We start from the raw sequence: 57,671 nt of genomic DNA, 5'->3' as shown, positions 1-57,671 counted from the left end.
CACAAATCAACATATCGCGTTAGGTTCAGTGAAATCCCAAGTGGGCCACACTAAATCCACAGCAGGCACTGCTGGGGTGATCAAAGCCGCGCTAGCGCTGCACCACAAGGTATTGCCTGCGACCATTAACGTTAGCAAGCCTAATCCAAAACTGAATATCGAAAGCTCACCATTCTATTTAAATACCGAAACTCGCCCATGGTTCCAGCGCGCCGATGCAACGCCGCGCCGTGCAGGTGTAAGCTCCTTTGGTTTTGGCGGCACGAACTTCCATCTCGTATTAGAAGAATACAAACCTGAGCACAGCCGCGATGAGCAATATCGTCAGCGCAGTGTGCCGCAGACACTATTGTTTGCCGCAGCCAATAAAGCCGCGCTGCTTAGCGAGTTAAAAGCTGCGCTGAGCCAAAGCGTGAACACAAGCGCAAACGCGAATAAGAGCAGCGCTGCGAGCCTGAACGCTATCGCTCAGCAATATCCATTACGCACACTGACAAGCACAGATGCCCGTTTAGGTTTTGTGGCTAAGGATATCGCACAGCTGCAAGCTCAGTTAAATCAATCGATTGCGCATTTAGAAACCAATGCAATTGAAGTGTGGCAATTACCTTCTGGTATCAGCTACCGCTCTCATGCCTTAGTGGCTAAGAATGAATCAAAGAAAGTAGCCGCCCTGTTTGCCGGTCAAGGTTCACAGTACCTCAACATGGGCCGCGAACTCGCCTGCCATTTCCCTGAAATGCGCCAACAAGTGATGGCCAGCGATAAGGTATTTGCTCACCACGACCAAACGCCGTTATCGAACATCCTTTACCCTATTCCGGCATTCGATGCCGATGCGGTGAAAGCCCAAGAAGCGGCGCTGACCAATACCCTGTTCGCCCAAAGCGCCATTGGCGCAATTTCAATGGCGCAATATTCGCTATTAACTCAAGCGGGTTTTGCCCCCGATATGGTGGCAGGTCACAGCTTTGGTGAACTGTCAGCCCTTTGCGCGGCAGGCGTGATTTCCAATGAAGATTACGTCGAACTGGCCTTCGCCCGCGGACATGCCATGGCGCAAGTGCCGAGCGATACTGGGACTCAAGTTGATTTAGGAACCATGTTCGCGATTATTCTTAAGCAAAAGAATGATATCGATGCGATCAATAGCTGTTTAGCTCAGTTTGATGGCGTTAAAATTGCCAACTACAACGCGCCGACGCAATTAGTCATCGCAGGTGGCACAGAGCAAACTCAGCTGGCCGCGAAAGCCATTAGTGAACTGGGCTTTAAAGCGATTGCCCTGCCTGTCTCAGGCGCGTTCCATACCCCATTGGTTGGACACGCACAAAAGCCATTTGCCAAAGCCATTGATAAAGCTAAATTCAGCGCGCCTTCAGTCGCACTTTATGCCAACGGTACGGGTCAATTGCACCCAAGCGATGGCAAAGCCATTAAAGCAGAATTCAAACAACACATGGTGCAATCGGTTCGCTTTAGCGAACAACTGCAGGCCATGTATGACGCTGGCGCCCGTGTGTTTGTTGAGTTTGGCCCTAAGAACATACTGCAAAAGTTAGTTGAAAATACCTTAGGTGAACACTTAAATGAGCTTTGCCTTGTCAGCATGAACCCGAATCCTAAGGGCGACAGTGACAGTCAATTACGCTTAGCCGCAGTGCAATTAGCCGTAGCCGGCGTGGCGTTAACTGAGGTTGACCCCTATCAAGCCGTCACGTCACAAGAAATTGCCGAACGTGAAGCGCCATCAGCGATGAACATCAAACTCACTGCCACTAACCATATTAGTGCTGCAACCAAAGCTAAGATGGCTAAATCCCTCGCCACAGGCAGCGTGACTAGCCAAGTGCAATATGTGGATCGCATCGTTGAAACGGTTGTCGAAAGAGAAGTCGAAAAAATCGTTGAGAAAGAAGTCATCGTCGAAAAAGTTGTTGAAAAAATAATAGAAGTGGAAGCGAATCAAGTGGCAACTGTTGAAATGAAACAAAGATCCTCAAGCGTGACGCAAGGCTTAAACAATCACCAGCAACAAGCGACGGCGCAATTGAACCCAAGCGTCAGCGGCGATGCATTAACGGCATTTTTCAGCGCACAATCTCAAGCGGCGCAGTTGCATCAACAGTTTTTAGCTATCCCGCAGCAATACGGCGATACCTTCACGACACTGATGACTGAACAAGCCAAGATGGCAAGCCTTGGCATTGCAATCCCTGAAAGCCTGCAACGCTCGATGGAAATGTTCCACCAGCATCAAGCGCAAACCCTGCAAAGCCACACCGAATTTATGCAGCTACAAAGCAGTAGCAGCCAAGCGGCCTTGGCGATGTTAAACAATGCGCCGATTAACTTTACTCCAGCAGTTGCAAGTCAGCCACGAGCAACTGCGCCGGCTCCAGCACCTTTTGCTGCATCGACAGTTGCGCACAATGCCGCACCAGTAGCGGCTCAGGCTGTTGCGATGAGACCAGCAATTAACACACCTGTTGCACCTGTTGTGCAAACCGCTCCCGTTGCTCATGCGCCTGCTGCGACAGTACAAGTTGCGCCAGCAGCTCCTGCCGCTCCTGCATTAGTCATGCCTGCTGTAGTGATGCCAGAAGTGACACCTGTGGCAACAGCAACGAGCGGTTTAAGCGCTGCATTAGTGCAACAAACCATGATGGCTGTGGTGGCTGACAAGACTGGCTATCCGACTGAAATGCTGGAGCTCAGCATGGATATGGAAGCCGATTTAGGTATCGATTCGATTAAACGCGTTGAAATCTTAGGCACAGTGCAAGATGAGCTACCAGGCTTACCTGAACTCAGCCCAGAAGATTTGGCCGAGTGTCGCACCTTGGGTGAAATCGTTAGCTATATGAATAGCAAATTACCTGCAGCGGGAGCTATTGCTTCGACAGCTGCGCCAGTTGCGCAAACCATTGCAGCTCCTGCATCTAACGGCTTAAGTGCTGCTCTTGTTCAACAAACCATGATGGCTGTGGTGGCCGACAAGACAGGCTACCCCACTGAAATGCTGGAACTCAGCATGGATATGGAAGCCGATCTAGGTATCGACTCCATCAAGCGCGTTGAAATCTTAGGTACAGTGCAAGACGAACTGCCCAGCTTACCTGAACTCAGCCCAGAAGATCTGGCCGAGTGTCGTACCTTAGGTGAAATCGTTGACTACATGAACTCTAAACTGCCAGCGGCTGGCCAAGTTGTAGTTTCTACAACAACGCCAACAACTCCTGCAGCCAGCGGTTTAAGTGCTGCGTTAGTGCTGCAAACTATGATGACTGTGGTGGCTGACAAAACAGGCTATCCGACTGAAATGCTGGAGCTCAGCATGGATATGGAAGCCGATCTCGGTATCGATTCAATTAAGCGCGTTGAAATCCTAGGCACAGTGCAAGACGAACTGCCAGGTTTACCTGAGCTCAGCCCAGAAGATTTGGCCGAGTGCCGTACTTTGGGTGAAATCGTTAACTACATGCAAAGTAAGCTTACACAAAATGACAAGCTGCCTGCAGCGGGCGCAGTTATCGTAGCAACTCATGTGACAACTGCCGCGCATGCCGCCAGCGGTTTAAGCGCTGCGTTAGTGCAACAAACCATGATGGCTGTGGTGGCCGACAAGACAGGCTATCCCACTGAAATGCTGGAACTGAGCATGGATATGGAAGCTGATCTAGGTATCGATTCTATCAAGCGCGTTGAAATCTTAGGCACAGTGCAAGACGAACTGCCGGGCTTACCTGAGCTGAATCCTGAAGATCTGGCCGAGTGTCGCACCTTAGGTGAAATCGTTGACTACATGAACAGCAAACTACCTGCAATGGGCTCGACTTCAACTACAACAGCAGCACAAGTCACTGTTACCGCTACAATAAATAACGGCTTAAGTGCTGAAAAAGTCCAACAAACCATCATGTCAGTAGTGGCCGACAAGACTGGCTACCCCACTGAAATGCTAGAACTCAGCATGGATATGGAAGCCGATTTAGGTATCGATTCCATCAAGCGCGTTGAAATTTTAGGCACAGTGCAAGACGAGCTACCGAGTTTACCTGAACTCAATCCTGAAGATCTGGCCGAGTGTCGCACCTTAGGTGAAATAGTTAGCTATATGCAAAGCAAGCTAGGCCAAAACGCGGTAAGCCAGAATGCCGCGCCAGTTAGCGCTGTCGTTCAGCCTGAACCTAATATCGATTTACCGCCACACAGTGAGGTAGTGCTAAAAAAGTTGCCAGCGGCGGCTGAGCTAGCGCAACTATCGCCACAGCAATCGTCAAAGCAATCAGCGCAACAAGCTCTAACACGCGTTTTTGCTAAAGATGCCTGCATTATCATTAGCGATGATGGTCACAATGCTGGCGTACTTGCTGAAAAATTGCATGCTCAAGGTTTAACGGTTGCGGTTGTGCGCTCGCCTGAAAGCCTTGTAGCCAGTGCATCACCGCTCAATAGCCACATTGCCAGCTTCACATTGGCGGCGATTGACGATGCCAGCATCAGCGCAGTGATTAATGAGATCAAAAACTTAGGTCCAGTTGCAGGCTTTATTCATCTGCAACCACAACATAAAACCTCAGCCGATGCGAAAGGTTTAGTGTTGTCCAGTGCCGCCAAAGTGTCGGTCGAGCAAGCGTTCTTATTCGCCAAGCACTTACAACCGCTTTTAACAACAGCAGCAACCGCCAATACTGGCAGCAGCTTTATCAGCGTCAGTCGTATCGACGGTGGTTTTGGTTATCTTAACCACAGCCAAATTGCCCGCAGCGAGTTAAACCAAGCGGCATTGGCAGGTCTGACTAAAACCTTGAGCCACGAGTGGCCGAACGTGCATTGCCGCGCCTTAGATATCGCGCCAGCACTTGATGCCAAGCAACTGGCTAATGCGGTGATCACTGAGTTATTCGCAACCGATAAGCTATTAGAAGTCGGTGTGAGTGAAGCAGGTGCAACAGAAACGCTGGCACGCGTGACCTTAGTTGCAGGCAAGGCAGATACCCGCCACGGCGCAGCTAACTTGACCAGTGCAGATAAAATTCTGGTGACTGGCGGCGCAAAAGGCGTGACCTTTGAATGTGCCTTGAGTCTGGCAAAACGCAGCAAGGCGCACTTTATCCTTGCCGGCAGAAGCAGCCAACAAACCATTCCCGCTTGGGCACAGGGTAAAAATAACAGCGAACTTAAAGCCGCTGCCATTGCCCACATTCAAAGCTTGGGCGAGAAACCCACGCCAAAACAAGTGGATGCCTTAGTATGGTCAGTGCAAAGCAGCCTAGAAATTGCAGCCGCACTAGAAGCCTTTACCGCCGTGGGCGCGAGCGCCGAGTACTTAAGTCTCGATGTAAACAATCCAGATGCGATCGCCAGCACTATAGTGCCGATCACCGAGTTGTCGCCGATTACTGGCATCATCCATGGTGCGGGCGTACTCGCTGATAAACACATCCAAGACAAAACTTTAGATGAGTTGGCACGGGTGTATGGCACTAAGGTCACAGGTATAAGCAATCTACTTGCCGCACTGGATTTAGATAAATTAAAACTGATTGCCCTATTCTCTTCGGCGGCGGGTTTTTACGGCAATACTGGCCAAAGCGATTACGCCATGTCCAACGACATACTCAACAAAGCCGCACTGCAACTGGCGCAGCAACTGCCAAATGCTAAAGTAATGAGCTTCGATTGGGGTCCGTGGGACGGCGGCATGGTGAATCCTGCGCTGAAAAAGATGTTTATGGATCGCGGTGTTTATGTGATCCCGTTAAAGGCAGGTGCTGAGTTATTTGCGAGCCAATTGCTGAGCAACACAGGCGCACAATTGCTGGTCGGTACTGACATGCAAGGCAGCGCACCCCATGACGACACTTCTAATAAAGTGCAAGAGACTGAAGGTAGCAATCTAAAAAAGCCTGAAGCGGATCTGACCACTGACTCGTCGGGTCCGCATGCTTTGCTTAACGCTTTAAATCCAAGCGCAGTAAATATAAGCGCGGTAAAACTGCAGCGCACACTGGACCCTAAGGCAATGATCTTTATTGAAGATCACTGCATTAACGGTAATCCCGTATTACCGACTGTGTGCGCGATTCAGTGGATGCGTGAAGCCGCCTTTGATGTGCTCAAGCAGCCTGTCAAAGTGCAAAGCTACAAGCTGTTGAAGGGCATTATTTTCGACGCTATGACGTTAGAAAACGGTGCGCCCATCACGCTAGAACTTGAGCTTGCACCGATTGCGTTAACGGATAAAGCCGCGAAAGACACAGACGAGTGCTTGAGTGGACAATTCAGTGCCTTAATCAGCTTTGAAGGTCGTCCGCAATATCAAGCCATCTTAGTGATTGATGATGCAGTTGATGACGCGGCTAGTGATTACTTAGCCACTAACAGCAAAGCAACTGCCTTTGACGCGCATAGCTTGTCAGGACTTTCTGCCATCACAACTGCGAGCAACCTTTACAGCGACGGCACGCTTTTCCACGGCCCAAGACTGCAAGGTATTGAGTCTGTGGTGAAGTTTGACGATGCGAGCTTAGTCGCCAAGGTGAACCTACCCCATGTTGCGTTAGCGGACTGCGGGAGTTTTGTGCCCAATCTGGCCCCTAAAGGCTCACAAGCTTTTGCGGAAGATTTGCTGCTGCAGGCGATGCTGGTATGGGCGAGACTCAAATATGGCGCGGCGAGTTTGCCATCAAGCATTGGTGAGTTTATCTCCCATGCGCCGTTTGCCTTTGGCGATACAGGTTATCTAGTGCTCGAGGTGGTAAAACACTCTGGCCGTGCCCTTGAAGCCAATATTGCACTTTATCATCAAGATGGCCGCTTGAGCTGCGAGATGAACAACGCCAAAGTCACCATCAGCAAAAACCTTAACGGTGCATTCTTAGCCAATAAAGTTGCGGTTAATCAAACCGCTGCGAATAAAGCCATTGAAAGCGTGGAGGCAAAAGTCGAGTGAATTTAGCCCACACTTTAGCAACTCTACATAGCGGCCAAACTGAAACGTCGATAGCAGACACTGCTATGACTGAAAAGCTTGCCAAGCCACTGCGTATTGCAGTGTTGCTTGGCGACGCGGTCAATCTTGACTCTCACTCAGCCCAAGTATTAGAGACGTTTGCGGAACGTGAAAGAGTTCAAATTTGCGCTTTAGATGCTGCCCCATCTACAACACAAGAGCCGACAGCTCATGAACCAAGAGGGCATAAACCGTCAGTGTATGAGCAAAGCTCGCTCACTGCCTTGTTAGGCCAAGCAACAACAGCCATTGAGCAAGGCAAGCTCGTTGAACTTAAATTCAATGATGGCAATCAGCCCCAGCCTTTGACTCAGTCTCTGTATTTGCTTGATGGTTTACGCGCCGCCAAACTGCGCCTCCACGCCCACGCGTTTATTGCTGGTTTTGCCGCTGGCAATCAAACTACAGGTGTTGCAAATGCAGCGGCTGTTGCAAATGCGGCGTTAGTAGCGGCAAAGCGCAGCCCTGCACAAACCGTTCAGCATCAACTCGTCGCCAACACTCTCAACGGGGCCTTTGTTGCGCTGCGCCAAGGCGTAACCGCCCTCGCTGCGCGAGCACAAGCGCCGCTTCATGGCGCAACTGATATTAAAGAGGCAAACGACACAAATCATCAAGCGGGCTATTGGTTTAGCGACCAACATCAAGCGCGGGTGTTGTGCCTAAATCTTGTCGCAAAAACGTCAAATCAAACGGATGAGTCTCGACATCTAAACCAAAGTATTGTGCTGACCCAAGGCACACAACTTGCCGCACCCAAAGCCCTTGTTGATGAAAACAGACTATTTGTGCCGATAAGTGGTAACAATATTGATTCACTCATCGCGCAAGTATTGCAGCTAGTTAACACAGTGGAAAATGGCGTAGGCTTTCACGCAGACTTTCGCGCTGAGCAACTCAAACCTTGGTTTGAACGCTATGATGCCAACGCACCACTGGCATTAGTCTTGATGGCAGCATCGATTGATGACCTCAAACTTGAAGCCAAAGCTATGCTTTCGGCGCTTGAAAGTGATGCTGTTCGTCATCATGGTCAACACTTTAAAACGCCAGCGGGTAGCTGTTTCACCGCTAAGCCGCTAGGGGATGCAGGACTTACCTTTGTATACCCCGGCGTTGGCACTGTTTACGCCAATATGTTCAATAACTTGCATGAGTATTTCCCCGCGCTGTATCACCAGCTAGAACGTGAAGGCGATTTAAGCGCCATGCTGCAATCATCGCAGATTTATGCGGCAGATGTTAAAGCGGCAACTGACATGAGCTTAAGCCAACAAGCGATTAGTGGCGTGGGCGCCAGTTATCTATTCACTAAACTGTTGACCCAAGTCTTTAATATTAAGCCAAAAATGGCGCTCGGTTACTCAATGGGCGAAGCAGCCATGTGGGCCAGCCTAGATGTGTGGCAAACGCCCCACGGGATGATCAACGCCACCGAAAATAGCGATATTTTCAACCATGCCATTTCTGGCGAGCTAACCGCAGTGCGCCGAGCATGGCAGCTTAAGGATAATGAATCCATAGTGTGGAATAGCTTTGTGGTGCGCGCCGATAGCCATGAAATCAAGGCTTTATTGCCAGAGTTCCCTCGCGCTTACTTAGCCATCACCCAAGGTGATACCTGCGTCATTGCCGGTTGCGAAACAAGCTGTAAAGCCCTGCTTGCCACATTAGGCAAACGCGGGATTGCCGCCAATCGCGTCACGGCCATGCATACCGCACCTGCCCTGTTAGTCCACGGACAAGTACAAGATTTCTATACGCAAGCGCTAAAACCCGAGGCACTGAAACCTGAGGCATTAAAACCTAAGGCGCTGGAAGCGGCGGCGCAAGATTCGTCTATTCGCTTTATCAGTGCTGCGCAAACTGCGCCAGTAACCGTGGATAGCCACAGCATTGGCCGCGCGATTGCCGATACCTTTTGTTCGCCACTCGACTTTAGTGCGCTCATTCAAAATGCCACTGAGCAAGGTGCAAGGCTATTTGTCGAAGTGGGCGCCGATAGGCAAACCAGCACACTTATAGATAAAATCAGCCATGCCCATGCAGGCCAAAGCACGGTAAACGAGGCAACAGTCGCCATTGCTTGCAATGCCAAGGGTGCCGATGCGATTACCAGCTTACTCAAGTGTTTAGCTCAACTGATAAGCCACAGAGTACCGCTGTCGCTCACGCCGCTCATTCAGCCATTAAGTGCTAACGCAGCCCCTTTATCATCAGCAGTATCACCAAAAGGAGAACCCCTGTGAGTTCTCAGCATTCCCCTACTATTGATAAAACTACCGTGCCTACCATTGCGTCAAACCGCGCATCAAAAAGTGCGTCAAAAATTGCGATTGTCGGCCTCGCGACTCAGTATCCTGACGCCGATAATCCACAAACCTTCTGGCAAAATCTGTTGGATAAAAAAGACTCTCGCAGCCAAATCAGTCGCGAAAAGCTCAATGCCAATCCCGCCGATTACCAAGGTGTGCAGGGTCAGTCTGACCGTTTTTACTGTGATAAGGGCGGCTACATCCAGCACTTTGAGTTTGATGCCAAGGGCTATCAACTGCCTGAGTCTGCCTTTGACGGTTTAGATGAAAGCTTTTTATGGGCACTCGATTGCAGTCGTAAAGCCCTTCAAGACGCAGGGATTGCACCAAGCGATGCCGTACTGGCGCGCACAGGTATCGTAATGGGAACCTTGTCGTTCCCCACGGCCCGCTCCAACGAATTATTTTTGCCTCTGTATCATCAAACCGTTGAAAAGGCGCTACAAAACAAACTTAACCAAAGCGCATTTCAGCTGGCTGATTTTGGCAACTCAGTTAACGCTCTCAATGCCAATAACCAAGCATTAAACGTCGCCAATGGCGCGGTTGCACACACAGCCTCAAAGCTGGTCAGCGATGCGCTCGGTTTGGGTGGCACTCAGTTGAGTCTGGACGCCGCCTGCGCCAGTTCGGTTTATGCGCTCAAACTCGCCTGCGATTACCTAACAACAGGCAAGGCAGATATGATGCTTGCGGGCGCAGTATCGGGCGCCGATCCCTTCTTTATCAACATGGGATTCTCGATTTTCCACGCCTATCCAGATCATGGTATCTCGGCGCCCTTTGATAGCAATAGCAAGGGCTTATTCGCCGGAGAAGGCGCTGGGGTGTTAGTCTTAAAACGCTTAGAAGATGCCGAGCGCGATGGCGATAACATCTATGCCGTCGTTAGCGGCATTGGTTTGTCGAACGACGGTAAAGGCCAGTTTGTATTAAGCCCCAACAGCAAGGGCCAAGTACAAGCCTTCGAGCGCGCCTATAATGCGGCAAACACACTGCCTGCCAATATCGAAGTGATTGAATGCCATGCCACAGGCACGCCGCTTGGGGATAAGGTCGAACTCGCTTCGATGGAACGCTTTTTTGAGGACAAACTCGCAGGCTCTGCAGTGCCGCTGATCGGTTCGGCAAAATCCAACTTAGGCCATTTACTCACAGCCGCAGGCATGCCGGGGATCATGAAGATGATTTTTGCCATGCGCTCGGGTCGACTGCCGCCAAGTATTAACTTATCAGCGCCGATATCCTCGCCTAAGGGCTTATTTAGCGCTAAAAATCTGCCAACAGAATTACATGCTTGGCCCGATAAAGCTGGCAATGACCGCCGCCACGCAGGTGTTTCCGTGTTTGGTTTTGGCGGCTGTAACGCGCATTTATTGCTGGAATCCTATGTACCGGCAAATACCAGTAGCAAACATCAGCAGAGTACAGCCCAAGTAAGCTATCAACATACACCATTAAATATCATTGGCTTAGCATCGCACTTCGGGCCTTTATCCTCCATAAATGCGCTGGATAACACCATAAGCGCGAAGCAAGATGCCTTTATCCCGCTGCCAGCTAAACGCTGGAAAGGCTTAGATAAACATCCTGAGATCTTAGCTAACTTTGGCTTGCCTGCTGTACCGCAAGGCGCCTATATCGACCAGTTCGATTTTGACTTCCTGCGCTTTAAAGTGCCGCCCAATGAAGACGACCGCCTGATCTCCCAGCAACTGCTGCTGATCAAAGTGGCCGATGAAGCGATTCGTGATGCTAACTTAATGCCAGGTGGCAAGGTTGCTGTATTAGTGGCGATGGAAACAGAGCTTGAATTGCACCAGTTCCGTGGCCGAGTGAATCTGCACACGCAACTGGCCGACAGCCTTAAAAAACAAGGGATAACACTCACACAAGCTGAGTATCTTGCCCTTGAAAAGATCGCCATGGACAGTGTGCTCGATGCCGCCAAACTGAACCAATACACCAGTTTTATTGGCAACATCATGGCGTCACGTATCGCATCCCTTTGGGACTTTAACGGCCCTGCCTTTACCATTTCGGCGGCGGAGCAATCGGTCGCCCGCTGTATCGATGTGGCCGAAAATCTGTTGTCCCAAGAATCCTTAGATGCCGTAGTGATCGCCGCCGTCGATTTAAGTGGCAGTTTAGAGCAAGTGATCCTCAAAAACGCCGTATCGCCAGTGGCATTTAATGCGACTGACACTGGCTGGAAAGTCGGTGAAGGTGCTGGCGCGTTAGTACTCACGACAGCGCAACTAAGTGCAACCCAGCCAAGTAATGCCGCTGACAATGCTAATGCCAATAGCAGCTATGGCGACAGTTATGGTCACATCAGCGGCCAAGTATTTGGCGCGATTTGTGACATACAAGGTAATAGCAACACAGCACGTATTTGCGATGACTTGCTAACCCAAGCCAAGGTGAATAGCAGCCAGATTAGCTTGATTGAAACCAGTATTGCAGTTGAGCAAATTGCCGATTCAGAGTTGGTACTCAATACCCTGTTGCCGAGTGTGAACCAGCGCAGCCAAGCTGCTGATACCCTAGGCCACAACTTTGCCGCCGCAGGAATGGCGAGTATTTTGAGCGCGCTGCTTCAGCTTAAAAATCAGGTGCAGCTTAAAAATCAAGCGCAACTTAACAAGCATTCTTCTCAAGCTCAGCAGAACGCGCTCGTAGCGACGTTTAGCCAAGGTAAATGCTCGCAGTTACTGCTCAGCCAAAGTGCCACGCAAGCATACAATTTGCAGCAAAGGCTAGATCAAGATTTAACGCTTTCTGAGCAAAAACACTTAATAAAACAAGTGACACTCGGTGGCCGCGATATCTATCGGCATATCCTTGATACGCCGCTCGCAGGCCTTGATGCTATACAACAAAAAGCCCAAGCCATGACAGCACTGCCAGCGCGCAGCCAACGCAAACATTTGGCCCAAATAACGAGCAAAGACACGAGTCGCTTTGCAATAAGCAGCCCAACCACGGCTCAACAAAAAGAGACATTAAGCAGCATGCCAATTAATGCCCTAAGCACCAATAAAAACGCCACTCAAGCAGAGCTAAAAGACGCGGCATTTTTAAGCAATCAGCAACTCGCCCGTGAGGCGCATTTAGCCTTTTTACAAAGCCGTGCTGAAGGCTTGAAACTGGCCGATGCCTTGATGAAAGCCCAGCTTGCCAGCGAGTTAGCCGTCAATGGCCAAGCTGCGCCAGTACAACAGCAAGCCATTGTTCAGGCATCTGCGACAGCGGTTCTTCCACATCCTGTGCTTTTTCCCAATCATGCAAAAGTGCCTGAGTACACGCCGCCAACACCGATAAGCAAGCCTTGCATTTGGGATTATGCGGATTTAGTCGAGTACGCCGAAGGTGATATCGCTAACGTCTTTGGCCAAGATTACGCCATTATCGACAGCTACTCGCGTCGTGTACGCCTGCCAACCACAGACTATTTGCTGGTATCTCGGGTAACGAAATTAAACGCCCAGATGAACCAATATCAGCCTTGCACTATGACCACAGAATACGACATTCCTGTGGACGCACCGTATTTGGTCGATGGCCAAATTCCTTGGGCCGTGGCGGTTGAATCGGGTCAATGCGACTTGATGCTGATCAGCTACTTAGGTATCGATTTTGAAAACAAGGGCGAGCGCGTTTATCGCCTGCTCGATTGCACCCTGACCTTCCTTGGCGACTTACCGCGCGGTGGCGACACCCTGCGCTACGACATTTCCATCAATCACTTTGCCCGCAATGGCGATACCTTGTTGTTCTTCTTCTCCTACGAATGTTTCGTGGGTGACAAGCTGATCCTGAAAATGGATGGCGGCTGTGCCGGCTTCTTCACCGATAAAGAACTGGCCGACGGCAAAGGCGTTATTCACACCGAAGCCGAAATCAAAGCACGCAACCTCGCCTTGAACAATCCGAATAAGCCGCGCTTTAATCCGCTGCTTAACTGCGCGCAAAACCAATTTGATTACAGCCAAATCCATAAACTGCTCGGCGCAGATATCGGTGGCTGTTTTGGCGGTGCCCATGCGGCGCATCAAGCCCAACACGGTTTGCAGCCATCTTTATGTTTTGCATCCGAAAAATTCCTGATGATTGAACAGGTCAGCAATCTTGAGGTGCATGGCGGCGCGTGGGGCTTAGGCTCAGTTCAAGGCCATAAGCAGCTCGAAGCCGACCATTGGTATTTCCCATGTCATTTCAAGGGCGACCAAGTGATGGCGGGGTCATTAATGGCTGAAGGTTGTGGTCAATTACTGCAATTCTTTATGCTGCATATTGGGATGCACCTCGGTGTAAAAAACGGTCGTTTCCAACCGCTCGAAAACGCATCACAAAAAGTGCGCTGTCGTGGTCAAGTCTTGCCGCAATCTGGCCTGCTCACCTATCGCATGGAAATTACCGAAATCGGTATGAGCCCGCGCCCGTATGCTAAGGCGAATATCGATATTTTGCTTAATGGCAAAGTGGTCGTGGATTTCCAAAACCTTGGTGTGATGATCAAAGAAGAAGCCGAATGCACCCGCTACCTCGCCGATAATGATGCCAGCACCGCTGACAATACTGCTAAAAATGCTGCTTCGGCTGCGACGCTGGTTTCAACAGCACCCGCATCGTTTGCCGCGCCGTTGATGGCCCAGCTGCCAGATTTAACTGCGCCAACCAACAAAGGCGTAGTGCCGCTTAAGCATGTACCTGCGCCGATTGCGCCAGCGGATTCAAAGTACGCCAACCGCGTGCCCGATACCCTGCCGTTCACGCCGTACCACATGTTCGAATTTGCCACTGGCGACATCGAAAACTGCTTCGGCCCCGATTTCAGTATCTATCGCGGCCTTATTCCACCGCGCACGCCCTGTGGTGATTTACAGCTGACCACCCGCGTCATTGCGATTGACGGCAAGCGCGGCGAGCTGAAAAAGCCCTCTTCGTGTATCGCTGAATACGAAGTGCCCGCAAGTGCTTGGTATTACGATAAAAACAGCCATCATGCCGTGATGCCCTATTCTGTGCTGATGGAAATATCACTGCAGCCAAACGGTTTTATCTCAGGTTATATGGGCACCACCTTGGGCTTCCCCGGCCAAGAGCTATTTTTCCGCAACTTGGACGGTAGCGGTAAGCTGCTGCGCCATGTGGATTTACGCGGCAAGACAATCGTAAACGACTCACGTTTGTTATCGACTGTGATCGCTGGCAGCAATATCATCCAAAATTTCAGCTTCGAGCTAAGCTGCGATGGCGAGCCTTTCTACCAAGGTAAAGCGGTATTTGGTTACTTCAAGGGCGATGCACTGAAAAACCAACTTGGCATAGATAATGGCAAGATCACTCAGCCTTGGCATGTGCAAAATGGCATAGCCGCCGATAGCCAAATCAATCTGTTAGATAAACAGCATCGCAGCTTTAACGCGCCAGAAGGTCAGCCGCATTACCGTTTAGCGGGCGGTCAGCTTAATTTTATCGACAAGGCCGAAATCGTGAAAGCCGGAGGTAAAGCGGGCCTTGGCTATTTATACGCCGAGCGCACGATTGACCCGAGTGATTGGTTCTTCCAATTCCATTTCCATCAAGATCCTGTGATGCCAGGCTCCTTAGGGGTTGAAGCCATTATCGAGCTGATGCAAACCTATGCGATTGACCAAGACCTTGGTGCGGGTTTTAACAATCCTAAATTTGGGCAGATTTTATCGGATATCAAATGGAAATATCGCGGCCAAATTAACCCATTAAACAAGCAGATGTCGCTGGATGTGCACATTACCAGCGTGACAGACGACAATGGCAAACGCATCATTATGGGCGATGCCAACTTGAGTAAAGATGGCCTGCGGATTTATGAAGTTAAAGATATCGCCATCTGTATTGAAGAAGCTTAATGAGTTTACGCTGTTAGAAAGACGCTAATCTCGAATAACAAATAACGAATAACGAATAACAAATAGTTGCGCCGCCTTGGCTATCCACATCGCACAGGGCGGCACAAATAACATGAGAACACCTATGACTAGCCATACTCTAGATCAATTCAATAGCAATAACGAAAAACTCAGCCCTTGGCCGTGGCAAGTCAACGATGCCGAGCTGTGCTTTGATATCGACTCATTAGGCAAAAAACTCAAAGATTTAAGCCAAGCCTGTTACTTAGTCAATCACAGTGAAAAAGGCTTAGGCATAGCGCAAACAGCCGAAGTGACCACAAGTGACAGCCAAGCGCCACTAGGCTCACACCCCGTCAGCGCCTTTGCGCCCGCCCTTGGCACCCAAAGTTTAGGCGACAGTAATTTTCGCCGCGTACACGGGGTTAAATACGCTTACTACGCCGGCGCTATGGCAAACGGTATTGCCTCGGAAGAACTGGTTATCGCCCTTGGCCAAGCGGGTATTTTGTGTTCGTTTGGCGCGGCGGGGTTAATCCCATCGCGCGTTGAAGCGGCCATTACTCGCATTCAAGCGGCGCTACCCAATGGTCCTTACGCCTTTAATTTAATTCACAGCCCAAGCGAGCCCGCATTAGAGCGCGGCAGTGTTGAGTTGTTCTTAAAACATAAAGTGCGCACGGTCGAAGCCTCGGCATTTTTAGGGTTAACGCCGCAAATCGTCTATTACCGCGCGGCGGGTTTGAGCCGCGACGAACATGGCGACATCGTCATTGGCAACAAAGTCATAGCCAAAATCAGCCGCACCGAAGTCGCGACTAAGTTTATGGAGCCGGCGCCGGCCAAAATCCTCCAGCAATTAGTAAGTGACGGCCTTATCAGCCAAGACCAAATGGCGATGGCATTGCTTGTGCCGATGGCGGACGACATCACAGCCGAAGCTGACTCTGGTGGTCATACCGACAATCGCCCGTTAGTCACGCTTTTACCGACGATTTTGGCGCTAAAAGATGAAATCCAAGCTAAGTATCAATACAAAACGCCCATCCGTGTGGGCGCAGGCGGCGGTGTCGGCACTCCCGATGCAGCATTAGCCACCTTCAACATGGGCGCGGCGTTTATCGTCACAGGTTCAATCAACCAAGCTTGCGTCGAAGCGGGCGCGAGTGAACACACTCGTAAGTTACTCGCCACCACAGAAATGGCCGATGTGACTATGGCGCCTGCAGCCGATATGTTCGAAATGGGCGTGAAATTACAAGTGGTTAAGCGCGGTACTTTGTTCCCAATGCGCGCCAATAAGCTTTATGAAATCTACACCCGTTACGATTCGATTGATGCCATCCCTGCGGACGAGCGTAAAAAACTCGAAGAGCAAGTGTTCCGCTCATCACTCGATGACATTTGGGCTGGCACAGTCGCCCACTTTAACGAGCGCGATCCTAAGCAAATCGAGCGCGCACTGGATAACCCCAAACGTAAGATGGCGCTGATTTTCCGCTGGTATTTGGGTCTGTCTAGCCGCTGGTCAAACACAGGCGAAATCGGCCGCGAAATGGATTACCAAATTTGGGCAGGCCCAGCGCTCGGCGCATTTAATGCGTGGGCCAAAGGCAGTTATTTAGATGACTATAAGGCCCGTAATGCGGTGGATTTAGCCAAACATTTAATGGTGGGCGCGGCGTATCAATCTCGGATTAACTTGCTGTTATCCCAAGGTGCGAGCATTCCAGTTAGCCTGCAGCGCTGGAAACCACTGAATCGTTTTTAAGCACTACGGAACAATAGATACATCAAGTAGGGACTCAACTCCCTGCTTGATGCAGTTTTCTTCTCTACCTCGTTAAATCGAAGCGCCTACGATAATCGAAGCGCCTACGTTATTGCCAATCTAATCTCTTGAGTTATAGGCTTTGTTTGTGCCAATGCAGCTAAGCACTGTCGCTCTAGTGGCACGCCGTGAACCCATCCCTGGGGGCTCAACGGAAAAGTCCCTTTTCCCGATGGCCACTGCCGCGATAGCGCTCGCCTGCAACTAATGGCATTAACTGTGACCATCCGCATACGGTCAAGCCTGACTAACAAGCCAATAGAATCTAAAGGGAAAACACCGTAAGATACCGACTCGTTAATCGAATTGTATGTACTGCTAGGATATGGATACCGCATGGCTCATCAAAGCTTAAACGACTTGCCCGTCTTAACCGACGACTTCGGCCTTTACACTACTTTTGTAGAAGGTATCGCTGAAGAGATACGTCAGAGTCAGGCACCTAAAACCATCGCTATTACAGGTTATTGGGGCAGCGGCAAGACCAGCGTTTTAGCGCAGTTATACGCACAGTTATTCGGTGAAAACCCACCTTCGATAAAGGGTGAAGCGGTTCCTACCTCTAACGATGCTACCCCGCATTACCATGGCGTATGGTTCGAAGCATGGCGCTATCAACATGAGCCTCAGCCCATTATCGCCCTTATGCATACTATGCGTCAGTCCTTCAGTCAGAAGAGAAAGCTTTTTGACCAAACGGGAAAAATACTCAATGTCAGTGCAGTAGCGGGGCTTAGTGTGCTTGATGGCGCGATCAAAATGTTAAGTGGGGGCATGGTTTCTGGCCTGGATAAGATCCCATACATCGGCGAAAAGTACGAAAGAGACAATTTACTCAGCCAACTCTCGACCGATCAGATCAATAATGCCCTCCGCACTGCCATTGATCACTTACTGACAAACAAAGTTAAGATAGGTGAGACAGATAGAAAATGTATTATTTTTATCGATGATCTTGATCGCTGTGATGCGGCAACAGCCAAAAAACTGCTAGAGGGCATCAAGGTTTACCTCAATCTGGAAAACTGTATTTTCGTGATTGCCATCGACCCCGCGCAGTTGGAAGCCAGCTTTAAGCTCGAACACGCGCAATTACGAAATACGGGCAATATACAAGATGTATCGAATCACGATGCAACTGAATATCTAGAAAAACTTTGCCAAGATGCCCACAGGTTGCCCATTGCCAGTCAACAGAATATTGCCGACTTTGTTGCGAATAATCTAAATAAAATACTGACAAATGAACACAACAAATATGTTGGCATTATTGCGGCAATAAAACTTGAACTCGAACAACAAAACTACCTGCCTGCCAATCCGCGACGCCTGAAAATGATCTGTAATCGTTTGGCTGCCTTTATCAGCAAAACCAGCGGCGAAAACCAAAATCAATACCATGCTCAATCCCTGCTGTTTCTCGCCAGTGCTTATGTGAGTTACAGAGAAATATACGAGATGCTCAGCGTTAGCGCTAAGTCAATTATTGATGTATTTAACTTTGCTACTAACGGTGAGTCTGAAATGTCAGCCTTCAAAAATCTCACAAATGTGAATACAAAGGCGCGCGGCGCATTTGTACATCCCAATAAAATCACTGAATTTCGCTTTACCAGCTTGCTAATAGAAAACAATGCTGACCTGCCTGCTTGGGGAGATTACCTGCATAACCTTATCCAATCCTATAATGCCGCCACTCCCGTAGAGGTCGAATAGTATGAAGTATTTCCCTGAATTTGAGCCCTCGGATAAAAGCAAATTTATTGACCTTTACCGTGAAGGATTTGACCGTTATTGCCGCCAATTAGCAGACTATTATGGTTGCCTGAATAATCAAGGCCTAGCTTTATTGGATGATGATGCCGATATAGATCAAGACAGTGCCTTTATCGATGATCTCTTCGTACTGCCAAGCTTTGGCAATAGTGCCACCAGCGCCGAGAACTTCGATGCTGCGCAGCAAACGCTGCAGGCCAAGGACAATATCAGCCTAGCCAAGCTGTTAGCTGCAAAACCACGGCAATTTATATTAGGCGACCCAGGGATAGGCAAAACGACTTTTCTGCATTGGCTGGCAATAAGCCTAGCCCACCATAGAAGTAACTATGTGCAACAGGCCATGGGGCCCTTACTGCCAATTCTTTTAAGGGTGAGGGATTTTCGTGCCTTTCTCACTGTGCACAATAATACGGAGCAATTTCTCACCAATATAAGGGGCTATTTAGGCTCCCTTGGTGAACTGTTGGATCTAGATAAGCTCACTGAGGCCATGGCCAATGGTCAGGTCTTACTGTTGGTCGACGGATTGGATGAAATCGGCAAGCAGGAAATGCTGAATCTGGGGCAAACTCTAGCAGCTCTGTTTAGCCAATATCCATCATGCCGATGCATTATGACCGCGCGGGTGGTCGGTTTTGACGCCTCTTTGCTTTGGCCCTTTGTCAATATTGATAACAATCAGCCACTAGATTTACACGAATTACATGAGGCGTATGAATTTGATATTCAGGCTAAAGATGGGCTTAACGTTAAGCGAGCCAATCCAAACAGACTTAAGCGTAAGACTGATGCATCCCAACTACATGACTTTCTGCTCTATTATATCCAGCCACTCAATAATGAGCAGCGACTCCAGTTTAGCCAAAAATGGTGCAAAATCTATGTAAACACTAGCGATGCACAAGCGCAGTTTATCGACGATCTACAGGCCGCTTTTGACGGTAACGATGCGCTCAATAACTTATCGCGCACTCCTGTACTGCTGAATATGATCTGCTTTATTCAACAACGCCGTGGTCGCCTGCCCAATGGTCGGGCAGAACTCTACCAGAAAATCATCGAGACCTATTTGGTTAGCATGGACAGGGCCAGAGGCATAAAAAATAACTTTATCGACAGCGAAGATTTCGACTATACCGACATACGCAACTGGCTAGCGAAACTGGCCTATGCGATGCAGTTAGGGAAGCTGAGTGAATTATTAGGTAAAACTGGTAACAACAATGTTCAAATTGAAAACCTCTATTTTGATAATGATGTTAGCCGCGTCACCAGCCTTACAGAAAGTGAACTGACAAGATTCTTCGCTAAAGAGCTAGAAGAAGTCTATGAAGATAAAGGCAAATGCCAGAAAACCGCCAAAAACTTAATCGATTATATCAAGCGCCGTACTGGCTTTTTGATCGACAGGGGGCAGGATGCCGAGCAAGGGCACGAGGCAGTATTTGCTTTCAGTCACTTGTCTTTTCAAGAATATTTTGCCGCCCACTTCATTAGCCAACAATGGTCACAGTTGAGTTGCAATGTAAAGTTAGTCGACTCCTTAACCTACAGCTGTAACAACCAAAGCTGGTTCGAATGCTGGCAGTTGGTGTTTGAAGATTATTCTCAAAACGGCAACAGCCGTCAGCAACACAGCCAATTCATCAAGAAACTATTTGGTTCAGTAGATCTGCTTGCTGAAAAATTCTCCGACAAAAGGAAGCGTTTTAGAGAGAAACCAGATTATGCACTCCATTTACTGAGTAAAATCATACTTAACCCTGCGGTCAAGCTAGCGCCCAACGACCGTCAAGGGCAAGCCACTGAATTGTGGATATATAACTTGCGCGAATTTTATAAAGGTTCGGCATCAATCTATACCCTATGGCCCGAGCTTTGCCGGGATTATGATAAGGTAGACAGTCTAAGCCGCAGGGCGATCGCAGCCGCCTTCGAACATTATGGGCATGAGAATGTATTAGGTCTCAATTTAAGCGGCGTGCAATCTGCTGATTTACGTCCATTGAAACTATGGCCCAACTTAAAGTATTTGATTTTAAATGATACCCAAGTTAATAACTTACAGTTATTGAAAGATTTTAAGCAACTGGACACTCTCGAATTCGATAATACCCAAGTCTCAGACTTAACACCGCTAACCCAGTTTACCGAGCTTAGAAGCCTATCTTTCTCAAACACAGCCGTATCTGATTTAACGCCGCTAACAGGGCTATCAAAACTAACAACTATTTATATGAACTACGGCCAAGTGGTCGAGTTAACGCCATTGGCGGAACTGCTAATGCTAAAGACTCTTATGCTCAATGGAACAAATGTGTCAGATTTATCGCCACTAACCAACTTAACTCAAATTGATTTTCTCGGATGCAACAATACAGATGTAGCAGATTTGACGCCGCTGGCGAAATTAACGGAGCTGACACTGCTTTGGCTAAATAACTCTCAGGTCTCGGACTTAGCATTTTTAGCAAGCATGCCAAACTTATGGTATTTAGAAGTAGCCAACACTTCTATCGCAGACCTAACGCCATTAGAAAAATTAATAGGGCTAAAGTGCCTTGATATATCCCACACTCAAGTGACCGATCTCACGCCACTGGCCAAACTACCAAGCTTAGTAGAAGTGTTAGCTAGCGGATGTAAGCTTGATGCGGCAAGCCTGCAAAACTTACCCGAACACATCAAAGTGCATCTTGATTGACGAGGATAGTTTGTTGATTTAATTCAATGATATTAGCAAGTCATGACGCTATCCGATTTGCACGGCTGCACTCGCTCGCATCTAGCACACTCGCATGATGGCTCATCAAAACAGGGAGGTTTTGATGACAGCAATCATTGAGCGCCGCGCGTTTTTAACCACAGTAATTGCTTGGCGTTAAAAAGCCCATAGAGAACAAGCCGACACTGATTAATTAATGAATTGATTCACGAATTAACAGTGTCGGCTTTTATTTGTCTTTACTTATGGACGACATCAGCTCACAGTCTTTGATTCAACGTATTAGGCTGAAACTCTTACCGAAGCTTAGGTAAAAATTGCCTACCCCTCTTTTAATTCACTCACACCATTTTAAATAAAATGATTTAAATTATATTTAAAATCAATTAACTACTTAAAATTTTTAAAGTTGGCATTAAGATCGCAATCAAGTAAGAGCCATTAGCCGTTACCTTACAAGTGACACAAACGGTCATGAGAAGGATTAATACAAGGGCAGGAGGTTATTATGCTAGGTTGGACATTAGTATTTCTAGTTGTTGCCGTGATTGCCGGGTTGTTAGGATTTGCTGGGATTGCTGGCGCAGCGGCGGGAATAGCGAAAATCATTTTCTTCATATTTATTGTGTTATTAGTGATTTCTCTGCTGATCAATGCCCTTAAGGGTAAATCACCGCGACTATAATTTTTTTAGAAAAGGAGATAGATATGAAACCATTTACCCTGATGACAAGTGCAGCATTCGCATTATTACTCGCCCTAGGTTTAACGGCCTGTAGTGATAACAAAGCCGAAGACGCGGGCGAAAAAATCGATGAAGTAATGACTGATACAGGTAACGCTATCGAAGATGCCTGTGAAGAAGTCAAAGAAGGTGTTAAAGCTAAAGATACTAAGTGCTAAACAAATCTCACTTTAGGGTGGCAATAGACTCGTCTACTGCCACCCTTTTGGTTTAGACTCGCTCATTTCTGCATCTCTCATCTCGACATCTATCCATTCAAGTGCAACGATTTTAACCAAGAACAATGGCATTGGAGGACTTGCATGCTAACGAAGATCCACATCAAATATTTGTACACTGCAGGTGCAGTATTGTTAGCCTATTTTGCAGTAACAGACACTTCTCCCCTGCTCACTTTCATTTGTGCATGGACAAGTCTGTCACTGTTTTTAGTCGGTTCAGCCTATTGGTTTAATCTCGCCAGTATTTTTAGAAAACGCCAAGATGGCACTATCCCTTGGTATATTCGTTGGGGTTTTATTCCCTTTTTATTAGGTAGTCGACTCTATAACCACTGGGCCAGAAAATACGATTCAGTACCACCCATGCAGAGGATTGATGAACATCTGTATCTCGGCTGTAGACTCTTTTCCGCAGATCTGGAAAAGATTAAAGCCAATAAGATCACTGCCATTCTGGATGTCACCGCTGAATTTGATGGCTTAGATTGGTCGCAATTTGAAGATCATATCGAGTATTTAAATATTCCCATCCTCGACCATAGCGTACCGACCAGCGCCCAACTCAATCAAGCCGTTAACTGGCTGCACCGCCAAGTGCGCGCCAATAAACAGGTACTCATCCACTGTGCTATGGGTCGTGGCCGCTCAGTGCTGGTACTCGCCGCTTATTTGGTTTGTAAAGATAAACAACAGCACTTCGCCGAAGTACTGCAGCAGATAAAGCAAATCCGCAAAACCGCTGGCTTAAACAAATGGCAATTACGCGCGCTTGATCGCATGCTCAGTCAAGGGAAAATTAACATCCACAAAGTGGCGTGGATTATCGCCAACCCAGTTTCTGGTGGCGGGAAATGGCAAGAATACAGCGAGCAAATCAAAGATGAACTCAAAGCCTATTTTGACCTGACTTTAAAACTCACAACAGCAGACGAAACTGCAAATATCTTCGCCGAGCAAGCCCGTAATGCAGGCGCTGATATCATTATCGCCTGTGGTGGCGATGGTACTGTGACTGAAGTGGCCTCTCAAATCGTTGATACGGATATCGTCTTAGGCATCATTCCTCTTGGCACAACTAATGCCCTCAGCCATGCCCTCTTTGGTTTAGGCAGTAAGCTTATTCCTATCTCTCAGGCGCTGGATAATATTATTCAAGGGCATTGCCAAGCCATTGATACCGCGCGTTGTAATGAGGCGTTAGTGTTGTTGCTTGTGGGCATAGGGTTTGAGCAACAAATGATTGAATCCGCAAACCGTGAGCGTAAAAATGCCCTCGGCCAGTTTGCCTACCTCGATGGCTTATGGCGCGCAGTGAATGCCGATATCACTTTAACCATCCAGCTCAGCTTAGATGATGCAAAACCCACAACATTGACGACCCATAGCCTAATCGTTGCCAATGCCGCACCGTTTACCAGCGTGTTGGCGCAGGGCGATGGCGAACCAAACATGACCGACGGTTTGCTCGACATTACTTGGTTGGATGCTGGCGATGAACCCAAAGAGCAGTTGCTTAGCCTCGCTGAATTAGCGATTGCAGGATGGGTAAAAGAAGGCAATAAAAATGTGCGAGATCAACAAGCGAGTGCAAGTAAAGTCCATCATGCACATGCTAAAAAGGTCACCATCAGCAGCCAGCCTAAGTGTAAATATGTGATTGATGGTGAAGTATTTGAGCCAGCGGATCTCACTATTGAAGTCCAGCCAGCATCTCTTAAAGTGTTTGTTCCTTATCAGGAAACCACAGAGCAAGATGAGTGATCGTTGTGGAGGACATCCAGCCTAACTTTTTAGGCTGGATGACTGGGCATTTATAGAACGAACAAAAAATATAAAATATTCAACAAAATAAATATAACCAGCAGAACCAGTACCCGCATGAAATTAAATTCACTACCTTTGGGAAGTGATTTTTGAGTGGTGTTACTAAAATCCTGAAATTTACAGTCTATTGCCTGCGCACATTGCTGTAGAACTTGTTGTAATTCCTTTCTATCAGTACTGTCACCCAATATCAATTGAGCACCGTTGGGCTGGTGCAATTCTAAATAAGCCAGATAATGTTGGACAGTATCTTCCGCTTGGCGATTGCGGCTGATCTGATGCCAGCGGGTGATTTGCAGCTGATAAAGTTGCACTGCTTTGATGTCCGAAAAGGCATAGGAACGCCACCGCCACAATCCCATATACCTCCCATTGAATAAACCTTTACCGAGCCACAATTGCTGTTGCTCAGCATCTAACCAACACTGTTGCTGAACAAACGCAGTCGGTAACACGGGTAACAATAGAAACAGTGTTACCCAGCCGAGAACGAGCTGTAGTATCGGATCGGGTTGTAAATAGGTTGCTCTGGCGCAGAGTAAACCAAGCAGTAATAACCCAGCAGCAAACAGCCATAATAGAGGTCGGTACTGAGTACTCAGAGTTTGAATATAAAATGCATTTTTAGAAGGTTGATTGAGTTTCACTGAACTTGTTCCTTGTTCCTTGTTCCTTGTTCCTTGTTCCAAAAATTATCTCACCATTCAATATTGACCTGTGCCAGTAACAATAAGAGGCATTGATAGTTTGCACAATCAACACCTAACTCATTTCTAGACGCTTTCGAGTTAAACCAAAGACTCACATCAACGTAAATACCAGTTGCGATATAACTCATACTGCAAATATAAGCTGCAACTTTGCAGTTGCAGCTAAGGTGTTATTGACCCGCAGCAGTATCCTCACCGGTCCAGAGTCGCATGATGCGATAAGGCGGTTTGGCTGTTTCGGCTTTTCCATTAAAGGCTTTTGCTTTATGCAATTGATTCACTGAAATATATAACCAGCCTGTTTCACCAAATTGCACACTATCTGGAAAATCCAGTAGTGGAGAACTGACCGCTGTTGTTAGTGTGCCTTTGTTATCTAGCATGGAAATGGCATTGTGGTTCAAATTGGTAAAGTAATGATTACCTTGTTTGGACGTTGCTGCGCCATCTGATACAGGCTTGGCTCCGACTAATTTTACCGTGGCGATAATTTTATCATTATTGCCTGTTTGTAAAGCTGCAGTCGATAACTGATACCAGTGAGTGCCATTCATTGCACCATAATAGAGTGTACTTCCGTCGGCAGATAAACTGATTGGATTGACCGCTACACTGGCGACTTTGCCATTAAACAATGTTGTTTTGTTATCTATGTTCATTACTGCATCCGTTTCGGCCTGCAGCGAGCTATGACCTGAAAAACGTATTGTATGACCATCGTCGATACGCACCGCTAAGAGGCCAGGGTTGGCGATATCAGCTAAATAAATCCAGCCTTTTTGAGAGTCGACAACCAAATCCTGCATAAAGCTGCCTTTAGGCGCGAGAGCTTGTGGTAGGACGATTTGTTTATATAGACTGCCGTCCTTAATGTTGAATCCCCAAATCCTTGTTTGGCCTAATTCTAACCCCATATCTGCGGTCCAGAGGTGTCCAGCCTTGTCCTGAGCAATACCTAATAAGGTATCAAATTGAGCAGTATTGGCTGTCGATGTTTTTTGCAAATCCATTGAAGGCCAAGCTTTATAAGCGTTGGTCTCACGATTAACTTCAATCAATTGCAAACCTGATGGTGTATCAAATGGATGTACTGTGGCAAAAATCCGACCTTGTGCAGTGACGCTGACATTGCCAGGTCGTATTGGCAATTCAGCGACTGTTTCAAGACTTCCTACTGCTGGGGTGGCGTTTACAAAACTACTGGCTGTCAAAGAAAGCCATAATGCTGTTGTTAATAAGTGTTTCATATTCTATCTCCGCTTTTTCTGTTTAAGGGCTGTAGAATAGGAGTTATTATTTACAAAAAAAAGAGTATAAAACTTAGCTCTGTTTCAATATTAATTTGATAATTAATGTTTATTCAGCAGTCGTTTCACCGGTCTCGACTTGCTGCTCGTACTTGCTAAGCTTGTTGTAGAGGGTTTTAACGCTGATCCCCAGTTGTTCGGCGGTATCCGTTTTATTACCTTGAGTGGTTTCTAGTGCTTGATAAATAGCGATTCTCTCTAAATCATCTAAGCGCATGCCTTGGGGGATAACAACTTGTTCACCACCACATAAACCCACTTCATTCGTCTGAGGTAGCTGTAAATGGCTGGGTAAAATATCCTGATCGGCCAGAATATAGGCTCGCTCAATTGCATGTTTTAATTCGCGCACATTACCAGACCAAGGGTACTTAGCAATCATCTGAATACAGTCTTCAGCTAAGCTCTTATTCTGCTTTTCGGCCACGTTACGATAGGCAAGAAAATGCTGCGCAAGCCCAATAATATCCTCGCCACGTTCCCGTAAGGGCGGAACGCGAATGGGAAACTGGGCCAAACGAAAGTACAAATCTTCTCGAAATAGCCCTGCCTCTATCGCCACTATGGGATCACGGTTAGTCGCTGCCACAATACGTACGTTTGCACGTTGCACTTTGTCGCCACCCACAGGACGATACTCGCTATTTTCCAACACTCTGAGTAACTTCACTTGATGATCAATCGGCATTTCGGTGACTTCATCGAGAAACAAGGTCCCGCCTTCAGCCTGTTCAAATACGCCTTTGTGATCCCGATTCGCCCCCGTAAATGCGCCTTTGACATGACCAAACAGCTCACTGTCGACCAATTCTGGGCTTAATGCACCACAGTTAATCGCAATAAAAGGCTCGTTCACCCTAGGGCTGGCAAGATGTATGGTATTAGCAACCAGTTCTTTCCCGACCCCACTTTCCCCAATAATCAGCACATTACTGCCTGTCGCAGAGACGCGACGAATTGTGCGATATAGCTTGTGCATAGGAGCTGATGAACCAACAAGCAAACCGTATTGGTCTAGCTCGCTAGCAAAAGGATGCTGTCGATTAGGCGATGATGCTAAATACTGTGCAAAATCAGCAAAAATTTCGCTGATTAGCGGCATATCGTAAGGTTTGCGAAAGTGGTAACCAGCAAAATGAGACATTAACTGATCAAGATTGGGGTTTGGCTGACCGTCGGAGAGAAAAATAAACTCAATATTTGACATGGCCGCATTATCCAGCAGCACAAGGTAATCTTCACGACTAAGACTGGATAACTCAATAATGGCAACATCGACGTGATTTGCCCCTAGCTGCTCTATCCAAGGCAAGTCATCGACACTGCGTAGCTTATTAAAGTCAGCAGCACCAGCAAGTTCGATGATTGCTTGCTCGGCGCTAACATCCTGCAAGTGATAAAAAAGTGTCAGTCGAGCCATGCGTATCTACTCCCTGTATGAAAAACTACTGTATGTCAGCCATGAAATTTTAACAACAGCAACGGTAATAGTTGCCGATGTTCTAAGATGATATCTCGATGAACTGAGAATATCAGTCTAAAAATCAGCCTGTTAAAATATCATTAAAAACGAGAACAGAATATGCATGGTAGCTGAACGAAACAAAATCAGTTTACCCAAGCAGTTAAACAATCTATGTCGAACACTGGCATTAGGAGGCCCATAATGAAGTCTAATGTTGTGCAACATCAGACTGATATCCGCGCCGATATCATGTTGATCGATGAAATCATCAAGCTGAATCAGGAAGGACTCACATTTTACAACCAAGCGAGAAGGTATGTCGAAGACTATAATCTTAAGCGTGTTTTTTCCGCCAAAGCTAACATCCACCAACGAATGTTAACTCGGTTTGAACAGCTGAGACGTTTGGCTGACGAGCCAATTAATGGCCTAAGTCACACCGTGCCCGTCACTTATACTCAAGCAACAGAATTGCTGCAACAGTGCCAAATTTCGCAGGCTATGACCGCCCTTGTCGATATAGAGCAGCAAGTGCTAATCCAAATAAAACAAGCAGTAAGGCAAGCGCATCAGCCACAACTTGTAAACCAACTTGCAGAGGGCGCCGCTTGGCTGCAAATGAGTTACGACGGTACAGGATCGCTCAATCACCATTAATTCCCTGTCGCTAAGTGAGCCATATTTAACCGACTCCCCTCCACTTTTACTACAGACATAATACCGCACTGATGAGTGCGGTTTTTTATGCTCGAATGATGGCTCAACATGCCAGAAAAAATTACATTTTGTCGGTAAAAAAGACCGACCTAAAGGAAAATGCCAAGGTATAAAAACGCCAGAAAAAACAATTAAACCATTAAAAATCATAATTTTAAAAACATTGGCACGATTGGCGCATTACCTAGCTTCGAGAAAACAACGGAGGATATGATTATGAAAACTACAACAGCATCAGTACTAGTGGCTTTACTTGTCGGTTCAATCAGTTTAAATGTGGCCGCCGCCCAAGATTGGAAAGGCGGAACCAAGGATGCGTGGATCGATGGAAAAGCAGAAACCACTTTACTGCTCAACACGAATCTCAATTCCTTCGACATCATTACAGATGTCAAAGATGGTAAAGTGACGTTAACAGGTAAAGTGGAAAGCAGTGTGGATAAAGCCCTCGCCACAGAGCTCATCAAGAGCTTAGATGGGGTGAAAGATGTCGATAACCAACTCACTGTGATGAATGAAAAAGAAGGCACCAGTGAAGTTGTTGCCACCTTAACTGACTCTAAAGTTGCCACAGTCATCAAAACGCGTTTACTGTTTTCAACTGACGTATCCGGCACCCAAATTAATGTGGATGTTGCCAATGGCATAGTCACATTGAAAGGTGAAGTTACCAGCGATGCAGAACGTCAGTTAGCACTGAAAATTGCCGAAAATACCGACGATGTGAAAAAGGTCGTTGATAAAATTAAAGTTGTTAAAAAAGTGTCTTAACTCTCGCGACAACGGCATTTTTTAAATTAAACGTATTTTAAGTAACAGCACACCGATCTAGACTCAAGGTTCGATAGTGCTTTATGAAAAAAGAATCAAAAAAACCAGCCTCAGCTGGTTTTTTTATGTCCATTTTCAGACTCAATCGAAAAGACTTACTCGCTTAAATTAAGAAGGGTGAATTCAGATGACTCGAATGATCATAAAGGAGAAGAGTTACAGAACACTGAGCTAAAACGCAGGCGTTACTCAAGCTTCAAAGCCAAACTAAGCTTCAAAGTCAAACTGGAATACATAAAAATGTTGGCCATTCTCAATATTGATGGTCATAGTGCCAGTTAACCCCAGCAACTCCCCCGCCCCAGAATGGGGTATCACTTCTAAGATCAGACGATTTTGTCCATCGGTCATAATGCCAAAATGTTGTAATACAAAACTGCCCTGCTTACCGCACAAATTACCAACCACTTGTTCAATGGCCACATAGCCAGCTGAGCCCTTGACTGACGTCATAGCACTGAGCATTTCCCCTTTGCTGCGACCCTCAAGCTCACCATAAAAGGTTTTATCTAAGCCCATACGTCCTAACGTCACACCACCAATACCAGTAGCATAGGGGCTATCAGGAGTGAGCTTAACATCAAATTTCCCAGTGATTTTGCTAACTTGCATGACACTCTCCTTGTCGAAATCTTATGCTGACCTATTACCTGCTAACGCTTGCTATTGAAGCAAACATCACCCACTGACCGAAAAACAACTTAGCATAAGCCTGCGTAGATCCATAATGGCATTTACACGCTACTTATGTATGCTGGTCTCACTCACTACCATCTCTATGGTTTTGACTATTTCAGGGCTTTCAGACATAGGTTGGTCAGACGCTCTATCGCGATAAGTCACAGCAATTTTGAATGGGGCTTCAAAAGGATAAACAGGTTCAATACTATCAACTTCGATTCGATCGCCAAGCATGACACTGCCTAAGTGTTTCAAGCTATTGTGTTTAAAATCCAGATTAAACAATCCAAGATACCAAAATACGCCTGAACCTTGAGTCGTCACAATAAAGGGCGCCACAAAGGGCATAGTTTGCATTTTAGGATCATCTTGAATCGGTGCGTCACTTTGGGTGTCCGGCTCTAGAGCTGGATCGAAATTTAACGGTGTAATGCGCAAGTAATCGAGTAATGCTCGACCTTTTACCTCACCATCTTGGTAGTCGCCCATAGCAAACTCTGTTTGCTTGATCTTAATAAAATGTGTCAGTGCAACGGACTTGTCGCCCTCAGGCAGCGTTATTTCAACAGGATTGGCGGTATTTAAGCTAAAGAGTTTGAGCATCACTTCCGATGCATTCGCCACAGGCTTTACCTCAAAAGGTGTCACAGTTTCGATCTCATTCGCCTGAGCCTGAGTTTTTTCATGCGCCATGGCCTCATCGTATTGCATCACCTGTCCATCTTCCATCACCATATAAATATCATCATTGGTCATGTTGAAACGGTAAATACCCGCAGCAAGTAAGGCTAATACCACTAAGGTTGCCGCTATGGTTAATTTTACAAACGTACTCATCTTCTCTCCCCAATCGCGCTCGTTATGCGCTACTTTTCTAACACCGATAAACTTCAAATCAATGTCGGAGCAGTATTACAGATACTGAGTTAAAGCGAAGTGGGTAAAGTGTAAAAAATGCCGCTATTTTGAATTTTGTCAGGCTAAGTTCAGCAACATGCCTTTTACTCGACCAATATGATGGGCCGAGTAAATACTCAGCCCAATACATCACTACTTTTCGTTTTTCCACAAGGCTGGGGTTTGGCTTGGTTGCCAATTGCTTTGGGAGAAATGGGCTTGCACTAAGGAATAGATTTTATCTTGATAGGACACAAACTCAGGTAGTTGATAATTATGCTGATCCTGCCAAGCAGGGGCATAGTTATCTAGCGTATCAAAACGATACCCTTGACGTTGAGCTTCTTCAACAAAACGCTTAATTTTAGGCAAGTTGATGGTTGCACCTTGTCCGCGGTGAGCATTCTCAAACAGGAAGTCGTGGGTCAAGATAACCACTTTCCCGTTATGTAAACCATCACTACAATCTAAGTTCTGCGTACGACTGTTAAGAGGATTCATAGTGGTGCCCGCACAGGTGTTGATCACTTGATTGACTTTTGCCACCAGCTCAACCCCATCAGCCATTGATTCAGCAGGAAAGGCACCCCCCCAATCCTCTGGTCCCCAGTCGAGATCCCAGCCAAATATTTTATAGTCACTCTCGGCGAGCATGTTTTGAATTTGCACCGCAACTTGCGAACTGTTGGTCGAGGTTTCTGCGGTACAAGCAAAAGCAGGGTCCCAAGGCGGCACAGTATCGGATGTCGCACACAAGCCATCGCCTTTGAGTTTACTGGTCACTCGCCAACCATTGGTGTAAGGCAAACGTGCCAACTTAGTCATCTTGTTATTGGGATAACTGGCGGCATTAGGAATAAGTTCAACCACTTTGGCCGTGTTCGTCACAAAATAGGTGAAATCGGTGGCCGCATCTTGATAGGACTTTACAGGCCAGAGTCCAACTTGATTACAATATGCCGCCCCAGATTGCACGCCATCAGTGCAGTTATGCAGCATATGATCGTAACTGTGGTTTGCCAAAATATGACCATCATCTAGCAAACGTTGTAGAGCGACAGCCGCTAACGCCTCGTTTTCATCCCCTTCGCCATACATATGAAACGCATTAATAAAGAACGTCGCCTTGATATTGGCATCCTTTAACGCATCTAACAGCCCTAAGGTCGCGTCAATTGGACCATCATCAAAGGTAAGGTAAATGGTTTTATCGCTGGCGTAGGCCGCACTTAAGCCAGTACTCAAGCTCGCAACACAAAGCCCAACTGCAACGGCTATCGATTTCAGTTTCATGATTTCATCCTATAAATAATGTTTAAAGATGAATAAGTTAGTTCTCTTTACGCACTGGTTAATTCATAACCTGTAGACAGCGAGTTCACTCATCCGTTTAGCTTATCTATAGTGAGTAATCCCACCAGCATTAGTTATACCATCCTAGCAACAAGCCATACTTTTCTACGCTAAGTCGATAAATCCTGCCTTTGCACCCAGTTAACCATCCTCTTACCCAAGGTTTCAAAGACAATAGAAAAATACCAATCCTAGTGTGAAAAGTACCGCATCAACAATTCGATAACAGGTAAGTTAACTGGAGAAAAAAACAACACAAAAGCACTACAGGGATGCAATAACATGTCAGAAGGTCAACTATTTAAGAGCTCTTTGCTCGCATTATGTATCGCTAACGCCTTGTTCGGGATGAGCTCAACCGCAATCGCGGCGGAGCAACAAGAGGCAACCGCAGAAAATATTGAGGTAATCCAAGTACGCGGCATACGTCGCTCGATTGAAGCCTCAATGAATACCAAACGCTTCGCCGACTCCACGGTCGATGCTATCACCTCGGAAGATATCGGTAAGTTTCCCGATAAAAATATCGGTGATGCGCTGCAGCGAATTTCTGGGGTGACGGTCGATAGGCAATACGGTGAAGTGAGTGGGGTCACCATTCGTGGTACAGCGCCAGAACAGAGTCGTATTTTGCTGAACGGTCAAACCGTTGCGAGCACCTCTTGGTATGATCTTGGTCCTGCCACTCGTACCTTCAACATGGAATTATTGTCAGCCGAGCAAGTCAGTGCGGTTGAAGTCCACAAAACGCCAACCGCTAGCCTTGAAGAAGGTGCGCTGGGCGGCACTGTCGATCTCAAAACCCGTAAGCCCTTAGATCTCGATGCTCACACTTATCAAGTGGCGGGTGAGTTGAGCCAAAGCAGCCTGTACGATGAAACAGATCCGAGTGGATCTTTCGTCGGAAGCTGGAAAAATGACGATGAAAAATTTGGTATTTTAGGCGCTTACTCAGTAGAAAAACTCACCAGTGGTCGGCATGTATTAGAATCGCTCAGCGGTTACTATGAGTACTTTTCCGCTGATCCTGCACAAAACCAAGAATCAACTGTAGGAGCATGGGGGATTGGCTCACAAGCATTTAGGGCCGAACGTGAACGGACCAGTGCCCAAGTCACACTGCAATTTGCACCGACAGAAAAAACAGAGTTCACCTTAGATTACTTTAATTTCGAACTCGATATCCCCCACGTAAACCACAACTTCCTTACCGTTGGCGCGCGCGGTTCAGGCTCCACCAACGTAGTGAACAACACCCAAGGCGGCACAGCATCGGCAACGATTCTGCCAGCGTATGCGTCGATTATTTATAACCCTGTGGTACGCCACGCGGTCAATATGAAATCTGACGTACTCAACTTAACCGGAAAATACGTCGGAGACAGTTTTACGGTAAGTGGCGTCATTGGCCAATCGACCTCAGATGGCGGCACCCAAGGCGGCTCATCTTCTTGGTGGATCCCTGCGACGGACCAAGGCGGCAAAATTGGCGATCCCGCCTTCCCTAATGGTCAAGGCAGTGTCGATGGTGGCTTTAGTTACGATGCCACAGGTCCCTATCAAGTGGTGCTCACGAGCCTAGATGCCAACGATGCTAGCCAGTTCAAGCATGCGCAGGAAGCCAACTACGAAACCACAGTGCAAGATCATAAAGTCACCTACGCACAGTCTGACTTCGAATATCAACTCGATCATGATTTTATTAATAAAATTGCGGTCGGGATTAAATACAACACCAGTGATTTCGAGCGTAATGCCTTCAACCGTAACCCCGCAGAAATCTTAGGTTTTGTGCCCAATGGCAACCTAGCCAACTGGAGCGATGGCGTACTGTCTGGCCTGCATTCCCAGAGTGGCGGCAATGTACTCGACTCCTATGCCAAGTTAGATGAAGACAAATGGTGGGCGTTTATCAGCGAGAAATACGCCAATGGCGAGTTAGTGGAAGTCGCCGATCTCGGTAACACCTTCACTGTCGAAGAGGATATGTTGGCCTTGTACGCCCAAGCGGATTTCAGCGGCGAATTCTATCGTGGTAACTTTGGTTTGCGTTACGTTAACACAGACCAAACCTCAACCGGTTTTGCCGATGGCAAACCCTACAATGAATCCGTTAATTACGATAATTGGTTACCGAGTATCAACGTCGCCTTCGATCTACAAGAAGATCTAATCCTACGAGCCTCGGCCTCTGCCGTGATGGCACGTAACAACTACAGCGATCTTAAACCTGGGTTAGCGATAGCGAAAAACTTTGGTACTGCGACCGGCGGTAATCCAAATTTAAAACCCTATAAGGCGAATCAAGCTGACCTTGGCATCGAATGGTACTTCACTGAATCTTCTATGCTGTCGGCGGCCTTGTTCTACAAAGATATTGATAACGTAGTGTTTGTCACTGAGTCGACGCAATATATCGAAGGTTGCGGCGCGTCAGAATCCGAGTGGGATAAATGCCGTGTCACAGCCCCAGCCAACGGCGGCAGCGGCTCAGTGACTGGGCTTGAAATCCAGCTGCAGCATAACTTTGAAAGCGGTTTTGGCTTCTTGACCAACTACACCTATGTTGACAGTAAGAGCACTCGCCCCGATGGCACTGAACAAATGATTGAAGGCGTGTCAGAAAACTCCTTCAACGGCTCACTCTTCTACGAAGATGATCTGTTCAGCGCCCGTATCGCCTATAACTGGCGTTCAGAATACTTAGGCGTGGGTAATATTCAAAACGTGTTAAACGACAGCTATCAACAAGTCGATGCCTCGATTATTTGGCATGCAATGGAGAACTTAGATATCTCACTCGAAGGGGTTAACTTAACCAATGAAGTGGTGCAATCCTATGATGTTAAATATGGATTGACGCAAAATACCATCGAATTTGGTTCACGTTATTTCGTCGGTGCCAGCTACAAATTTTAAACTTGAGTCACACTATAGCCGACCTTAGGGTCGGCTTTTTGCGTTGATAATGCAGCGGGGATAAGCCATGAAAGTGAAACAAGCAATCAGAAAAATCATTATCTTAGGTGGCGGTACCGCAGGCTGGATGGCCGCGGCCGCCCTCGCGAATAACCCCGTATTTGCCGCCATTGAACTCTGTTTAGTGGAATCGGACAACATAGGCACTATCGGCGTTGGCGAAGGCTCGACGCCACACTTAAAACGCTTTATGGACAACTTAGGCATTAGCGAAAAAGATTGGATGGAACAATGCCACGCCAGCTATAAAACCGGCATCGACTTTATCAATTGGAATGGTGACGGGCAGCAATATTTCCACCCTTTCTATTTTCAAATGGATGTAAAACCCGCCGAAGTCTTTTTTATCAACGCCAATGCAAGACGCCGAGGGCATGGCAATGCCGTTAAACCCGATGCATTTTTCTCAAGCGGTGTACTGGCCAAACACAATCTCAGCCCAAGGCCGAATAAAAAACTGCCCTGCACCAACGAATACGGCTATCACTTCGATGCCACTGAGCTGGCCAACTACTTAAAAGATTATGCCTGCCAACGCGGCGTGCGGCAGATCATCGCTGATGTGGTTGAGGTGTCAACCTCCCAAAACCAGCAGATTGAGACGCTGAACCTGGCAAATGGTGAACAACTTAACGCCGATTTTTTTATCGATGCCAGCGATTTTAGCGCTAAGTTAATTCATAAAGCCCTAGGCGTGCCCTTTCAATCCTTCGCCGAGGAGTTACTCAACGACAGCGCCGTCACTGTACCCGTATTAATGGACTCCATTCAGACCCAAGCACAGCAGGTCAAGTATCATACCCGCGCCACGGCGCTCAGTGCGGGCTGGCTATGGCAAATCCCCCTCACCCACAGGCTTGGTAATGGCTATGTTTATAGCAGTCGCCACCTCAGTGCCAATGCCGCGGCTAAGGAATTATTGCACAGTGTAAATTTACCCGAGTCGACCCAAGTGCGGTTTCTCAAGCTGCGGGTCGGCGTCAGTGACAAGGCTTGGCACAACAATGTGCTGGCGATAGGACTTGCGCAAAGTTTTATCGAACCGCTCGAAGCCACGTCGATCATGATGACCCAATTCACCCTTGAAAGATTTATGTCATTATTCGAGCGCTATCAATTAAATAAGCAGGCAGAAACCTTAAGTCGACAAACATTAAATCAAGCAGTAATGCAGTTAGTGCTCGGCATAAAGGATTACATTCAGGCCCATTATGTCACCAGTCAGCGCAGCGAACCTTATTGGGTGGCAGCGAGAAAAGTCGCCATTTCCCAAAGGCTGACGCAACTATTGCAAGCTTGGTATCAAGGGGAAGACTTTGATTTACTGCTTTACCAATACGATCAGCAACTCGCCTACTTTCGCCCCTCTTGGTATGCGCTGTTAGCTGGAATGGATTACCACGACCCCGAACTGAAGCGCCCATTTGAGCCGATTTCAGCGGACATCACCGCCCAGGCAATAAGATACTGCCAAACCTTAGTGGAGCAGTATTTTCAGCCTAAGCATTCGTGATAGTAAGGGTTAAATCGCCCTTTGTTTACTGCTAAAGCGCTGACGAAAGCGACTCGGCGTAACGCCTTTAAATTGAATAAAGCGTCGATTGAAATTAGATAAATTATTGAAACCACACTGATCGCTGATGGTTGAAATCGGGCTCTGGTTCGAGAGTAATAACTTGCACGCCTTAGCGATCCTGAGTTGATTGATAAACTCAGTTAAGGTTTTCTCGGTGCGTTTTTTAAAGAAGCGATGGAAGTGATTGGTGCTCATGTGCGCTAACTTTGCCAAATCCTGTGCCGACAAGGCCTGAGTGTAATTGTCATAAATATGCTCAATCACTTTATCGAGCTTTTTCACAGTAAAGTCGAGCTTACTGCCGTGAGTGAACAAGGTACTAGACAAGAGTTCTTGCTGACTATCCTGTTGTAATAATGCTAATAATTCCAATAACAATATATAGCGTTTAAAGGGATTAGCCGTCTCCATCGCGATAAACACGCTATGGGCCTTGCGCGCCGTTTCCTCACTAAACAACACGCCCCGTTTGGCATGGGTCAACAGCGAATGCAAGGATGCTAACTCGCGCTGCTCATTCACAATTTGGTGTAGCCAGGCTGCGGGAATTTGCGCCACATACACAACTTCCTTCACTCGACTTTTCGAAGCGGAGCCCATCAAAACGGGCTCTTTCAAACCGACCGCAGTTGAAGCGCCGCCTTTCAAACAATCGTTCTTTGAAACCTCGTTAGTTAAAACATCAAGGTTAGCCTCGGATTGCCAGCCGTGGGGCATGTCTGGACCGATGATCACTAAATCATAATCGCCATAGCGGGCAATATGATCGCCCACATAACGCATGCCATAACTGTTGAGGGTTAAGCAGATTTCGTACTCGGGGTGATAATGCCAGTTGAGATCCATGTGGTCCCATTCATAACGAAAGTAACGCCAAGAGCTGTTTTCATCGGGGATCACTTTTTCACACAGAGGTTTCATCCATTAAACTCCAGTTACTCATTCCTTTACCTTAGCTTCAATCAGCCCTTACACATCAACGCCACTCACTCAAGCTAGCCGTTATTCCATCCTGTTAAATTATTCAATCACTTAGACCTTATTTTTAAATGCCAGCCTTGACCTATCAGCTCGGCGAAATCGCTGTGCCTCGCGCACTATTGTCTATAGCAAGTCAGCCCTACTGTGATACTCAACTCCGTTACTCTAATACTATTCTATCCAATGTTAATTAAAGGTAACTATTTTACAAGTAAACACTTTATCAGCAGATACTAAAACACAGCTTTATCTATGCTCATCCGCAGCAGCTATCTGCAACTCGTATCTATCGCCAGTATCTACAGCTCGTATTAACTGCACCTGATGTAAATCAGCCAAATCTGCGCGAACAGGATTTGCATATGTGAGAAAAGTATCGACAGAGGCACCATTCGTATCACCGCCATAGCGAGTGTCAGTCCACAATGAATTTCACTTCATTCAATTGGCTAAGCACATGAAACACAAACTCATCATTCTGTTTGTCCTCTGTACTTTCTTTGTGATTTCCTTGATGACCAACAGTATGGGGCCGATTTTCCCTGCGTTAATTGACAGTTATGCTATCGGCCTGACGTTGGCGGGGTTATTTCCCTTTGCGTTTTTTATCGCCTACGGAGTGACATCGATTCCTGCGGGAATTTTGGTGGACAAGTACGGTGAAAAACGGGTGATCATCTTAGCCTTTAGCCTAGCGTTTATCGGCGCCGTGACTTTTGTGTGTCTGCCCACCTTTAGCATCGCCATGTTTAGCCTGTTTTGTATTGGCACTGGCATGAGTTTATTGCAGGTAGCAGTGAATCCCTTATTGCGACAAGCTGCGGGGCCAGAGCATTTTGCCTTTTTCTCCGTACTGGCCCAACTTGCCTTTGGCGGCGCCGCGACCTTAGCGCCGCTGGTGTATCAGCATTTTGTCGCCTTAGATCAAGCCAGTGTTGCATCAGCCAACTATGTGCAACAGCTATTGCCAGAGAACATGAGTTGGCTCGCCATGTACTGGTTATTCGCCGTGGTCGCGCTCGCCATGGTGCTCTTTGCCAGCCTAGTGAAGATGCCCAAAGTGAATAAACTGGCAGATGAGTCGGCAGGTGCCCTCGAGACCCATTTACGCCTTTTCAAAGATAAAACCGTTTTGAAATTCTTCTTCGCTATCGCCGCCTACGTTGCGCTTGAGCAAGGGCTTGCTAACAGTATCTCAGTCTTTTTGCTGCAATATCATGGTCTTGATACCTTAAGTGTCGGCGCCAATGTAGTTAGCGATTTTTGGTTTTACATGACGCTCGGCTGCCTACTCGGTTTGCTACTACTTAAACTTATCGACAGTCAGATCTTGCTGCTCAGTTTTTCCCTTAGTTCACTGGTTTGTTTTCTGGTGGCGATTTGGGGGCCGAGCCAACTAACATTAATTTGTTTCCCATTGGTTGGCTTTTTCATTTCTATCATGTGGTCGGTGATCTTCTCGCTGGCGCTTAATTCGCGCACTCAAGATCATGGATCATTCGCCGGCATTCTCTGTACCGGCATTATCGGCGGCGCGTTTATCTCGCCGATCATTGGTGTTATCAGTGAGCTGTCCGGCGAATTACGGCTCGGGATGTTAGTGCTGTTAATTCCTATGGCATACATAGGCTATGTCGCCCTAACGGCTCGTCCCTTAATTAAAAACACCACATTATTTTCAACAAAAGCGGCCTCAAAGAATGACGAGCCGATGGCAACAAACAACACGAGAGGCAACAAGCTATTATGAGCGTCCTATGTTTAGATCTTGGGGGAACTAAACTGATGTTGGCACAGGTGGAAGGTAAAACCTTACTCGACACTTGGCGGTATCCTGTTCCCGCCGATGGCAATTTCGAACAGTTATTCGATTTCCTCGTGACCTGTATCCACAGCCACCTCACGCCTGAAACCAATGGAGTTTCCATCGGGGTGCCCGGTATGGTGGATATGCACAGCGGCACTTTACTCGAAGTGCTCAACATCCCAGCACTAACGGCAACGCGGTTAGCCCAGCAACTGCAAAATACCTTTGAAATGGATGTTGTTGTGAATAATGACGCTAACCTCTTTGCCCTCGGCGAAGCTGTACTCAATCACAATCAAGACATGCTCGGGATTACCTTAGGCACTGGCGTAGGCGCTGGGGTGATTTTTAATGGTCAGCTGTATTCGGGTAAACATTGCGCCGCAGGTGAAATAGGTAGTTTGAGTTATCGTGATGGCATTATTGAGCACTACTGCTCGGGGCAATACTTCACCACTCATCATCACATGAGTGGCGAGCATTTGTACCAAAAAGCCTGTGAAGGTGACAGCCAAGCGCTACAAGCCTTCGCCCATTTTGGCGAACACTTGGCGCACATGATCGCCCAAACCTTACTGGTATACGATCCCAAAGATATCATCCTTGGCGGCTCAGTCAGCCAAAGCTTTCCCTTTTTTATTGAAGCGCTTAAACAGAAATTGCAAAGCTTAGTGTATGGCCCGCAACTGACAGACTTGACGATTTCAGCCAGCCAACATCACAATGCAGCCCTCATAGGTGCCGCGCAGTGGTTTTTACAACAAAAGGACTCAGCTAAGTGAAAGGACAAATAACACAGAAAGGGATGATAAAGTGGCAGAGGATTAAGACGGCCTTAGTCAGCGGGGTCATGGCAGTGCTTCCCGTGGCGTCGGTGCTTTCAATACTTGTTATGCCATCAGTACAGGCCGCCAATGCTGTGCAGGAGGCAAATCATGTCGCGCTGAATCAATTGGCCGATAAGCTCCAATTAAATTATCAGCTAACCGCTAGTTATCTTGAAACCTGTCCCGCTAAAGAAGCCCAATGCTATCGCTCCGCCATTGAGCTGACCTTGCCCACTCAGCTATCGAACGACAAGTTATCCAGCGAAGAGTTAAATCACGGCGACTGGCAAATTTATTTCAGCCAATTATCCCCCGTTTATTTCGTCGATGCGGGTGACTTTAGCATTGAGCATATCAATGGTGATTTACATAAAATCACTCCTAAAGCCAGCTTTAAGGGCTTCGTCGCCAATCAAGTTTATCGCATTGAGTTTTACAGCAAAGGCAGCCAAATCACCCGTTCCGAGTTTATGCCAAACTTCTTTGTCGCTATGGGCGATAAGGCGCAGGTCATAAAGAGCACTCAAACAAGGCGCGATAAAGAAACAGGTTTAGCCGAGCAAGACTACCTCGCGCTTTTTAATGCCGAGAAACAATTCTTACTGGCAAAAAACGATGCAACCCCCTTTGCCGATGGCCAGTATTTAGCAGAGCAATATCAAGCCTTAGCCGCAGACAAAGCACCTGACATTAGCGGCAAACTCATCCCCACGCCACTTCATAGCCAAAGCCTAAACTCGGCGCCTTTATCCCTTGCTAAAGGTTATCGACTCACGGCTGCAACTGTCGATTTTAAGGGACGGCAGGCGGCATTTAATTACCTCGATTCTTTAGGCTTTTCGGCCAAGGACAAAGGCACGCCGCTATTATTGCAACTCGATACTCAAGCACCTAAGGTCGCCAGCACTGAAGCCCATGATAGTGAAATTAAAAGCAGCGAAGCCTATCGGTTAACCATAACGACTGAGCAAATCAGTATTCGAGCGAGCACTGAGGCGGGACTCTTCTATGGCCTACAGAGCCTAGCTGGGTTGATCAGTTTAAGTGACGATCAACTGGTCGCCATCGATATTCAAGACCAGCCTCGCTACGCCTTTCGCGGCCTACATATCGATTTAGCCCGTAACTTTCACTCGCTCGATTTTATTAAACGCATTATCCCACAGCTCGCCGCCTATAAAATCAATAAGCTGCATTTGCACTTAGCCGACGATGAAGGCTGGCGTTTAGCCATCCCCGGCTTACCTGAACTGACCGATGTGGGTGCAAAACGCTGTTTCGATTTAACCGAGCAAAGCTGTTTATTGCCACAACTGGGCAGCGGCATAGCGGACGTAAACCCCGTCGATGGCTACTTAACCGTGGCGCAATACCAAGAAATATTACAACTGGCTGATGCTCACCATATCGAAGTGATCCCTTCACTGGACATGCCGGGGCATTCACGCGCTGCAATAAAATCCATGGAGGCGCGTTATCACCATTACCTCGCCAAGGGAGACAAAGCTAAGGCGGAGGAGTTTTTACTGACTGAATTTGCAGATAAAACCCAATATTCGTCAATTCAGTATTACCACGACAACACACTCAATGTGTGTCTGCCGAGCACCTATCACTTTATCGATACTGTGATTCATGAAGTTAAAAAGATGCACCAAGCCGTAGGCATTCCTTTAGTGCATTACCACATAGGCGCCGATGAAACCGCAGGCGCTTGGGTCGACTCTCCCTCGTGTATCGCAATGAAAAAACAAAAAGCCGATGAGTTAACCGGACTGCATTCACTCAATGGTTACTTTATCGAGCGCGTTGCTAACATGCTGGCAGATAAAGGGATTATTGCCGCTGGTTGGAATGATGGTATGGGTGAAGTGCGCCCCGAAAACATGCCCGCCCAAGTGCAATCTAACGCTTGGTCGCAGATTTCAAACAACGGCCATCAAATCGCCCATAAGCAAGCAAATCTTGGCTGGAAGGTCGTTATCTCAACGCCAGAAGTCACCTATTTCGATTTCCCCTACGCTAGCCATCCAGATGAGCGCGGCAATCATTGGGCCTCGAGGGCAATAGACAGTTTTAAGGTGTTTAGCTTTATGCCCGACAACCTGCCCGCCCATGCCGAGCGCTGGCACAATAGCTTAAATCAGCCATTTGTGTCGGACGATAGCCACAGCCAGCTTAAACCGGGACACCGTTTTTACGGCTTGCAGGGGCATCTTTGGAGCGAAATGGTGCAATCGGACGAGCAAGCAGAATACATGTTATTCCCGCGCATGGTCGCCCTCGCCGAACGGGCATGGCATAGGGCGCCATGGGAATTAGCCTATGATTATCAAGGTAAAATCTATAGTCAGCAAACTCAACATTTCGCCCGCCAACTCAAGGGCCAAGCCGAGCAAGTGCTCAAACAGGATTGGCAAATTTTCGCCGCAGTTTATGCCAATAAGGTACAACCTAAGTTAGCTAAAGCGGGAATTTTCTATCGCATATCACCGCCTGGGATACGTGTTGAACATCAGCAGTTAGTGGTCAATAGCTTATATCCCAATGCCGAGTTGGAATACCAACTCGACTCAGGACCTTGGCTAAGCTACCGCCAAGCTTTCAAGCTTAATGATGTCAAACACATCCGCGCCAGAGTCAAAGATGGCGCACGTTACTCTCGCCCATCGACTTGGCAAAGCTCCCTCTAATCGTTCATCGCACAATGTCGGCCATCACATGTGATGGCCGATACGTTAATTGACTATTAATACCACTGGTCGATAGGTTAAGCATGAGCTTACATTGAGGCTTTTCAATAACAGCGCAACTCAGGCTATAATCTCGCTATTCGCGATGACACTCTCGTGATAATACTTTATCAAGCCTAAGGATCCGCCAACCGATGACAACTGCTTCTACTAGCCCCTTTGCCGTGTTAAACCAAACCACAGCAACCTCGTTCAATGAGCAGAAAAATCTGATTAAACGGGTATTTAAAGGTAAGCCAGTGCAATGTCCTAGCTGTAAACAGACACTTAAAGTGATATTGCCAGAGCAGGCAAAAGCAGAACAAGCGGCAGGGATCTACTGTGCTAAAGGCTGCACAGATATCGAACTCGATATGGAAGCCGTCGCGGGACTCTAATCATTCCAGATCCAACCCACACTGGCATTAGCTTCACATCGACGGCCAAGCGACGATTACAACAGTCACTGTAATTCGCCGTTATAAAGTAAATATCTTTCTAATTATCAATGAGATTATTTAAACTAATCACGGCAGTTGCTTAAGCTGCCCACGAAAATAGTGTCGATAATAGCCCACCAAATTACTGCCAATAAAGAGTACCTCCATTAACACTGCCACAGGCGATCCCACTAAGGCATTGTGAACGAGCCAAAAACTAGTTCCGACTATCATAAGCAGTCTGAGATCTTTATCACTTTGACAGAATGCGGCGCGGGTTTGAAACAAGGTGCCTATACAACTGATCACAGTCGTTACCCCATTAAAGGTCACAATGCTCATCACAAGTGCAGCAATAGAGAAACACCATAGGGCTACTTTTGAGGTGGTAAAAATACTGGTGAGATAACGCACTGTGGCTATGCCCATTAAGCCTGCGGCAGTCCATTGCTCCAGCAAACAAAAATGAATTGAAATCAAGATGCCAGACACAAAAAGGCAGGCGACTATCCGCTCCCGCGCCTTAAATTGAAACGAAATCAGATCGAAGATAATGGCTATCGCCACCAAAACTTGAGACAAAGTAAACGCAGTCAACTTATTAAGCTCCTTCGCTTTAAGCAATAATGCGCACTCTGATTGAAAGCCTTGTAGACTTGAGCGCGCAACTTAAGGCGCAGCATCATGGGAATCGCGCTTTAGCGCATTAACTTAAGTTAACTGGGAGCAAAAACCGTTAAAGAGAGTCTTGAAGTCGTCGACGCATACGCGACAAACTGATTGCCGTAATGCCAATATAATTAGCTAGCTGACCTTGGCTTAACCGCTCAAGCCAAAGTGGTGAATGTTCGCGTAAATACAGTTAACGTTGCTCAGGTGTGTGCAGCAGTAAAAAGGCTTCCTTTTGTTCTTTATACAATAATTGCTGTTTAAGTAACCCAAGTTGCACTGACTGCAGCGAAGTATCATCCAACACAGATAACGGCATTTGGATAAATTTACAGGCGCTTAAGGCCTCTAATTGGTAACGAGCGGGAATTTGCTTAAGCCAACTGACATACAAAAAACACAGTTCACCCTCGAAATAAAACTCCTTACAGCGCTCTGTGCCCTCCTGAGTATAATGGCAAGCGCGCACGATACCATCCACAACAAAATATGCCTGTGACTGCTCATTTCCTTGGCCAAGAAGCACCTCTCCCTCCGGCACGTTCAACGCTTTAAACTGTGGTAAGTAACGTTCAACAGCAGCTTGACTCGCCCCTAACGCAATCAAATATTGTTGCAGTGGCTGGCAAGTTGGCACCTGCAATACAGCAGTCTTTTTTACGTCATCAGGTTCAATCATGCGAGCAACTCAGCGATTTATCACTAAACACTTAACCACTGCCATTCGAGTAAGGGTTCAGCACTCGCTTGCAGGCCACGGCTCAGCGTGACGTTAAATACACTTTTAGCGGGAATGCTTCCCACGCCCTTGGGCGTGCCTGTCATTACGATATCGCCCTCATCGAGACTGATAAATGCCTGTAGCTCGGACAATATGGTCTGAGGTTTGTAAATCATTAAATCGATATGCCCCTCTTGAACCAAGTTATCGTTGATACTCAAGGTGAAATGCAGCTGTGCCTCTGCATCATCAATCGCCACAAACGGACTGAATAACGCAGCACCATCGAAGGCTTTTGCTCGCTCCCAAGGTAATCCCTTAGCTTTTAACTTAGTTTGCAAATCACGTTTTGTGAGATCTAGACCGACAGCGACGCTACTAAAACGGCCATTTTGAAACATAAAACACAGCTCGGTTTCATAATGCAAGGTTTCCCCTTGATGCTTAGAATGAAGCACAGTCGAAATAGCCGAGTTAGGCTTTAAAAATACCACCATATCCTCGGGGATTTCGTTACCTAATTCATGGATATGCTCAACATAGTTACGCCCAATGCAGAGAATTTTTGTCGGTACGATAAGGTTTTCACCTAACACGACTGATTTCATCTTTAATCCTTTTCAAGATAGGGTTGAAATAACTTTAAATAATAAAACCAACTAGTTAACCTAAATTAGATCTAAACGTTCAATTGAACTAATCACTGTACTTATGACGAACTCTGCTACACTTAAATCAATATTTCAACGAAAACAGCGATCTAACCATTAATAAACCCATTTTACAGGGACAGTCATAGAAGAGGTTTTCGCACTATGTTAACGCTTACCATAAAACAAAAAATCATCTTTAGTTTTAGTGCAATTGGCGCGCTGCTCATCGCTGGCAGTAGCTTTTTCTACTATTCACTCTCCCAAGTACAAACCGCCTATCAAAATATTGAAACCTTAGCCGTACCCGTGCAAAAGCAGAGTAATAGCTTACAACTAGTGCTATTAAAAATGTCACGCCTTGCCACCCTAGCCCATAGTCAGCAAGACACTGTCGCCTTAACCAAAAGTCAGCAAGCATTTACCGCGCTGCAGAAGAAATATCAAAGTATCGAAAATGAGTTAATTGAGCGAGTTGCAGATCAACCTAAGATGCAAACATCCCTGAACGAAGCACAGGCAAGATACCAAGCCTATTTGCAGCAAAGCCAAGCCATGTTTAGCGCTAAACTCGCCAATGAACAAGCAAAACGGCAGTACCTGCAACTCTTTGAGCGCTTTAACCATGCCAAGACCAACGCCAGTAATGCGATGATTGATCTCGAAACTCTTTCCATCCCCGATAATCCCACTTTACTCGAAGAAATTGTCGGCACAGGTACTCGCATTGACGACATGCTCTATACGCTAGCCAACACTATGGGGGAACTGCTCCACACTCAAAGTTTGGATGTTATTCAATCGCACCAACAGGATGTCGGTATTTTACTGGGAAATCTCACCACTAACTTTACCTTTTTAAAACAACAAACTGATGGGCTTGATACCTTAGGATTACTGCAAACATTCGAGCAAGAATATGCGATTATCAATACCTTACTCGCAGCGCCTGCCGAACTTTATAAAGTGCAGGAAGCCGTAGTTGAGGCACAACGACAAGCAGAGCAACATTACCTCGATGCCGATAAAGAGTTTAATGCGAATAATCTCGCCTTAGATAAGTTAATCAACTTAGCCGACCGCCGATTTACCAGCCTGCAAACCATCGCCAGTAATGATATTCAACAGGGTCAAACCTTAGCGATTGTACTAGCACTGGTATTTATCATCATGGTGAGCTTTATCTCTTTCTTCACCTCCAAGGCTATGCTCAATCCCTTAGCCTTAGTGAACGGCGCACTCGCCAGTATCGCCCAAGGGGATTTATCTAAACGCATTCATAAACGCCATAACGATGAATTTGGTGCCCTAATCGATAACATGAATACCTTGAGTGACGATCTTGCCAAGCTGTTAACCAATATCAGCCAAAATGCCCATTCATTGGACAGCTCTGCCACCCAAACCAATGAGCAAGGCCAGCGCATCGCCAATGCCGCAACGGCGCAAATCAGTCGAGTCGATGAAACGAAAGCCTTGGCAGAACAGATGTTTACTAGCTCAAATCTAGTGACAGAACAGGCCAGTGAGTCGGCGAGACAAATCAGTCAAGCCTCGAAATACGGTAATCAAGTGAAGCAAATTGCCGATGATAATCGCAATAAAATTGCCGAACTGAGCGCCCGTTTAAGTAGCTCAGTTGAAGTCATGTCTCGCTTGAGCATTCAAAGCGATAATATTGGCAGCATTTTAACCACCATTAGCAGCATTGCCGAACAAACCAATTTGCTGGCACTGAACGCCGCCATTGAAGCCGCCAGAGCGGGGGAACATGGTCGTGGTTTTGCCGTCGTGGCCGATGAAGTGCGATCACTTGCCTCACGCACCCAAGCCGCCACCGCCGAAATTCAAACCATGATCACGGCCCTGCAAAAAGAAACGTCCACGGCAGCCGATGCAATTACTACGGGGCAAAATCAAGCAAATGAGTGTGTCGGACAAAGCCAAACCCTGCAGGATGCTATCGCTCACATAGAAAGCACCTTACATACCCTCAATAAAATGAGTCTAGAGATCACCCACGCCGCCCACGAGCAGTTAGATTACAGCCAACGGATTGAGTCGAGCATGAGTGAGGCGGCACAATCTGCAGACCAAAATGCCAATGAAGCTATGGACATGGCCAAACGCAGCAACGAAGTCACTCTGCTTGCCCATTCACTCACCAGCTCAGTGGAGCGGTTTAAACTGTAGAGGTGATGGGACCTAGAATCTAGGCATATTCCATCAGGAATTCATCGAGCTGTTCGTTGGCAATTTCAATCTCGTCACCTTCGAACTGGGCGATATGAAACATACCCTCACCTTCGTTAGTCACAGGGATATTACTTATTCCTATGATAATACCGTCAGTTGGCGCGCGAATGGCCACACTGTCACCGCCGTGGGGGCTGACGATATGGGCAATGATATAACCCTTAGTCACCCGCTGGCCGAGTTTAAGCTTCATATTCACTAAACCATCGGATTCACTGCGCACCCAATAACTGCGAATAGCACTGACACTCGCGCCTTTGTTACTCACTCGCCCTTTAAGCATATCTAAACTGCGCATCACATTGAGCACACCTTTGAGGCCAGATTTTATCGACAACTCGCTAAAACGTAACGCCTCTCCAGCCTCATATAAAATGCAAGGAATGCCCTGTTGATTAGCATAACCTCGCATAGAAACACTGCGCGCTTTAGAATGCATGATCAGCGGTGCACCAAAGGCATTCGCCATGGCCAGCATAGTCTCATCATTAGTATCACAGCGAATTTGCGGCAAATTATCCCTATGGACGGCCCCAGTATGTAAATCAATCACATGGGTTGCATGAACTAATAACTGAGTGGCAAACAGATTAGCTAAACGGCTTGCGAGCGCCCCTTTGCTAGAACCAGGAAAGCAACGATTTAAATCACGACGATCGGGTAAATAACGGGATTGCTGAATAAAACCAAACACATTCACTATTGGCACCACAATTAACGTGCCCGTCAGATTCTTTGGATTTACTCTGGCTAATAAACGCCGACAAATTTCGATACCATTAAGTTCATCCCCATGAATGGCGGCACAAACCAGTAAAGTCGGGCCAGGTTTGGCTCCGTGAAACACTTCCACATGAATATCGAGTTGCGTATCGGTATACAACTTAGCGGCAGGCAGCTTGATCCCTAATTGCGTCCCGGCTGTGACTCGTTTTCCCGCTAATTCAAATGCTTCACGTCTTTTTACCATGGCAACTCCCTTGTTCTATCAAATGTTATCCCGCGCGGTTGGCTCATGTTTACCGCATTTTGCCAAAGTGATCCGCTATTGCATATCAGCCTACTTTAAAGACTAAAGTGGGATTTTAAACGAATTATTGCGGCTCAAATTGGTTCAGCCAAGATTTTAAAATCTGCAGCAACACAGGCCTATCTTCAACGCTCACGCCCGCAAACAACGCACTTTGACATTGAATATGCTGAGGTAATGCCTTATCAATGAGCGCCTTACCCTCAGCAGTTAACGAGACATGGACGGCGCGGCGATCTTCCTTACTGTGCTCCCGCTCAATCAGCCCCTTATTTTCGAGTCTGTCTAAACGACTGGTCATAGCGCCAGAACTTAGCATCATGCTCTGATAAAGTTGCGAAGGCGAGAGTGTGAATGGTTCTCCCGAGCGCCTTAACGTCGCGAGCACATCGAACTCCCCCTGACCTAAGCCAAATTCGGCGTGGCATTGCAGCAGTACCACTTCGATATATTTCGTTAAACGAGCGATTCGCCCGAGCACAGCCATAGGGATCAAATCCTCAGTCACCCCTTGCTGTTGCCACTGTTCAACAATTCTATCGAGGCCATCTTCTTTGGTATTCGAATCCGCTTTCTTTTTATCCGTAGAACTCGCGTTAGTATCCGCAGGACTGGCATTAGTTAGCGTCATTTTAGCTGTCATAGGTTTATCTCAATATAAAGATTCTTTACATCATTCTTTACATCTTAGTCATTTTCTCGCAGAATTAAAATATCTTTATATCAAGATACATCTGAAAGAGATTCTTTTTGAATTGTAGTGATGTAGTTTCAACCTACTGTTGTTGAAAGGAAATCATCATGAGTATGCTAAATGCTGCTACAAATCACTTTTTCAGCAAATCAAACTCAGCTTATTTTTGGAGACAATCCATGCGATCCCCCCAGACAGAGAAAGCGAATTTGTTGCTGCTCGGACTCGCGTTCATCCTTATTGGTCTAAATCTACGACCCATTCTCGCCTCCGTTGGGCCTTTACTGCCCAGCATACAAAAGGATATCAGCTTAAGTTTTACTTTAGCATCTATGCTGACATTGCTGCCCGTGCTCGCCATGGGACTGGGCTGTTTTGCAGGCTTTAGTATCGCCAAACGTTTAGGATTCAATACCGTAATGACAGGATCATTGCTACTGCTGATCGCCGCTACTGCAATGCGCTTCTGGGCGATAGATGCCAATTGGCTTATCTGCTCGGCATTACTGGCTGGAGTCGCAATCGCCCTCATTCAAACCATCATGCCCGCCATGATTAAGCTTAATTTCGGTGAACGGGTGCCCTTAATGATGGGGCTTTACGTCACCGCCATTATGGGCGGCGCCGCATTAGCGGCGAGTAGCGCGCCTTTTATCGGGATAAACTTAGGTTGGCGCGCGGGTCTAGGTCATTGGACTTGGTTAGGCATATTCGCACTCGTGCTGTGGCTCCTGATTAAACATAAAGCCGCATTACCGAGCCAAGCAAAAGAGCAAGCTTTGCAACTTAACTTTTGGCGTTTTCGTCGCAGTTGGCTATTGGCGATATTTTTTGCATTAGGCACAAGTTGTTATGTCTGCGTACTTGCATGGTTAGCCCCCTACGCGGTCGAGCTAGGTTATAGCCAAACTCAATCGGGATTAGTGTTAGGTTTCTTAACCAGCATGGAAGTGATCGCAGGCTTAGTGTTTCCTTGGCTTGCCAGCAAGTCGACGGACAGACGCGCCATCATAGCCCTACTCTGCTTACTACAACTTATTGGCTTTATGGGACTCGCACTCGCCCCTCAAGTATCGCTATTTTTATGGGCGGGACTTGCAGGATTAGGTATTGGCGGGATTTTTCCACTCGGGCTGATTGTCACTATGGATCATCAACAAAATCCTATGTTAGCAGGTAAATTAACCGCCTTTGTACAAGGTGTGGGATATACCATAGCGGCTATCTCGCCTTGGATTGCCGGATTAATTCGCGATAATTTCAACAGCTTTAACAGTGCTTGGTTATTACTCGGTGGCTTAAGTCTGATGGCGTGGATATTATCTTGGCAATTTAATCCGCAGGGTTATGCACGCCAATATCAAATCACCCGCTGCGTATCTTAACGACCTAACTCAACATAAAAAAACCGCCATGTCGGCTAACGATCATGGCGGTTTTTATTGTGTTGAGCTAAATAAATCGCGCTCACACTAAGCGAAACTTAAGACTTTTTAACGAAGCATGTCAGAATCACAATACGAGTACCGTTAACGCGGCCTTCGATATGCTCTGGGTTGTTGGTCAAAGCAATGTTACGCACAGCTGTGCCACGCTTAGCCACAAAGCTAGTGCCTTTCACGTTTAAGTCTTTGATGATGACCACAGTATCGCCAGCATTGAGCACTGCACCATTACTGTCTAACGTTGGCGTAGCATCGTCACCTGCTGCGGCAACTTCGGCATCACCCCACGCTTTTAAATCGTCTTCAAGATAAAGCATATCCAGCAAATCTTGCGCCCAGCTTTCGCCATTTAAGCGCTTAAGCATACGATATGACATCACTTGAACTGCCGGTACAGGACTCCACATGCTGTCATTCAGACAACGCCAGTGGTTCATGTCCATGGTATCCGGTGCCGCAATTTGGCCACTGCAGGTTTCACAAATCATGATCTCATTGTCACGGCCATCGGAGGCTGGCAGATCATAAATAGAGAGTTCAAGCTCGCTGCCACACAGTTCACACTTGCCGCCACAGCGACTTAGCAATTCATTTTCAGTCATTTTTCTGTTCTATATGCCTAGTAAAACGCGGATTATGCCATAAACTGGCATTTTTCGGCAGGGGGCTGAGGCAATATAACCCTATTTTTTATGAGCTATATATGCCTAGTCCACACAGCCTTAGTGATTAGTCTTTAAAATTCATAGGCTAAACTCAAACGAACATCACGCCCAGCTGCGGGGATCCCATCGGAGAGAAACGGCACCACTTGCAGATCCGTAAGATTTTTTACCATCAAACGCACACTTAATCCCTTTAAGATGGCTTGAGGTTCATAGGCGAGATACACATTCTGTAGGAAGTAATTTTCGCTTGGCGACTCGGCATTAAAGATATCACCGTGGGGAACATTGGTTTGCGCATCATACCAAGCGCCCTGCCAAGCGATAGAAATGTCATCTGTGATATACATGCCTAAACGCAGACGAATATCGAGCGGGGCTATGTTAGCTAAATATTCATCGTCATCTTGGCTATCTCTGAGTGACCCATTGTGCTGTCCTTGCAGCCATGAAACCGCAAGATCACTGAACACATCTTGATAGCGATATTGGGCTTCAAAATCGGCACCGTAAATATGGTAACCATCAAGATTTGTATAACCACTTTGAATTAACTGGGTTTTATCAGACTTAGCTCCGCGGCGCTGGGCAATATCATCACGACCTAAATTGGCAAACAGGGTGATTTGCGTCGACAAAGCATCCTCATTGGCAAGTACATGCTGATGCTGCGTCATTAGGCCTAATTTGAAGGCATGTAAGCGTTCGACATCAATGTCGCGACTCGTGCCGGTAATGCTGGCTTTAGCGTATTGCACGGCATAAATCTCATCCACCACAGGGGCTTGCAAGCTATAAGCGTAATCAAAGTTTAACCGAGCGTGATTTGTCAGTTGATAATCTATGCCTAATCTGGGTGAGAACCCCGAATGATGGGTTGAGCTATAGTCATGGCCCGCAGCAATATCATTGTAATCTGGTGCAATATTTGGTCGACCTATGCTGTAGATAAAGTCATATCGCAGCGAGGGAGTCACAGTTAAGTCATTAGTAAGATGAATTGCATCGCGAATATAGGCAGCATAGGTATCTTGACGGCCTTCAGGTTGGTAGTAAGGTGTGTACCAGCCAAAGTTTTTCTCGGGATTTGTTTCATAACTTTTGTTAAACACGAGCGAAGTGCGGTCGAGACTACGGTACTGTAATCCTGTGGTGATCTCATGGTCACCAATCAAGCTCAAGTTGTTAATATCAATGTAGTCACGTTTATAGTCTAGCCAAGATTCGTGACCGAAGTTGCCTACGGAAACCGTCATTTTCTCCCACGCGATATCGGGTCTTACCCAGTGGCGTGCATTCGCCGAATGGGAAATCACCACTTGGGTATCGATCAGGGGATTACTCGGCGAATAGCGATAATTTGCCGACCAAGTGTTGTCTTCATAGGTGTTGTAGGCGGTTGTGGCATACAGAGCCTGCTCGTAGGAACCGTACTTTTTAATGTTGTAGTCCGAAATTGCAGGCATAGGGCCACGGCGGTTAGCCCAAGGTTTGCGGCCCTCATCAAGATAATGGGTCACGCTCAAGGCTAATTGGTGATCGCCCTGCGCGTAATCCATCTTACCTAGGTAGTTATTTTGCTCATAACCTGAATATTCAAACTCTTCACCATTGGCTAAAGTGACATCCCCCGCATCGCGACGCGTAAGATGCAGCAAGCCAGATAGATGTGAATTCACGCGGCCATAAACTGTCCCCGTATAACCCATAGCGTCATTATTGCTGGCGTAGCTGGTTTTGACTCGCGCGCCAAGGGATTGATCATATTTAAGAAAATCATCAGCCGATTTAGTGACCACATACATGGCACCACCAAAACCGCCATTGCCCGAGCGCACATCATGGGCGCCTTTGATCACTTCCACTCGTTTGATGAGGTCAGGATCGAGGAAAAATGAGCCGTAGCGATACTGCTCAAATCCCACCGGAGCATTATCCACATAAACGTTAAAATCTTCAGTCTCGCCAAAGCCCCAAATATTAATCCGCTCACCGCCGCTGCGGGTACCGCCATCGATATGCGCCCCCGCCATATCATCGATCACTTCGGCGAAAGTTGTCGCCTGCATCTCCTCGATTTGATCCATGGAAATAATCGCTTCACCGGGTTTAGCGACTGTGATAGCCCTGCGATATTGCTGCCCATGAACCTGCAGGATCTCAATCGGCTCAACCTTAGGCTCGCCCAATACCTCAGCGGCGTACAACGGCATTGAGGGCAATATACATAATCCCATAAGCGACAGATTTCTATTCGCTTTCCACTTATCACATTTAGGCAGGCAACCCATTCAACGTCATCCTATTAACAAACCAATCTAAAAATAGGGCGGCATTATAGGCACTAACGAACAAGATAAGAATAGTTCTCACTTAGCTTTACATGTAAATAACCGACTTATTGAAAACAAGGTAGAAGCGGCACAATGCAAAAATTTAAGTGAAGATCTTGCCGAAGGATGGCAGTATTGGCACCCAACTTGACAGTCTTAACTATCGTGTTTTAACTATCGTGAGAAGAACGGGCAGGCGATACGGAAGGATATGTCAGCAACTCACCTTGCTCCTCAATCGGCATTAATACTGCTTGTGCTCGGTTTATCTGCATTAATAAGGTTCCCTGATAATGGCCACTCTAACAACTAAAATCCCCATCGCGACTGGTGCAACGTTCAGCGCGGCGAGCCTGCAATTTTTAAATCAACTGGCACAAAACAACTCCCGCGACTGGTTTAAAGCCCATCAGGCGGAATACGAAGAAACAGTGCGAACGCCTGCACTGCAGTTTATCGAGCAAATGCAGCCCAGTATCCTCGCCCTCTCGCCTAGGCTCACTGCCGTACCAAAAAAAGTCGGCGGCAGCTTGATGCGTCCCCAGCGAGACAGCCGTTTTAGCAAAGATAAAACGCCCTATAAAACCAATGTCGGCATTCAATTTCGGCATTTTCAAGGTAAAGACGTACATGCCCCGGGACTGTATCTACATATTGCCGAAGATGGCTGTTTTATTGCAGCAGGGATTTGGCACCCAGAATCAAAAGCCTTAAATGCCATTCGCACTTGTATTGATGAGAACCCTAACGGCTATAAAAAGGCGCTACAGACCTTACAAGGTCATGGATTTAATATGGATGGCGACAGCTTAACTAGACCACCAAAGGGATTTGATAAAAACCACCCTATGCTGGCAGAGCTAAAACGAAAAGATTTTATCGCAGTTAAAAATATCGCCTTTGAGGAACTCTGCCGCCCAGATACAGCCAGTTTTTGTGCCGAGCAGTTTGCATACAGCACTCAACTGATGGCCTATCTGTGTTTTGCGCTAGACTTGGACTTTTAGAAATAGACTTTTAAAAAATAGATTTCTAAAAAATCATGGCCTAGGCAAAAACCTAGGCCAATCAAACTATGTCATTTGCAGTTATGCCGTCTGATTAGCACTCAAACTACGTAAATAGTCTTGCAATACAACAAATGCATTGTCTAACAACTCATATTCGCCCGCCTTGCCTAACACTCTAATCCCTTGTAATTGCAGCACTAAAAAAGCAGCAACTTGATGTGGTTGCACATGGGCTAATAGCTCTCCACGCGCTTGGCAAACTTGTAACACTTGGGTGAATGAGGTCTGTAATCGACAAAATAATCGCTGACATTCCTGCAGCACACTTTCATCGTTAAGGCTCTTTTCGAGCACGGCATTTTGCATAAAACAGCCGTACTTTTGCTCCCGCTGCAAAGCAACAAAGCGCGCTAAATAAGCTTCTATTTCAGCCAAGCCCGCTTTTTCATGCAGCAAAGTATCTGAAGCGCCAAAAGAGTAATGATCAAGGTAAAAACGGAGGCACTCGCGGTAAAGATTCTGCTTGTCGCCGAAACTGTTATAGAGACTAAATCGATTAATGCCTAAATGGCCGACGAGATCGGAAATCGAGGTTTCGGCAAAGCCCTTTTGCCAAAAAAGCTCCATCGCCAATATGAGTTTTTCTTGCCGATCAAAATTACAACTCCGTGCCATAGCCTGCGACCTAATCTCTTGAATACGCGTTCACGATCAGCTTCACCATTCCTCTTTACTACAGAAAGTTGAGGGGTAAATCATTCTTGACTGTTCGTTTAGATATAGCGTAAATTCTAACCTAACCGAACGTTCAGAAAAAGCCTTATGTGCCCGAATCGAGCATAAAGCACTGATAAAAACTACAGGACTTTAGATGAAACTCTACGAATTAGCTCCGACTCCCAGCGCACGCCGCGTCAGTATTTTTCTTGCGGAAAAAGGCATAGAAGTGCCAAGAGTGAACGTCGATATCCGTGGAGGAGAAAATTTAAGCGCCGAGTTTAAAGCCAAAAGTGTAAATGGCCGCATTCCACTGCTCGAACTCGATGATGGCAGCTACCTGTGTGAATCTGTTGCCATTTGCCGCTATTTAGACGAAATCCACCCGAGTAAGCGTTCACTGTTTGGTAATACACCGCTTGAGCGCGCCAAAGTAGAAATGTGGCAACGCATCATAGAGTTACAAGGATTAATGGTCGGGTTTCAAGCCTTTCGTAATTTAAGCGGTGTCTATAAAGACAGGGAAAATTGTGTCGAGTCTTGGGGCGCAGAATCACGCCAAAGGGTCATTGACTTCCTACCAACCTTAGACCAACAATTGAGCAAGTCACCCTTTGTGGCAGGCGATGCATTCAGTATTGCCGATATTTCGGCTTACGTTTTTATCAGTTTTATTAAAAATTTAGACATCGAAGTGACTGATAACTTGCCGCATCTCAAGGCTTGGTTCAACACTATGGCGCAGCGTCCTGCCATAGTATCGTTAACCCCTAAAAAATAGCGGCGCTAATGCCTGATGATGAATATTCATGGGCACTAAAGTGAGTAGCTATAAGCGTTATAACCTAAAGGAATCATCATGATAGATTTATACACAGCCGCGACCCCTAACGGTTTTAAAATTTCCATCGCACTGGAAGAAATGGGACTTGAATATCGCGTCCATAAATTAGATTTCAGCACCAGTGAGCAAAAACAGCCAGAGTTTATCGCCATCAATCCCAATGGTCGCATTCCCGCCATTATCGACCGCGATAACGAGGATTTTGTGGTATTCGAATCGGGTGCGATTCTGCTGTATCTCGCCGAAAAAACAGGTAAATTCCTGCCAGCCGACCCGAAAAAGCGCTCACAGGTGATCCAATGGTTAATGTTCCAAATGAGCGGCGTCGGCCCCATGATGGGACAAGCCAACGTATTCTTTAGGTACTTCCCTGAAAAAATCCCCGCAGCCATTGACAGGTATCAAAAAGAAGGTCGACGTTTATTCGAGGTTATGAATACTCAACTAGCTACAAATCAATACCTTGCTGGTGACGAATACACGATTGCCGACATCGCAACTTGGCCTTGGGTGCGGATCCACGAGTGGAGCGGCATCAATATGGAAGGTCTGACACATTTGCAACGTTGGTTAGATGAGTTAGCACTCAGACCCGCGTGCCAAAAAGGCATAGTCACGCCACCACCGGTGGAAATGAGTGATGAAGAACGGGCTAAGCAAATCCAAAAGATGGTGACGAAATAATCACCTTCCAAGCGGTAATTGAGTGATAGTCTGCAAATAACCCTTTGGTACTGAATGCACTATAAGTCTCAGTGACTCAACCACAAAAAGCCCCGCAAGTTGATGCGACTTTGGGGCTTTTTTTCTGCCTGTTATCGGGCAAAACTGCTACACTCTGCGCCACTTATTTTTCCCCTCTGTTACAGTTATGCCTCCTACATAAGGCGCAGCCACAGAGAGCATAATTCAGGCTAAATTTATGGGTAATCCAAGCAGCTTCTCTTCCGGTATGGCATCTAACTCAGTCACATCATCG

General features: G+C 46.9%; 37 protein-coding genes and 1 pseudogene (2 of these 38 cut by a window edge). 23 read left to right on the top strand and 15 right to left on the bottom strand.

The features are described from left to right. The 9 genes from L5M11_RS03445 to L5M11_RS03405 all read left to right on the top strand — a co-directional run. A protein-coding gene (locus tag L5M11_RS03445) for a type I polyketide synthase (protein ID WP_263191375.1) crosses the window boundary here: on the top strand, window positions 1–6,958 show its 3' portion. The gene continues 1,166 nt to the left of window position 1, outside the view; the window shows 6,958 of its 8,124 coding nt (coding positions 1,167–8,124); its start codon lies beyond the left edge, outside the window; it ends in the stop codon at window positions 6,956–6,958. Next, window positions 6,955–9,267 (top strand): PfaB family protein, encoded by a 2,313-nt coding sequence (locus tag L5M11_RS03440; RefSeq protein ID WP_263191373.1) that lies wholly within the window; start codon window positions 6,955–6,957, stop codon window positions 9,265–9,267. The genes L5M11_RS03445 and L5M11_RS03440 overlap by 4 nt, the downstream gene beginning before the upstream one ends. Next, complete coding sequence (locus L5M11_RS03435; RefSeq protein ID WP_263191372.1) at window positions 9,264–15,230, top strand: beta-ketoacyl synthase N-terminal-like domain-containing protein; 5,967 nt, start codon at window positions 9,264–9,266, stop codon at window positions 15,228–15,230. Before L5M11_RS03440 ends, L5M11_RS03435 begins: the two co-directional genes overlap by 4 nt. Window positions 15,231–15,354: 124 nt before the next feature. Next, a complete protein-coding gene (gene pfaD / locus L5M11_RS03430; RefSeq protein WP_263191448.1) occupies window positions 15,355–17,001 on the top strand; it encodes an eicosapentaenoate synthase subunit PfaD in 1,647 nt (548 codons plus the stop codon). 396 nt (window positions 17,002–17,397) lie between these two features. Beyond that, entirely contained in the window at window positions 17,398–18,777 is a 1,380-nt protein-coding gene (locus tag L5M11_RS03425; protein WP_263191368.1) for a KAP family NTPase, read from the top strand. 1 nt (window position 18,778) lies between these two features. Beyond that, entirely contained in the window at window positions 18,779–21,544 is a 2,766-nt protein-coding gene (locus tag L5M11_RS03420; RefSeq protein ID WP_263191366.1) for an NACHT domain-containing protein, read from the top strand. Window positions 21,545–22,073: 529 nt separating this feature from the next. Continuing rightward, window positions 22,074–22,250 carry a DUF1328 family protein gene (locus L5M11_RS03415; RefSeq protein WP_028760636.1) on the top strand — a complete coding sequence of 59 codons (177 nt, stop codon included), beginning with the start codon at window positions 22,074–22,076 and terminating at the stop codon, window positions 22,248–22,250. Window positions 22,251–22,273: 23 nt separating this feature from the next. Continuing rightward, window positions 22,274–22,468, top strand: a complete 195-nt coding sequence (locus L5M11_RS03410; RefSeq protein ID WP_028760637.1) for a hypothetical protein — start codon at window positions 22,274–22,276, stop codon at window positions 22,466–22,468. Window positions 22,469–22,612: 144 nt separating this feature from the next. Then, the gene (locus L5M11_RS03405) at window positions 22,613–24,292 is read left to right on the top strand and encodes a diacylglycerol kinase family protein (protein WP_263191364.1); all 1,680 of its coding nucleotides are present in this window, start codon (window positions 22,613–22,615) and stop codon (window positions 24,290–24,292) included. Between the two features lie 50 nt (window positions 24,293–24,342). Here the strand turns inward: L5M11_RS03405 and L5M11_RS03400 are convergent, their stop codons facing one another. From L5M11_RS03400 to L5M11_RS03390, 3 genes are all read right to left on the bottom strand, one after another. After that, the gene (locus tag L5M11_RS03400; protein WP_173245898.1) at window positions 24,343–25,002 is read right to left on the bottom strand and encodes a hypothetical protein; all 660 of its coding nucleotides are present in this window, start codon (window positions 25,000–25,002) and stop codon (window positions 24,343–24,345) included. A 233-nt stretch (window positions 25,003–25,235) separates the two neighbouring features. Then, a complete protein-coding gene (locus L5M11_RS03395) occupies window positions 25,236–26,312 on the bottom strand; it encodes a major royal jelly family protein (protein WP_263160693.1) in 1,077 nt (358 codons plus the stop codon). A 109-nt stretch (window positions 26,313–26,421) separates the two neighbouring features. Continuing rightward, the gene (locus L5M11_RS03390; protein WP_263191362.1) at window positions 26,422–27,792 is read right to left on the bottom strand and encodes a sigma-54 interaction domain-containing protein; all 1,371 of its coding nucleotides are present in this window, start codon (window positions 27,790–27,792) and stop codon (window positions 26,422–26,424) included. Between the two features lie 246 nt (window positions 27,793–28,038). On the opposite strand from L5M11_RS03390, the gene L5M11_RS03385 reads away from it, so the two are divergent. Beyond that, window positions 28,039–28,494: a glutamyl-tRNA reductase gene (locus L5M11_RS03385; RefSeq protein WP_263191361.1), complete on the top strand. Its 456-nt coding sequence runs from the start codon at window positions 28,039–28,041 to the stop codon at window positions 28,492–28,494. Between the two features lie 276 nt (window positions 28,495–28,770). Then, on the top strand, window positions 28,771–29,325 hold the full coding sequence (locus L5M11_RS03380; RefSeq protein ID WP_263191359.1) for a BON domain-containing protein: 555 nt from the start codon (window positions 28,771–28,773) through the stop codon (window positions 29,323–29,325). Window positions 29,326–29,592: 267 nt separating this feature from the next. On the opposite strand, the gene L5M11_RS03375 is transcribed toward L5M11_RS03380, so the two are convergent. From L5M11_RS03375 to L5M11_RS03365, 3 genes are all read right to left on the bottom strand, one after another. Continuing rightward, entirely contained in the window at window positions 29,593–29,997 is a 405-nt protein-coding gene (locus tag L5M11_RS03375) for a DUF3224 domain-containing protein (protein ID WP_263191356.1), read from the bottom strand. Between the two features lie 129 nt (window positions 29,998–30,126). After that, window positions 30,127–30,903 carry a hypothetical protein gene (locus tag L5M11_RS03370; RefSeq protein ID WP_263191355.1) on the bottom strand — a complete coding sequence of 259 codons (777 nt, stop codon included), beginning with the start codon at window positions 30,901–30,903 and terminating at the stop codon, window positions 30,127–30,129. Between the two features lie 213 nt (window positions 30,904–31,116). Further along, a complete protein-coding gene (locus L5M11_RS03365; protein ID WP_263191352.1) occupies window positions 31,117–32,256 on the bottom strand; it encodes a polysaccharide deacetylase family protein in 1,140 nt (379 codons plus the stop codon). A gap of 342 nt (window positions 32,257–32,598) precedes the next feature. On the opposite strand from L5M11_RS03365, the gene L5M11_RS03360 reads away from it, so the two are divergent. Both L5M11_RS03360 and L5M11_RS03355 read left to right on the top strand, forming a co-directional pair. Continuing rightward, complete coding sequence (locus L5M11_RS03360; RefSeq protein WP_263191350.1) at window positions 32,599–35,235, top strand: TonB-dependent receptor; 2,637 nt, start codon at window positions 32,599–32,601, stop codon at window positions 35,233–35,235. A gap of 67 nt (window positions 35,236–35,302) precedes the next feature. Next, the gene (locus L5M11_RS03355; RefSeq protein WP_263191348.1) at window positions 35,303–36,808 is read left to right on the top strand and encodes a tryptophan halogenase family protein; all 1,506 of its coding nucleotides are present in this window, start codon (window positions 35,303–35,305) and stop codon (window positions 36,806–36,808) included. Between the two features lie 9 nt (window positions 36,809–36,817). Here the strand turns inward: L5M11_RS03355 and L5M11_RS03350 are convergent, their stop codons facing one another. Further along, window positions 36,818–37,792, bottom strand: coding sequence for an AraC family transcriptional regulator (locus L5M11_RS03350; RefSeq protein ID WP_263191345.1), 975 nt, complete (start codon window positions 37,790–37,792; stop codon window positions 36,818–36,820). A gap of 517 nt (window positions 37,793–38,309) precedes the next feature. On the opposite strand from L5M11_RS03350, the gene L5M11_RS03345 reads away from it, so the two are divergent. The 4 genes from L5M11_RS03345 to L5M11_RS03330 all read left to right on the top strand — a co-directional run bounded on the left by L5M11_RS03345 (window position 38,310) and on the right by L5M11_RS03330 (window position 43,616). Next, window positions 38,310–39,602: an MFS transporter gene (locus L5M11_RS03345; protein WP_173245919.1), complete on the top strand. Its 1,293-nt coding sequence runs from the start codon at window positions 38,310–38,312 to the stop codon at window positions 39,600–39,602. Beyond that, window positions 39,599–40,441, top strand: a complete 843-nt coding sequence (locus tag L5M11_RS03340; protein ID WP_173245922.1) for an ROK family protein — start codon at window positions 39,599–39,601, stop codon at window positions 40,439–40,441. The genes L5M11_RS03345 and L5M11_RS03340 overlap by 4 nt, the downstream gene beginning before the upstream one ends. After that, the gene (locus L5M11_RS03335) at window positions 40,438–43,179 is read left to right on the top strand and encodes a family 20 glycosylhydrolase (RefSeq protein WP_263191343.1); all 2,742 of its coding nucleotides are present in this window, start codon (window positions 40,438–40,440) and stop codon (window positions 43,177–43,179) included. Before L5M11_RS03340 ends, L5M11_RS03335 begins: the two co-directional genes overlap by 4 nt. A gap of 194 nt (window positions 43,180–43,373) precedes the next feature. Next, window positions 43,374–43,616, top strand: a complete 243-nt coding sequence (locus L5M11_RS03330) for a hypothetical protein (protein WP_006080930.1) — start codon at window positions 43,374–43,376, stop codon at window positions 43,614–43,616. Between the two features lie 129 nt (window positions 43,617–43,745). Here L5M11_RS03330 and L5M11_RS03325 read toward each other — a convergent pair whose 3' ends face one another. From L5M11_RS03325 to L5M11_RS03315, 3 genes and pseudogenes are all read right to left on the bottom strand, one after another. Further along, a complete protein-coding gene (locus L5M11_RS03325; RefSeq protein ID WP_263180934.1) occupies window positions 43,746–44,255 on the bottom strand; it encodes a YgjV family protein in 510 nt (169 codons plus the stop codon). A gap of 139 nt (window positions 44,256–44,394) precedes the next feature. Then, window positions 44,395–45,006: pseudogene (locus tag L5M11_RS03320) on the bottom strand (Crp/Fnr family transcriptional regulator). A gap of 23 nt (window positions 45,007–45,029) precedes the next feature. Continuing rightward, window positions 45,030–45,656, bottom strand: a complete 627-nt coding sequence (locus L5M11_RS03315; RefSeq protein ID WP_263184718.1) for a fumarylacetoacetate hydrolase family protein — start codon at window positions 45,654–45,656, stop codon at window positions 45,030–45,032. Between the two features lie 207 nt (window positions 45,657–45,863). On the opposite strand from L5M11_RS03315, the gene L5M11_RS03310 reads away from it, so the two are divergent. After that, window positions 45,864–47,891, top strand: a complete 2,028-nt coding sequence (locus tag L5M11_RS03310) for a methyl-accepting chemotaxis protein (RefSeq protein ID WP_263191339.1) — start codon at window positions 45,864–45,866, stop codon at window positions 47,889–47,891. Window positions 47,892–47,910: 19 nt separating this feature from the next. Here the strand turns inward: L5M11_RS03310 and L5M11_RS03305 are convergent, their stop codons facing one another. Both L5M11_RS03305 and L5M11_RS03300 read right to left on the bottom strand, forming a co-directional pair. After that, window positions 47,911–48,924 carry a succinylglutamate desuccinylase/aspartoacylase family protein gene (locus L5M11_RS03305; protein ID WP_028760658.1) on the bottom strand — a complete coding sequence of 338 codons (1,014 nt, stop codon included), beginning with the start codon at window positions 48,922–48,924 and terminating at the stop codon, window positions 47,911–47,913. A gap of 124 nt (window positions 48,925–49,048) precedes the next feature. After that, window positions 49,049–49,627, bottom strand: a complete 579-nt coding sequence (locus L5M11_RS03300) for a MarR family winged helix-turn-helix transcriptional regulator (RefSeq protein WP_173497081.1) — start codon at window positions 49,625–49,627, stop codon at window positions 49,049–49,051. 230 nt (window positions 49,628–49,857) lie between these two features. On the opposite strand from L5M11_RS03300, the gene L5M11_RS03295 reads away from it, so the two are divergent. Further along, window positions 49,858–51,063 carry an MFS transporter gene (locus tag L5M11_RS03295; RefSeq protein ID WP_263191337.1) on the top strand — a complete coding sequence of 402 codons (1,206 nt, stop codon included), beginning with the start codon at window positions 49,858–49,860 and terminating at the stop codon, window positions 51,061–51,063. A 98-nt stretch (window positions 51,064–51,161) separates the two neighbouring features. Here L5M11_RS03295 and L5M11_RS03290 read toward each other — a convergent pair whose 3' ends face one another. Beyond that, window positions 51,162–51,725, bottom strand: a complete 564-nt coding sequence (locus tag L5M11_RS03290) for a PhnA domain-containing protein (protein WP_011790067.1) — start codon at window positions 51,723–51,725, stop codon at window positions 51,162–51,164. Window positions 51,726–51,859: 134 nt separating this feature from the next. Next, window positions 51,860–54,079, bottom strand: a complete 2,220-nt coding sequence (locus L5M11_RS03285; protein ID WP_263191336.1) for a TonB-dependent receptor — start codon at window positions 54,077–54,079, stop codon at window positions 51,860–51,862. Window positions 54,080–54,414: 335 nt separating this feature from the next. Here L5M11_RS03285 and L5M11_RS03280 point away from each other — a divergent pair, with 335 nt between their 5' ends. Continuing rightward, on the top strand, window positions 54,415–55,128 hold the full coding sequence (locus L5M11_RS03280) for a DUF2461 domain-containing protein (RefSeq protein WP_263191334.1): 714 nt from the start codon (window positions 54,415–54,417) through the stop codon (window positions 55,126–55,128). 81 nt (window positions 55,129–55,209) lie between these two features. On the opposite strand, the gene L5M11_RS03275 is transcribed toward L5M11_RS03280, so the two are convergent. Then, window positions 55,210–55,806, bottom strand: a complete 597-nt coding sequence (locus L5M11_RS03275; protein WP_219234247.1) for a TetR/AcrR family transcriptional regulator — start codon at window positions 55,804–55,806, stop codon at window positions 55,210–55,212. 196 nt (window positions 55,807–56,002) lie between these two features. Here L5M11_RS03275 and L5M11_RS03270 point away from each other — a divergent pair, with 196 nt between their 5' ends. From L5M11_RS03270 to L5M11_RS03260, 3 genes are all read left to right on the top strand, one after another. Continuing rightward, window positions 56,003–56,629: a glutathione S-transferase family protein gene (locus L5M11_RS03270; RefSeq protein ID WP_263191333.1), complete on the top strand. Its 627-nt coding sequence runs from the start codon at window positions 56,003–56,005 to the stop codon at window positions 56,627–56,629. Between the two features lie 78 nt (window positions 56,630–56,707). After that, window positions 56,708–57,376: a glutathione S-transferase family protein gene (locus L5M11_RS03265; RefSeq protein WP_014610189.1), complete on the top strand. Its 669-nt coding sequence runs from the start codon at window positions 56,708–56,710 to the stop codon at window positions 57,374–57,376. Between the two features lie 238 nt (window positions 57,377–57,614). Next, window positions 57,615–57,671: the 5' portion of an RsmB/NOP family class I SAM-dependent RNA methyltransferase gene (locus L5M11_RS03260; protein ID WP_263191332.1), read on the top strand. 1,335 nt of this gene lie beyond the right edge of the window; the window shows 57 of its 1,392 coding nt (coding positions 1–57); its start codon is at window positions 57,615–57,617; its stop codon lies off the right edge, out of view.

The sequence above is a fragment of the Shewanella sp. SM87 genome (assembly GCF_025653705.1).
Taxonomy (GTDB): Bacteria; Pseudomonadota; Gammaproteobacteria; order Enterobacterales; family Shewanellaceae; genus Shewanella; species Shewanella oncorhynchi.
Note: the sequence above shows the minus strand (reverse complement) of the source record. Positions and strands in the feature narration are given on the sequence as shown.

Excerpts from the sequence above, each read along its gene's own strand:
- L5M11_RS03290 (WP_011790067.1), bottom strand. The coding sequence starts at position 51,725 with ATGACTGAAAATGAATTGCTAAGTCGCTGTGGCGGCAAGTGTGAACTG.
- L5M11_RS03340 (WP_173245922.1), top strand. The coding sequence starts at position 39,599 with ATGAGCGTCCTATGTTTAGATCTTGGGGGAACTAAACTGATGTTGGCA.
- L5M11_RS03285 (WP_263191336.1), bottom strand. The coding sequence starts at position 54,079 with ATGGGTTGCCTGCCTAAATGTGATAAGTGGAAAGCGAATAGAAATCTG.
- L5M11_RS03365 (WP_263191352.1), bottom strand. The coding sequence starts at position 32,256 with ATGAAACTGAAATCGATAGCCGTTGCAGTTGGGCTTTGTGTTGCGAGC.
- L5M11_RS03330 (WP_006080930.1), top strand. The coding sequence starts at position 43,374 with ATGACAACTGCTTCTACTAGCCCCTTTGCCGTGTTAAACCAAACCACA.
- L5M11_RS03380 (WP_263191359.1), top strand. The coding sequence starts at position 28,771 with ATGAAAACTACAACAGCATCAGTACTAGTGGCTTTACTTGTCGGTTCA.
- pfaD (WP_263191448.1), top strand. The coding sequence starts at position 15,355 with ATGACTAGCCATACTCTAGATCAATTCAATAGCAATAACGAAAAACTC.
- L5M11_RS03345 (WP_173245919.1), top strand. The coding sequence starts at position 38,310 with ATGAAACACAAACTCATCATTCTGTTTGTCCTCTGTACTTTCTTTGTG.
- L5M11_RS03350 (WP_263191345.1), bottom strand. The coding sequence starts at position 37,792 with ATGAAACCTCTGTGTGAAAAAGTGATCCCCGATGAAAACAGCTCTTGG.
- L5M11_RS03305 (WP_028760658.1), bottom strand. The coding sequence starts at position 48,924 with ATGGTAAAAAGACGTGAAGCATTTGAATTAGCGGGAAAACGAGTCACA.
- L5M11_RS03270 (WP_263191333.1), top strand. The coding sequence starts at position 56,003 with ATGAAACTCTACGAATTAGCTCCGACTCCCAGCGCACGCCGCGTCAGT.
- L5M11_RS03410 (WP_028760637.1), top strand. The coding sequence starts at position 22,274 with ATGAAACCATTTACCCTGATGACAAGTGCAGCATTCGCATTATTACTC.
- L5M11_RS03405 (WP_263191364.1), top strand. The coding sequence starts at position 22,613 with ATGCTAACGAAGATCCACATCAAATATTTGTACACTGCAGGTGCAGTA.
- L5M11_RS03360 (WP_263191350.1), top strand. The coding sequence starts at position 32,599 with ATGTCAGAAGGTCAACTATTTAAGAGCTCTTTGCTCGCATTATGTATC.
- L5M11_RS03375 (WP_263191356.1), bottom strand. The coding sequence starts at position 29,997 with ATGCAAGTTAGCAAAATCACTGGGAAATTTGATGTTAAGCTCACTCCT.
- L5M11_RS03370 (WP_263191355.1), bottom strand. The coding sequence starts at position 30,903 with ATGAGTACGTTTGTAAAATTAACCATAGCGGCAACCTTAGTGGTATTA.
- L5M11_RS03385 (WP_263191361.1), top strand. The coding sequence starts at position 28,039 with ATGAAGTCTAATGTTGTGCAACATCAGACTGATATCCGCGCCGATATC.
- L5M11_RS03390 (WP_263191362.1), bottom strand. The coding sequence starts at position 27,792 with ATGGCTCGACTGACACTTTTTTATCACTTGCAGGATGTTAGCGCCGAG.
- L5M11_RS03420 (WP_263191366.1), top strand. The coding sequence starts at position 18,779 with ATGAAGTATTTCCCTGAATTTGAGCCCTCGGATAAAAGCAAATTTATT.
- L5M11_RS03295 (WP_263191337.1), top strand. The coding sequence starts at position 49,858 with ATGCGATCCCCCCAGACAGAGAAAGCGAATTTGTTGCTGCTCGGACTC.
- L5M11_RS03395 (WP_263160693.1), bottom strand. The coding sequence starts at position 26,312 with ATGAAACACTTATTAACAACAGCATTATGGCTTTCTTTGACAGCCAGT.
- L5M11_RS03310 (WP_263191339.1), top strand. The coding sequence starts at position 45,864 with ATGTTAACGCTTACCATAAAACAAAAAATCATCTTTAGTTTTAGTGCA.
- L5M11_RS03275 (WP_219234247.1), bottom strand. The coding sequence starts at position 55,806 with ATGGCACGGAGTTGTAATTTTGATCGGCAAGAAAAACTCATATTGGCG.
- L5M11_RS03315 (WP_263184718.1), bottom strand. The coding sequence starts at position 45,656 with ATGAAATCAGTCGTGTTAGGTGAAAACCTTATCGTACCGACAAAAATT.
- L5M11_RS03265 (WP_014610189.1), top strand. The coding sequence starts at position 56,708 with ATGATAGATTTATACACAGCCGCGACCCCTAACGGTTTTAAAATTTCC.
- L5M11_RS03425 (WP_263191368.1), top strand. The coding sequence starts at position 17,398 with ATGGCTCATCAAAGCTTAAACGACTTGCCCGTCTTAACCGACGACTTC.
- L5M11_RS03355 (WP_263191348.1), top strand. The coding sequence starts at position 35,303 with ATGAAAGTGAAACAAGCAATCAGAAAAATCATTATCTTAGGTGGCGGT.
- L5M11_RS03280 (WP_263191334.1), top strand. The coding sequence starts at position 54,415 with ATGGCCACTCTAACAACTAAAATCCCCATCGCGACTGGTGCAACGTTC.
- L5M11_RS03300 (WP_173497081.1), bottom strand. The coding sequence starts at position 49,627 with ATGACAGCTAAAATGACGCTAACTAATGCCAGTCCTGCGGATACTAAC.
- L5M11_RS03415 (WP_028760636.1), top strand. The coding sequence starts at position 22,074 with ATGCTAGGTTGGACATTAGTATTTCTAGTTGTTGCCGTGATTGCCGGG.